The organism is Bacillus sp. FJAT-27001 (assembly GCF_019039175.1).
GTDB lineage: Bacteria > Bacillota > Bacilli > Bacillales > Bacillaceae > Bacillus > Bacillus velezensis.
Genome location: NZ_JAHOAA010000008.1, coordinates 1,353 through 58,025 on the forward strand (window position 1 = coordinate 1,353; position 56,673 = coordinate 58,025).

Sequence of the window (56,673 nt, forward strand, 5' to 3'; positions counted from 1 at the left end):
GGATAACAATCATCCGTATTCAAACTTGAAGGTGTTTTTATTTGTCTCATCTTATGGGGTCAGTCCCTCTGCAGAGGAGCTTTTTTCATGCGTTACATCCATTTCGTCACCCAGGCGATATAATAAGCGCCGGGGATGAATACGAGCTGGGCGAGAAGCGTACCAGCGACCCTTGATGTGACCATCGTCAATGATGTCCATTTTAAGGAGACGTAGCTGCGCTTGCCCTTCGCCACATCGTCTGCCAGTACGGAGACTTTCGGGTCAACAAACACAGCCAACAGCATAGTCGCAACTCCGTTGATTAAGCCTGATGCCATCACGGCGGTCGTGCTGTGCTCAGGCGCCAGAAGGCCGGCGTACAGAGCGGACAGAACACCGATCGTGTAAATAGACGTAATGACCATATTAATGACAAACAAGCGTTTCGGAATCATTCGGAATTGAAGCCCTTTTAAATAGGAGAGTGATGGCAGTCTGATATAAGAACGCGCATGCTTCAGCCCGTTCAGTGAAAATCCTTTTTTAAATACCTGCATGACGGAGCCTCCTCCGTCCGCCAAGTGTATAATCGCCCTGGAGAATAACGCGACGAATGTCGGCAAAAGACAGATGCCGAGCATCGTTCCGACCGTGGAGCCGAATATTAAAAATCGAAACTGGGCGCCCACAAGAGACAGGGCGTTTGATCCGGCGGCATCAATCAGATGTCCGGTAAACGGCTGCTGAACCATGTTTGACATGCGCGACACGATGACCATGACATTAAATAATGACAGCGCGGACGCGATAAAACCGACTCTCGCGCCGGAAAGCCGTGTTGCATAGGCAAGCGTTTCAATCGAATGTATCAGCAACAGAAAACAGAAGATAAACAGTACTTGTGAAGTAATAACGTGCAATGTATGATTCCTCCAAATCTTTTCTACTGATTAGACTCTGCAGACTGCGGCGAGGTTTCGGCCGTTTACATAAAAAAACCGCCCGGATGTCCGGCGCGGTTTTGTCTTATTCTTTTCTTACGCAAATAAATAATATATGGTTGCCCGCCTTAGCCCGCGGGTGATTCGTATTAACAGTTCCGACAGAATCATTCTTCGAAAGTAAACACCATGGAAGTTCTTGAACACAAGACAACGAAAGCCCTACCTCTCAATCGTCACTGCGGCTCCGAAGCCGCGCCGGTGTGAATTGTAAAACAAAAAGTCTTTTTTCCATCTCTTCGTTAGGGGCGAATGTCAGAAGGAAAAGAATAAGCTCAGCTTTTTTTCAAGCTGTCCGTTGAAGCCTGAAGCTTCTATATCAAAACAGAAAAAAGAAGTTTACTTTCTTTTTTATTTGCATGTTGTCACTTAGCAGTTAATTATAACAGATTGCCCCTGAATAATCAAATGATTTATTAAAGTTCCAGCTCGGCCGGCGTTTTTTCACCCGCGTTCATGAGCTTGATCTGCTTCGGTTCAATTTCCAGAATCACCAGATTCGGATCGTCTTTTCCGTCAAACCAGCGTTCCAGTTTCGGATCCCACAGCTTTTCTTTTAAATCGGCTGAGTTGTTCAGTTTGGCGGTTCCGGCCACTTCCACATAAGCGTCTCCGAATCCTTCACAGTCATACCCTAACAGAATATGAACATTCGGATTGTTTTCAATTTCTTCCGCTTTATGAGTGTCTTTGCTCGTCGGCGTGTAAATCGTTAAGCCGTCATGGAAAAATGTCATGTAGCGTGAATGCGGTTTGCCTTGCTCTACCGTCGCAAGCGAACCGACTTTATGATGATCCAGTACTTCAAGCACTTTTTCTTTGATTTCATTTTGATTCATGAAGAATCACTCCTTTTTAACGTCTCCGCTTTTACTTTTCCACATTGGGGAGACATTTAAACCAAGAAATGTGCTCTTCTGCCGATCTTCGCTCCATTCCCGCTTCAGCATGCTGTAGTTCACCGTGTCATGATAGGCGCCCTGTACGAAAATGCCTTCTCTCGTCAGTCCTTCTTTCTGAAACCCGAGCCGCTCCGCCACCGCCCTGCTTTTCGTGTTTTTTTCAGCCGCGCTGATCATAATGCGGTTCAGCCCGAGATCCTGAAATGCATGGGTGATGACCGCCCGGCAGCTTGCGGTGATAATGCCGAATCCTTCATGCTCTCGATCCAGCCAGTAGCCGATCTCTGCTTTTTGATTGGCTGGATCGACATTATGGATGCTGATCATGCCGCAAAACCGGCCCTTCACAAAAATTCCGGCGTCAAACCCATTCTCTTCCGCGTATTTATAGCGCCATTCGGGGATGATCACATCGCGGTACGTATCGATATCAGCCAGTTCTTCCGCCCAGCTGAGCCATTCGCTGAGATGGTTTTGATTTCGCTTCATAACAGAATACAATTCGTCCGTATCTTCTTTGGCAAGCAATCTGATCGTCAGATGTTCCCGGATTTGACAGGAAAACACGATCACACCTTCTTTCCTTTATTAGCCATTATACAGGTAAATTCATTTTTTTCCATACAAAAAAAGATGAGGCGTGCAGCCTCATCCTTAAATGCGCGGGTCGGTGAAAATGTCGTGATCATCCGTGCTTGTCGATGACATTTCCGTGACGACCGCCCCTTCTTCTCCCGCTTGAAACCAATGCTTCGTATCCGGCGGAATGGTGTATTGTCCGCCCGGCTCAAGCACAATCTCATGCCAGACGGTGTAGTATTCCTTGTCTTCTTCCGGCGGGAGGACGCTTGGGTTCTCTGTCTTTTCGCCTTCCACGTAGAGATACACCTTCCCCCAGCGGCAGCGGAATGTCTCTTGTTTTCCCTTCTCGCCCCCGACCGGCGGATGGCGGTGTTCCGGACACGTCTGGCGCGGGAAGAGCACCAATTCTTTCGAACAGTAGCGGTCGGTATTCACGTAAATAAACAGCTGAAGCCCGGTTTCCTCAAGCTTGCCTAAGCCGTAATCCATGATTTGAATGTCTTCGACTTCATTATCAGTCAGAACGATTCCCGCTTTTTGATAGTATGCATTCACATCATGTTTCGATATCGTCATGCTTCAGCCCCCTTATGTGGTTACAAATTTGCCGCCGTTGACATGCAGCGTCTGTCCGGTCATATAAGATGATTCGTCTGAGGCCAGGAGCACATAGCAGCCGACATGTTCAACAGGCTGGCCTGCCCGGCCCATCGGCGTAGTCTGACCGAAGGAAGCGACTGTTTCTTCTGAGAATGTCGCCGGAATAAGCGGTGTCCAGATCGGCCCCGGTGCCACGGCGTTGACACGGATACCGTCGTTGACGAGCGCTTGCGCCATGGATCTCGTAAAACCGTTAATCGCGCCTTTCGTAGCCGTGTAGTCAATCAGCTGCGGATTGCCTGTGTAAGGATTAATGGATGTCGTATTGATGATCGCGCTGCCCGGCTTCATGTAATCAATCGCTTTTTTAGTCAAATAAAATTGTGAGTAAAAGTTTGTTTTAAAGGTTCTGTGAAGCTGCTCGCTTGTGATGTCTTTAATGCTTTCTTTCGGATGCTGTTCCGCGGCGTTATTCACGAGAATATCAAGACGCCCGAATTCTTCAACCGTTTTTTCAACCGCTTCATTGCAAAAGTCTTCCTCACCGACATCGCCGGGGATTAACAGACATTTTACGCCTTCTTCTTCCACTCGTTTTTTTGTATCTTCCGCATCACCGTGTTCATCAAAATAGACGATCGCGACATTTGCGCCTTCCTTCGCGTAAGCAACCGCTACGGCGCGTCCGATACCGCTGTCGCCCCCTGTGATAAGTGCGGTTTTCCCTTTTAATTTATCAGCGCCTTTATATTCTTTGTATTCATAAACAGGCGCCGGATTCATTTCGCTTTCAATGCCCGGCTGGCGGTTTTGTGATTCCGCCGGGAATTCCTTCGGATAGTTTTCCATGTCAAGTTCCTCCTTCTTGTTCGATCTCATATTTCTTGTCTACCTCGGCAGTCTTCCGGATAAACATGATTGAGACAGTTCAAAACGTTTTCGGAGAAAAATGTTTCACATGGAACGCAAGAAAAAAACCCGGCTGGCAGCCGGGTTTTTGTTTTCAATTATGAACGTACCGCTTGTTTGCGGAGCACGTCTTTTCTCACTTTTCCAAGGTTGTTTTTCGGAAGTTCGCTGACGAACTCAATTTCCGGAATTTTAAAGGCGGCAAGACGTTCTTGAAGGAATCGGGTCACTTCTTCTTCTGTCAGGTCTTCTCTGCCGTTTGTCACGATGAACGCTTTCGGCTTTTCACCGTAAAGCGGATCAGGGATACCGACAACCGCCGTTTCGAGAATGCCCGGCACTTGCTGAATGACCTCTTCAATCTGGTCGGGATAAATATTGTCGCCGCCGTAGATGATGACATCTTTATAACGTCCGGTGATAAAGATAAATCCGTCTTCATCCACATATCCGGAATCGCCGGTATGGAACCAGCCGTCTTTCAGCACTTTTCGTGTCGCTTCTTCGTTACCTTCGTAGCCTTTGAATAAAAACGGACTTGTCACAACGACTTCTCCGATTGAGCCTTGCGGAAGGACTTCACCTGTTTCCGGATCTACAACGCGGACATCCACTTCTTCCATCGGTTTACCCGCGGAAGCGGCTTTATCCATTCCCATTTGCGGATTCCAAGAGCTGATGCCCCACGCTTCCGTGCTTCCGTATCCGTGCATGAGCGGAATGCCGATGTCGAGATACTGCTGGATCAGGCTGCTTGGCACCTTTGTGCCTCCCGTCATCATATAAACGATAGAAGACATGTCAGTCTGGTGCGTTTCCCATGCTTTCAGCAGGTATGTGAAATAGACTGGCAGCGCCATGATGGTTTGAATTTTTTCTTTTTCGATGAGCTTCAGGTTTTCCACAGGGTCCTGATTGTCTGTCATAATGAATGTCGTTCCGCTCATCGTGCCGACCATCTGGCAGATAATCGCGCTCGTATGGTAATTCGGATGGCATGCTAAGAAGCGGACATGCTGCATTCTCCCCGTGTATGCCAATGTCGCGTTTACGTAGTTGTATATACCGCCGTGAGTGATCATGCAGCGTTTCGGATTGCCGGTTGTACCTGAGGTAAACATCAGCAATGCCGTATCGTTTTCAGACACCGTTTCGACATCCGGTGTATCACCGGAGCCTGTCAATAAAGCGTCAAACTGAGGCGTTGTCTCCGCAGCTGTTCCGGTCTCGACCTTCAGTTTAAGAGAAGATACCAGCGCAGGGAGCACTTCTTCCATGATCTCTTTAAATTCAGTGCCGTAAAAAACAGCTTTCGGTTCACAGGCTGCTAAAATGCCTTTCATTTCGTAAGGTGTTAATTGCCAGCTGACCGGCACAACCACCGCGCCGATTTCGAGTGCCGCAAACATGACAATGGATGCCGCGTGGCCGTTTTTGCAAAGCATCGCCACTCTGTCGCCTTTTTTTATTCCTTTATCAAGAAGCGCTTGTGCAAGCTGGTTGATTCGTTTTCGATATTCCGCGTAGGTCAGGGTATACGCACCGCTTTTTACAGCTTCGATCTCTTCGCTATTTGAAATGTCATGCAGAATCAGATGCTGTAATGTCTCCATATTTTCATCTCCCATAATGATAAATCACAAAAAAACTCTGTCAGATTTTCTTTCTCACGCAACCCATTTTAAACCAAAAAATATAACTTGTAAAACTATTTTGTTTTAGAACTATTCCATCAGTGAATGATACAATAGTCCCGTGTTTTTAGTTTCTTCCCTTCCCCTTACCCTCATACATGCACAAAAAAACACACCCCACATGAGGTGTGCGCTTCCTGTTTACCGCTGTCCTTTCTCCTGAATGAAATGATAAAACAGCTTGTTTAAACGTTTGTATAAATCGGCCTCATCCTCAGTCTGGAAGGCTTTTATACTGTCTTCGGACTCGATGATGGCCGAGCTGACCGCACTTAGTATTTCCGACCCTTCAGCGGGCATATCAGCCGGCGCCATCATCACCAAAGCGCGGTCGACGGTCAGGGAATTTCCGTCCATGCCTTTGACACTGCATGGAGCCGTCAAATCATAAATTTTGAAAAAAGGCGTGACAATTTCTTCATTTTTGAGATGGTACAGGGCCAACGCCGTTCCCGGAATGCCGAGTCCGCCCTGTCGTTCACGCTCAGCAAGGCGCTGTGCGGTTTTTTTGGCATTATGAACCAATCCTTCTTGCTCCAGCATGTCAAACATACGGTTCAAAAACAGTTCATACGCCGTGTTTGAATCAATGGATTTGACCGAAAAGTTCCGCAGCACGCTTTGGATAACCGCCGCGTAATGCGCCATACGGCCGGCCGCTTCCAGCATATCAGGCGTCTCCGGCTGCTTCTCTTCTCTTTTACCGTTTCTTTTTTTGTCAAGAATCAGCGGAATTTTTCTTTTGATGTACTGCTTGACCTGATCAGCGTCTTCTTCGTTTAAAAGCGGACTGACCATGACGTAATCAATGTTTTCATACGGGATCGGAACGGTGGATACGATCATGTCATACGCGGTGATGTCTCGATCCTTCAGTTCGATGAGGGAAGACATATCAAAGGAACGGATTTCCGAAAGCTCTTTTTTCAGCCTGGATGCGAGCATTTTGGACGACCCGATGCCGCTTGAACAGACGATCAGCGCTTTGATCTTCGCTTCTTCCCGTTTGATTTCCAAAGCGGAGCCGAAGTGAAGAACGATGAAAGCGATCTCATTATCAGAGAAAAGAAGCCCCGGAAAGAATTTTTCCATTCCTTCTTCTACGGCCATGTACAGCAGGAAGTAGTCGCGTTTAATTTGCTCGGTCATCGGGTTGTACATGTCGATATTTTCTTTTACCCGGTTGATCGCAGGCTCCAGATGGGCGATTAAACCGTCGTATAAAGAGCCGTTTTCCGTCAGATCAATTTTAATTTTTTCAGAAATGAAGCCGATCAGCTGCTTCGTTTGCAAGGCCGTTTCAACCTCTATGTCTTCCGGTTTGAATTCCGTTTTGTATTTGCGGTTGGCGCTCCGCAAATGAATGGTGATATATCCGATCTCAGCTTCCGGAATTGAAACGCCGAACGCTTTTTCAAGCTCTTTTGCCATTTCCAGCGCAGAGCCGTACTCCTTCGTCTGCTGCAGCGCTTTTAGTTCCGAAGCCTCCATCGTGATGGTTTCTCCGAGCCTGATCCGGTCCATCGCAAAGGTTAAATGAACCGCAAGCGCCATGTATGAGCTGTCAGATAAGGCGATCGCGATTTTTTCCTTGAGCTGAATTAAGAGCCGGTCCATTTTCAAAAGTTCCGCTTTATTTACGACGCCGAACATTTTTTCAGCATCGTCCGGTTTTCCTTTAATATTCAATTCAACCGCTTCCAAAAAGCTTTGAATATCAAGGCGGTTGACGATGAGATTGCCGACGATTTTCCGTTTCGCATTTTCCGGCCCCGTCAGCTGAATGCCGAAGCCCCTTTTTCGGATCAGCGTCAAGCCGAAGGGCGCAATCCAAGTCTCCAGCTCATCCAGGTCATAGCTGATCGTCGCGTTTGTCACTTGCAGTTCGTTCGCCAGACTGTAGAGCTTGATCGGCTCTTGAGACTCTAATAGTGAACATAGAATTAAAAGTTTCCGCTCCTCAGCGCTGTATTCATGCTGTTCATAGGACAGGTCTGACAGGAGTTTTTGTTTGTCCTCCGGGTTTCCTACCGCTTTCAGTCCTTTGCCGGGCTGTTTATCAAGTGCCAGACCGAATGATTCCATCATCGGTTTGATTGTTTTCAACTCGCGGTGAACGGTTCTTGTGCTGACTTGTAAAGCTTCCGCCAGTTCATGCACTGTCTCGTACCGGTTCTGCAGTAATAGATGTTTCATTAATTTTTGTTCTCTCGCTGTCATATACATGAAACGCGCCTCCAGATTTTCTAGTTGTGAGAAGTATGGCATATGGGGAGTGCTGCCGGGGAAAGTGGTGTAAGTTATAATATAAAACGCTTTCAATAATTATTCAACCATTTTCAAATGGCAATTTGGCACTGGGCCGTGTGACAGTATTGAAAAAGAAAAATGTGTCAGATAATATGCCATGACGCTTGTTACTCTTGATCCGCACGGCTATACTTCAAAGTGACCTTACTTGTTTTTAGACATTGCACACCACATAAACAAACGCCCGGAAGATAGCTTCCGGGCGTTTGTTCTGTTTATGGAATATCGCAGCCTTGGACACCGGTATAAATCCGGAACCACTGATCATGGCTGAGTTTGTACGCGGATGCACGCACCGCGGCGGAAATGCGGTTCTCTTTTCCGCTGCCGACAATCGGCATGATGTCTGCCGGGTGGGTGAACAGCCATGCGTACATGACTTCGTCAATGGAAGCGGCACCGATTTCTTCCTGTACGGAACGAAGCGCGGCACGGATACGGACGTCCTTATCTGATTGTCCGGTAAAGACGCTCCCGCCCGCAAGCGGTGACCACGCCATCGGCGGAATGCGTTTTTCCTGACAGAAATCCAGCGTGCCGTCATGAATATTTTCCAGCTCGTACGCCGAGATTTCAATTTGGTTTGTGATGAGCGGATCATCCAAATAGGATTCGAGCATTCTGTACTGGTGCGCTTTAAAGTTCGATACTCCGAAATATCTGACCTTTCCCGAGCTTTTCAGCGCATGAAACGCTTCAGCCACCGCCTCCGGTTCCATAAGCGGGTCCGGTCTGTGAATGAGCAGCACATCCAGATAATCCGTATTCAGATTCAAGAGCGACTGCTCCGCCGACGCTAAAATGTGAGACTTCGACGTATTATAATGATGCGACTTGTTTCCGGGCCGTTCCGGTGATTCAATGACAATCCCGCATTTTGTGACGATTTCGATTCGCTCCCTTATTGAAGGCGAAAGGGACAAAGCGCCGCCGAACAGCTTTTCACACGTATAACCGCCGTATATATCGGCATGGTCGAAGGTGGTGATGCCTTGGCTGATACACCATTCAATCAAATTCAGCAGCTCTCCGTCTGAAACATTCCATTCGTTCAGACGCCAAAGCCCGTGTATCACTCTTGAAAATTCCAGGTCTTCAGCCAATTGAATGCGCTGCATGTGAGATCCCCCTTTTTCTTAGAGCCTCTTGTATCTCTGTTTTCAGGAATTGCCCATGCTGTTTCATTCTGCTTCGGCGGCCGATTTTCCTTTCAGCCCGCAAAAATCGTCATTTAATGATTCTGAAACTGCTTTTTCGCTTTTTCAACGACGTAATGGCTTCCGCCGCGTTTTTTGACGTCTTGAATCATCATCGCGATCAAGAGGTCTTTCTTTTTATAATCGTAACCGACAAACCAGCCGTTTTCTTTGCCGTCTTTATCTTCTTTAGACGTTTTCAGCTCGGCTGTACCGGTTTTTCCGGCTACGGTAATGCCGCTTACGGCCGGCTGATATGCAGAGCCGCGCGGATCTTCAACGACGCCTCTCAGCCCTTTTGTGATTTCTTCGGCATTGGCTTTCGACACCACTTGCTTATGCCAGATTTGCGGTGTTTTTTCTCCGTCTTTGATCAATGTCGGTTTGACGAGATTTCCGTCTGTTACAAATGCGGTATAGTCAGCCGCTAAGTGCAGCGGAGACATCAGCATCTGCCCCTGGCCGTAGCCCGTATCTCCGAGAAGGATCTCGGAATCAAGCTTGCCGTTAGCGATTGAAGACTTTTCAATCGGAAATTGGTACGGAATCTCTTCATCAAACCCAAATGTTTTTAATCCTTTTGTAAACGCGTCCGCTCCGGCATCTATGGCATTTTGCGCAAAGTAGATGTTGTCCGATGTGATCAGCGCGTTTTCGAGATCCACTTCATTCAGGCGCTCTGATACGCGTGTGACATGGTAACCGCCCCAGCTCGAATCTTTCTGCCACTCTTTTCCGGTGATTTTTTTCTTTTCTGACGCTTTCAATGTGCCGTTTGTCAGGCCGACTGCCGCGGCAATCGGTTTAATCGTTGATCCCGGCGCATAAAGTTTGTTGAATTTCGCTGAAAACGGATTGTTTTTATCTTCATTCAGCTTTTTCCACTCTTTTCCGCTCCAGCCGAAAAGAAAGCCATTCGGGTCATAAGACGGTGCGCTGACGAGCGCGAGTGTCTCTCCCGTTTGCGGTTCGAGGGCGACTGCCGCTCCGCTGTCATCTTTCATAGAATCATACAGCTTCGTCTGCGTTTTCATGTCAATCGTTACATGAATATCCTGCCCGCTTTCGGCTTTCTTTTCAGCAATGACCTCACCTGTTTGCGGGACGTAAATTTTCCAGCCGGTCGTGCCGCGCAGCTTGTCTTCATATACATTCTCAAGGCCGGCGATGCCGATTTTGGAAGTATCGCTGTATTGGCCGTCTTTCGCTTTTTTCAGCTGCTCCGCTGTGATGGTTTTAATATAACCGGTCAGATGGGCCGCTTTTTCGCCGTACGGATAGTAGCGGGAGCTGACTTTCGTTTTCGTCACGCCGTCTAATGCGAGCAGGCTTTTGACCTTGCTTTCATCATCCGGTCTGATTTTTTGAAGCGGGACATAGGAGTCGTCTTTTACCCAGCCCTGGTTCAGTTTGCTTTTGATATCGTCTTCAGAAAGGTCCAGTTTTTCAGACAGTTTTTTGATCACGCTGTCTTTATCCTTGCCGAGTTTTCCAGGGATAATGCCGATTTCCGGCACCTCGGTATTCACGGCGAGACCTTTTCCGTCTTTGTCGTAAATTTGTCCGCGCTTCGGTTCTTCATTTGCGATCTGCACGGTTTTGTCATCGGAAAGCTGTTTGAAAATAAAAGAAGGATTCCAGTCGATGTTCCATGATTCTCCATCGTCTGTTTTTTCTTTTTTCAGGACGGCCGTGTTTTCAAAAGCGACCTTCCCTGCTTTTGTATCCATGCTGACTTTATAATCGATGTGCTGGAGGTCATCTTTTTTCTTGTCGTCTTCGTCCTGTTTTTCGGCAGTGACTTTCAGATTTTTGACCCCTGCTTGTTCATAAACGGTTTCATATCGCTTTACAAAATCCTTTTTGGATCGTTTTTTCTTTTCATCCTGGGTGAGGCTTTGGTACATCTTATCGTAATGACCGCCGTTCCAGTCTTTTACGAAATCTTTCATTCTGTCTTCGGCCGATTCCGTTTTCGAGCAGCCGATCAAACCTATGATTCCTGCGAGTAAAAGTAATAGGTATAACCCTTTTTTCACTGTCTATTCCCCTGCCTTCCAACTGTTATTTTCTCCTAAACCAAATCAGGCTGGCAAGGATTTTTTTCTCATATTGTTTAAAATTTTTTTGTTTTTCCTGCCGTCACGGGCCATATTCTTATACAATGTATCTATTAAAAAAAGGGGGAATTTCAGATGATCAGAGAAGCAGCCATGCTGTATGTAAAAGAAGGTCTTGAGGGGGAATTCGAAGAGGCATTCCGCCGGGCGGAGCCGATTATCGCGGGCATGAAAGGTTATCTGTCCCATTCCTTGTCCAAATGTATGGAAAAGACGCATAAATATTTGCTGCTTGTGGAATGGGAGACATTGGAAGATCATACAAAAGGCTTTCGCGGATCGCCGGAATATCAGGAATGGAAAGCCTTACTGCACCGTTTTTATTCACCATTTCCCGTTGTGGAGCATTTTCAGGATCTATCAGCCTCAGATCGCGTGAAGCGTAAAACCGATTAAGGAGATCGACCATACAAAAACGGCGGTATAGATATTGAATTTCCCGGAGCCGTCGTTTTCTTTCCGTTTTTCCTCCAGCCCCTGAATGAACATGACCGCACCGAGAAACACGAGCATAACCGGCTGTATGACAGAGGTATGTTCCGCATACGTAAATGCGGCGGCCGCAAGTATAATAATCAGCATCGCGAGTGACAGTTTTAAGGCGCGCAGCAAAGCAATCCATCCTTTCTGTTATCATTTTTTGAACACAATTCTATTTCTGTCTTTATCCCCCATTATTCTAGCGTATTTTTTGCGCGGATAGAACGAAAGTCGGACAATTTTAAGTTTGTTTTAAGGAGCACGAAAAGCGCGCTCCCGATAAAAAGGAGCGCGCGGTTATGAGCGGGCGAGGGTTCCGTATCCGAGCCCCCGCAGGACGCATGCCATGACTTCATACCCCTTGCTGTTGGGGTGTACGCGGTCATGAGAGAGATATTCATTCATTTTTCCTTTGAAAGCGCTGTGGACGTCCGCAATTTTGACGTGCGGCGCCGATGCGAGTGTGCTGAGGTGCGCATTATAAGAGGATATCCATTTTTCTGCAATGGAGATGCCCGGGAAAGGATTGTATAAATTGAAGACGCGGATCTCATAAGGAGACGGGTGCGGCCCTTTTAAGGCAGCGATCTTGGCAATCATCTTTTCAAAGTTCTCATGGCAGTGACTGGACACGCTGGTGAACACCGAAGCGTCCGATGTTTGCTGATATGCCTGAACCGAATCGATCAAATCGTTGCCGCAGCCTGTAATCGTAATCATATCAGCAGCCTGAATCCGCCTCTGAATGTACGGCAAGGACATAAGCCCGAGAATTTCTCCCGTCTCAAGGCCTGATTTGGCAAAGATGGATACGTCAGTTCTTGTCTGTAAATCTTCTGCCATCATACGCCCGAACCGCTGGACAAAACCGGCGGAAAACGGCCCGGATCCCCTCCCCGTCGTCAAAGAATCCCCCAGCGCCGTATAAACAAGTCCCATTTACTTTCCTCCACTCGTTACTATCGATATTGTAATGTACGCGAGTGAAGAAAAATTGGCTCGGTCAATAACCCAATTTCTCAGAAATATGCTGTGCGGCGGTTTTGACCTTTTCGGTTAAATACGGCAGCCTGTCCTCTGAAAACCGGGCTTCGAAGCCGGCGATGCTGATTCCGGCAGCCACCTTACCTTCGTGATTGAAAATCGGCGCCCCGATCGCCGCCGTGTAATCTTCTAATTCCGAATAGCTGATCGTATAACCTGATTGTAAGGACCTTTCAATGGATTGAAGCAGTTCAGCCCGATCCGTCATCGTGCCTGAGGCGATTGCGGCAAGCTTTGTCTTCTGAATGTATGTGTCAATCTCCTCTTTTGGCAGAAACGATAGAATGCTTCTGGCGCACGCTCCCGCGTACAGCGGCGACCGGCGGCCGATTGCCGTATACAGGCGGACGGTTTGAGTGCCTTCAATTTTTTCGACGTAAATGGCTTCATCTCCGTCCCTCATGATCAGCTGAACGGCCTCATCCACTTCGCCGCACAGCTCTTCCATAATCGGTTTGGCTATTTTCCTGATGTCCAGACGTTCAGAGACGAGCTGGCCGAATTGTAAAAAGATCAGACCAAGCTGATAACGGCCGTCCGCTGCCCGGGTGAGAAATCCCGTTTCCTCCAGCGAGCTTGCCATCCGGTGAACCGAGGTCTTCGGCATTTCCGATAGAGAAACCAGCTCATTTAAGCTCAGGCTCGGTTCAGTCAGAAACAAATGAAGCAGTTCCATTGATTTGATGACGGTTTTGTTTTTGTTTTCCATGGTCTTTAGCCCCTTTGTCAGATCAGCCATTCCATTTTGAGCCTTGCTTTCAGCTCCTTCAGCTGCTGTTCCTTCTCCAAAAGCAGCATTTCCGCTTCCTCCAGAGAAACGGCCCGGAACGTGATATGTTCCCCCGGCATCGTTTGGGCGACGAGAGGAAGATCGGCGGATATGATATGCGCCATCCGCGGATAGCCCCCCGTCGTCTGTCTGTCAGCCAGCAGAATAATCGGATTGCCGTCCGGCGGCACCTGCACCGTTCCGAACGTCACGGCCTCAGATACCATTTCCAGCGGCTCCCTCAATTCAAGCGGAGCGCCCTTCAGCCGGTAGCCCATTCGGTCGGATTGAGGCGTGACCGTATATGACTCTTGATAAAAACGCAATTTTGCTTCTTTTGTAAAAGCATGAAATTGAGCGCCTTCAAGCACTCGTATGACCGGATTTTTTTTCAGCGGCAGAAATCCTCTGCTGCTGACAGACCAATCAGGCGCTGAGAAACCATGCTGTCCGAAAGAATCGCTCAGACGGTACGCGATTGATTCCGAACATGGCGTCATACGGCCGAGCGGCAGCTCATCATCTTTTTGCAGCGCTCTTCCGCAAAAACCGCCGATCCCCGCTCTGACATACGTGCTTTTGCTTTCCATGACGGCGGGCACGTCAAATCCCCCCGCGACGGCGAGATAAGCGCGGCTCCCCATCTTGCACGGCCCGAATGAGACGACGCTGTTTTCCTTTATCAAAACTGGTTTCCACAGAGGGGCGGGCTCCCCATTAATATGAAGGGCGAAATCAGCTCCCGTGACAGCAATAACCGCAGGTTCTGAAAATTCAAAGGAAGGCCCGGGCCCCATGAGCGTAATTTCCAGTCCCGCCTCTTTTTCTTGATTTCCGGCAAGAAGATTGGCGATGCGCAGTGAGATCGTATCCATTGCGCCGCTTCCCAGCACACCGTATTTCTGATATCCCGTCCGCCCCGTGTCCTGAACCGTCGTCAAGAGACCGGGCTTTACCACTTTCATACTCATTCGGCTCCCTCCTTGATGCGGCTGTACTCCTCTGCCGTGATCCGGACGAATTTCACCGTATCGCCCGCTCTCAAAAGACTCGGCGGATGTTCTTCCGGCCTGAAAAGACGGAGCGGGGTGCTGCCGATCAGCTGCCAGCCGCCGGGAGTGGATATCGGATACACACCGGTCTGCATTCCCGCGATTCCTACTGAACCGGCCGGGATGGACGGCCTTGGCGACGCCTTTCTCGGCGCTCTGATCCGCTCAGACATTCCTCCTAAAAACGGAAATCCCGGCGCAAATCCGAGCATATAAACGAGATATTCGCCTTCAGTATGAATGCGGATGACGTCTTCCGGGGTCAGATCGTTCATCTCAGCGACCTCTTCTAAATCGGGACCGAAATCACCGCCGTAGCAAACGGGGATTTCCATCACCCGGCGCTCTTCTTTGCGGCCGGTCATTATATGGCTGAGACGTTCTGTCACTTCTTTCTTGACCAGGGCAAAAGGAGAGACGCCTTTTTTTATGTTTGAGACGGCATACATATCATAAAAGATCGTTAAGCTTGTGAATGCCGGAATACATTCCACGAAGCCCGGAAACGGCCGTTCTTCCATACAGGCTGCCGCCGCATGCACCCGGCTGTTGACCTCTTCGCTGATGTGCCCGCCAAAGCGGATGATAACGGCGGAATCACCGTACGGCTGTATATCAAGCGCTGTATTTCCGCTATACTGCATCATTGTCATCACCTCGTTGTATTCTTTCTCACTTACAGGACAGCAAGCGATTCATTTCGTATATCGGTGATCAGCATGTGCCCCGGTGAATGTGTTATTACGATGTCAGGCTTTGCTTCCATGATCACCGCCTGGGGCGTAACGCCGCAAGCCCAGAATACGGGAACTTCGCCTTCCCGCACCGTTACGGCATCTCCGAAATCCGGCTGATGCAAATCGCTGATACCGATGCTTTGCGGATTTCCGATGCGGACGGGGGCACCGTGCACGGCGGGAAAACGTGACGTGACCTGCGCCGCGCGGACTGCAAGCCTTTCCGGAATCGGTCTCATGCTGACGACCATCTTTCCAGAAAACGGGCCGGCGGGAACACAGTCAATGTCTGTTTTATACATGGGGACATTCACACCCTCATCGATGTGCCTGATTGGAATGTGCTGATTAATAAGGGCCTGCTCGAATGAAAAACTGCAGCCGATTAAAAACCCGACATAATCATCCTTCCAATACGGCGTAATATCCGTTACCTCTTCAGTAAGCACGCCATGCCGATAAATCCTGTATTTCGGAAAGTCCGTCCGGATATCAGCTCCCGGCGCAGCTATTGCCGGAACGGGTGAACCCGCATCCGTCACATCAAGCACCGGACAAGGCTTTTGATTGCGCTGGCAGAATAAGAGAAAATCAAAGGCAAGATCCTTTTGCAAAACGACGAGATTGGCTTGTGCGTAAGAAGCGGCCATCCCCGCCGTCGGCCCGGTCATCTGCCCCTTCCTGATCAGCTGTCTGACTTCTTCGGGACTCATGTCACTCATATGGTTTTTCATATCATCAGCTCCATAGCTGCGGCATCTGCGTGAATAATGTATAGATGCCCATAACCGCCATGACAACCACTACGATCGCCCCTGCAATCGTGAGCCAGATCGGATGCTTGTAATCGCCGACGATTTTTTTCTTATAAGCGCCCAACAGTATCATCGCTAATGCAAGCGGCAGAATTAAGCCGTTAAGCGAACCGACCGCGACCAGAATTTTGGCAGGCTGGCCGATCGTAACAAAAATAAGAGTGGATACGATGATAAAACCGATAATGACGCCATGTGAGTGCTTTTCGATTTTTGTTGAAAATGATTTGAAAAATGATACCGATGTATAGGCGGCGCCGATGACAGACGTGATAGCGGCAGACCACATGATGACGCCGAAAATTTTATAGCCTACATTTCCCGCCGCAAGCCGGAATACAGAAGCCGCCGGATTATCAGGATCAATGCTCAGGCCCTTTGAGACGACGCCGAGCACGGCGAGAAACAGGGCAATCCGCATAATCGATGTAATCAGAACGCCTGTGATGGAGCTTTTCGTAACCTGAGGGAGGACTTCCTTCCCTTGGATGCCTGAATCAAGCAAACGGTGGCCGCCGGCAAATGTAATGTATCCGCCGACCGTGCCGCCGACAAGCGTCACGATCGCCAGCACACTGATATGATCAGGCATAAAAGTTTTCACAACGGCGTGTCCGACCGGCGGAGCCGTCGTTACGGCAACATACACAGTCAATACGATCATGACGATTCCGGCGATCTGCATAAAACGGTCCATGACTTTTCCGGCTTCCTTTATGACAAAAATCAGCACCGCGACCGCTGCGCTGATTAAAGCGCCGATCTCCGGTTTGATCCCGAATAATACTTGAAGACCGAGACCCGCGCCGCCGATGTTTCCGATATTAAACGCAAGTCCGCCGAGCACGACCAGAAAAGCAATGGCATAACCGGCGCCCGGAAGCACCATATTGGCAATCTCTTGGCCGCGCTTTCCGGAAACCGCGATAATCCGCCATACATTGGTTTGCGCGAAAATGTCCAAAATAATAGAAATTAAAATGATAAAGCCGAAGCTTGCCGCCAATGTATTGGTAAACGTGGCCGTTTGCGTCAGAAAGCCGGGCCCGATTGATGATGTCGCCATCAAAAATGTCGCGCCTAAAAGAAGCGACCATTTGCCGGAAGCCTTTCCGGCTGTTTTTTTCTTTTGCTCCATGCTGTCTTCCTCCCTCTGCTGCTCAGTCTTTTGAAAGTGCGCTGATTTGAATGTCTGCCGCTTTTAATTCTTTTTTGATTGTTTTTGCGAATGTGAGGGCGTGGGCTCCGTCTCCGTGAATGCAGACCGTGTCCGCTTTCAGGCTTACAGCTTGTCCCTTACGTGATGTCACCGTGCTGTCTTTCACCATTTGAATCACTTGACCGACCGCTTTTTTGTCATCCTGAATCAGCGCATCCGGCTCTGAACGCGGCGTCAGCGTGCCGTCTTCCTGATAGGTGCGGTCCGCAAACACTTCGCTTGCCGTCCTCAGTCCGATTCGATCTCCCGCTTTAATCAGCTCGCTTCCGGAAAGCCCGAAAAGAATAAGCCCGGGATCAAAATGACAGACCGCCTGAGCGATGGCTTCTGACAGGCCGGGATTGACGGCGGCCATATTATATAAAGCGCCGTGCGGCTTCACATGCTGCATCTCGACACCTTCTGCTTTTAAAAACCCTGACAGCGCGCCGATTTGGTACAGCGTCAGATCATACGCTTCCTCGGGTGTAATCGCGATCTGCCGCCGCCCGAATCCCTGCAGATCGAACAGCCCGGGATGAGCGCCGATTTTCACGCCTTTTTCCGCCGCAAGCGCAACCGTTTTGCGCATCACGCTGGGATCACCCGCATGAAAGCCGCAGGCGATGTTTGCAGATGTCACATAATCCAAAATCTCTTCATCCAGCCCGATTTTATAAGCACCGAAACTCTCTCCTAAATCACAATTGATGTCAATCTGAAACATAAGATCCCTCCTGTATTGTAAACGTTTTATATGATTATCATTCCGCTATTCGGAATGACTATTCCGAATTGTTGGATTTCTCTTCATTATATTTATTTCTGACAGGTTTGAACATCCTTTTGTCAGAAAACCTACCATGGACCTAGTCACAAATCTGACAAAACAAAAAAAGAGAGCCTCATACTGAGACTCTCTCTTTTTTCTATTATAACACCCAGTGGCGGATCGCTTTGGCGACCCCGTTTTCCGTGTTGACATCAGTCACCCAGTCAGCTGTTTCTTTCACAATGTCCTGCGCATTCCCCATGGCGACGCCGACACCCGCTTTTTCAATCATGGCAATGTCATTCAGACTGTCACCCATGGCCATCACATTTTCCATCGTGAAGCCGAGTTTTTCCGATACCTTCGCCAGCGCAGCCGCTTTGTTGATACCGAGGGCATTGACTTCGATGTTGATCGGACTGGAGTTTGTGATCTCGAGCTCCTTGTATTCCTTGAGCTCTTTCAGCACCTCATTCCGCACTTCGTCATCCTCGATTTCGAATCCGAACTTGAGCCACTGATGATCCGTAATCGTTTCCGGGAATTCCCCTCTCCACACTCTATCGACGGTAGAGGCCCAGAAATTCGTGTTGTGCTTATTCCTCAGATCCCATAATTTTTGAATATGATCGGTATGAAGAAGCTTGCGCTCAACCAGCTCAAAGTCGGAATCCCAGATTTCGCTGCCGTTTGCCGTGATTAAAAAGGATGACAGCTCGAGAGACTCAGCCAGTTCGCGGCAGGTCATCAGCGTGCGTCCTGTGCTGATGACGACGTGAATTCCTTTCGCCTCCGCTTCCTTGATCGCCCGCCGGTTTTCCTCCGGGATGAGCTGCTCGTCATTGAGCAGGGTTCCGTCCATATCAATCGCGATCAGTTTAATATCTGCGTCTTCTCTTTGTATCGGCATATATGTACCTCACTTTTTATAATGTAGTCGTCTCTATTTTAATACATATGACCCACAGGAACAAAAAACCGCTTCCTGCGTTTGGCGGGGAGAACGTTGAGGAAAAGAAATATTGAGGTGATGGAGGATGAAAGAAAGAAAACAAAAGAACAAACCGAATGAAAATCCTGAACATCATGATTTAACCGATCCGATTCCGCTGGAAGAGCTGAAGGAAAACGCCAATGACGAAAAACACAAACATGACCAAAGGGACAATTCACAAAGTGAAAGAGATTATGATACAAAATAACAGACTTGTACGAAAGCCGCCGCTGGAGGCGGCTTTTTTTACGATGGCTGGATAAATATGCTGAGCTCAGCTTCCGCCACAGGCTTCCCGGCAACGGACGCTTTCGCCCGGCCGAACACAAAACCGCGTCTGATTCTCGTGACCTCAAAAAAAAGATCCAGACGGTCTCCCGGCAAAGCGGCACCTAACCTTTCCGCTTTCTTCACCGCGGATAAGAGACCGAGGCCGTCACCGCCGGTAATTCCCGCGCAAGCCGCCGTTTGGGCCATTGCTTCAACGACGAGCGAAAATGGCATCTCTCTTTGGGATTCAGTTATAAACCAGTCATTTTCACTGATGTTTTTGTAAGCAGCCGCCCATTTTCCGGCTTCACTGTTCGTCGTGCCGTCAATCAAAAGAAACGGAAAACGATGGGGCAATAGCTTCTGATTCATCACGCAACCTCCCTTCCCTCTCATTATAACGCAAGAAAAAACCCGCGTCCCCCGACGCGGGTTCATTTTTATTGATTGAGCTTTTTGAGCACGATGCCGTGCAGCGGTTCATGCGGCTGAATACCGCAAATGTCTTGAAGAACGCCGCTCGTGCCTTTTTCCGCGATAAGCTTTTGCAGCTCAACCGCTTCCGGATCATCCTGATAGTCAAAGCGCAGGGCGGCGGCGATGCCTTCTGCCAGCGCGTTCGGTTCTTTTATTTTTTTGGCCGGCCCTACTAATCTGTCATTCGCTCCGAGTTTTCTGAGCGGTGATCTGGCAACCCTCGTCACATCATCCGTGATGTATTCATTTTCAAAGCGGCCGATGATTTTCTTCATGTACTGCTCGTGTTCGGCTTGCTTAAAGCCGTACGCTTTCACTAAGTACTCGCCCGTTTCTGAAAGTGCATCGTACACGACACGCCGGATTTCCGGATGGCCGATGGCCTCTTTGACGGTTTTTAATCCGCGCTGATAGCCGACGTACGCCGTAACGGCATGACCGGTATTGACGGTAAACAGCTTTCTCTCGATGAAAGGTGTAAGATCATCCGTAAACAACGCGCCTTCCAGTACCGGCTGGCCGCCGGCAAAGCCGGTTCTGTCTATGACCCATTCAAAAAACGGTTCTACAGATACTTTCAGCGGATCTTCATGGTGCTGAATCGGCACGATCCGATCCACCGCAGAATCCGGGAAGCCGACCGTCCGGTTCACGAGTTCCCGCTCCGCTTCCGTCAAATGTCCGAAAACTGCTTTTTTCAGAAAACTGCTGCCGCCGATCATATTTTCACAGGCAATGATATTGAGAGGCTCAGAGGACGTTCTGCGCTTCAGCCCTTCCGCGATGGACGGGGCGATGAGTCTGAGAACGTTCGGGCCCACCGCCGTCGTAATGATCGCCGCTTCATTGATCAGCCTGTACAGCTCTTGTTCTTGCACCGCGCTGTTGATGGCTGAAACGGGGCCGATGATTTCTGTCTGCCGGCCGCCGTCGGCAAGCTCCACGGTATATTCCTTCTTTTCATTGAGAAGGCTGACCATCGTTTCATTCACATCAGCGAAAACTACCTCATAGCCGGAATGATGGAGCAGGGCGCCGATAAAGCCCCGCCCGATGTTTCCCGCTCCGAAATGAAGGGCAATCATGTCAGTTCACCTCGCTGAAAATAGCGGCCAGTTCTTCTTCCGTCTTTGCACTGATCAGCCGTTCGATGTTTTCTTCCTCTGAGCAGATGATGGCGATGTTTGACAGGATGTCTAAGTGTTCATTGTTTTTTCCGGCGATACCGAAAACGACCTTTGCCGTATTGCCATCACCGTATTCCACACCGTCCGGAATCTGGATGACGGAAATGCCTGAATGAAGCACCTCATCCTTCGCATCTTCCGTGCCGTGCGGGATCGCGATGAAATTCCCCATAAACGTGGATGATGTTTCTTCACGTTCGAACATTTTTTCCACATAGCCGTTCTTCACGTAGCCGTTATCAATCAATGTCTGTCCCGCGAGGCGGATGGCATCCTCTTTTGAGTTCACCGTCTGGTTCAGTTTGATGTTCGCTTTAGCCAATACTTCCATGATGAAGATCCCTCTTTCTGTTGATTAGTTTTTAAGCTTTTCAATCAGTTCATCGTATTTCGGGCTGTTCAAGAAATTATCAACCGAAATGTGCACCGCCTGCGGCAGCTTCGCTTTCGCGCGGTCAGTCAGGTCCTTATGCGTAATGACGATATCCGCGTCATTCGGAAGATTATTGATCGACGTATTTGTCACATCAATATCCAGGTCTGCTTTTTTCACTTTGTTTCTTAAAATGGAGGCGCCCATTGCGCTCGATCCCATACCCGCGTCACACGCGAAGATAATGCGGCTGACTTGGTCGGCGGAAATATCAGCGACGCTGTTTTCCGGCTCTTCCTCTTTGTCCGCCAACGCGGCCGCAGCTTCGCTTTTCCTGCCTTTCATTTCCTGCATTTTTTCCGCCGCGGCTGTCAAATCTTCTTCGCCCGCTTTAGACGATTTCAGAATAAGCGCCGAGACGATAAACGATACGGCCGCGGCAACGATGACGCCCGCCAGCACGCCGAGATAGCTTCCTTTCGGCGTCAGCGCCAAAATGGCGATGATGCTTCCCGGAGATGATGCGGCGACAAGACCCGCGTTAAAGATCGAGAATGTAAGCAGTCCGCTCGCTCCCCCGGCGATCGCCGCGAGGATCAGCATCGGTTTCATTAAAATGTAAGGGAAATAGATTTCATGAATCCCCCCGAAGAAATGAATGATCGCCGCTCCCGGAGCCGTCGATCTTGAAGAGCCTTTCCCAAAGAACATATATGCCAGTAAAATACCGAGTCCCGGCCCGGGGTTCGCTTCCACTAAGAACAGAATGGATTTACCCGCTTTGGCGGCCTGCTCGATTCCGATCGGACTTAAAATGCCGTGGTTGATCGCGTTATTCAGGAACAGAACTTTCGCCGGTTCTACGAAAACGCTTGCAATCGGCAGCAAATTCGCGTGGACAATGACTTCCACACCTGCCGCCAGCAATTTGTTAAGAGACAGGACGACCGGGCCGATCGCATAAAATGCGATAATCGTCAGCACAGCTCCGATAATTCCCGCCGTGAAGTTGTTGATCAGCATTTCAAAACCCTGTCTGACTTTATCTTTAAACACACGGTCTAATTGTTTAATGAGATAACCGCCCAAAGGCCCCATAATCATTGCCCCTAAGAACATCGGAATGTCCGCTCCGACAATGACTCCGATGGCGGCCGTCGCTCCGACGACTCCCCCGCGGTGATCGTAAATCATTTTTCCGCCCGTATATGCGATTAAAAGCGGCAGTAGATACGTAATCATCGGGCTTACCAATGTATTCAGCTGCGGATTCGGAAACCATCCCGCAGGAATAAACAGCGCGGTGATAATTCCCCATGCGATAAATGCGCCGATATTCGGCATGATCATACCGCTTAAATAACTGCCGAACCGCTGTATCTTCACTTTCATGCCAGCTTGCTGTTCTTGCTGCATGTTCATTCCCTCCCTGTTTGCTTGCCTTCAGATGAAAATAAATAAGACACGGGGTTTCTCTCTCCCCTGTGTCTTCATCATAAAACGCTTACAATCCCCATTCAATGAAAAGTAAAGAGGAGTTTGGCACAGAGACTGTGACAACTCCTTAACAAAAAAAAGACACCTCATCAAAGGTGTCTTACCGCTTTCTGTATATAATGTGTCCTTTTGTGACGACGAGTTTGGCAATGAGCCGCTCACTGACAATAAACACCGGATACGCACATACGAGCGCGAAAATGGCGGCCGGCACATACCGCGCTGCCGGAAACATCGGCATGACGGCGGTTCTGGCCATCTGCACAAGATAAATCAAAAGCACCGTGATCGCAATGGCCGCAGCCATAATCGGAGCTGATACTTTATATTCACGCAATTTCACATGGCAATGCCCGCACTGAAACTGGCACGGGATCATGGATGATCTGACCATGTCGCCTGTAATCGGCTTGCCGCAGTTCGGGCAGGTCGTTTCTTTCATGTTTATTCCTCCATTCAACTCTTCTATTATAACAGAGTCTGACTACGTCTTTTACATTTGTGATTGTTCAACATTTTTTCACATATTTTATCATCAGGCTCTTGTGTGCATTTGTGAAAACATCTACTCTTAGAGGGAGGTTCATCACTCATTCACATCATAAAAAGGAGGATGCAGAATTGCTTCCGATTCACAGACAGCAAACCTTGCTTGAATGGCTGAAAGAAGAGGGCGCGCTGAAAATCTCTGACATAAGCGAGAGATTCGGCGTCTCCGAGATGACCGTGTACAGAGACGTCAATCAGCTGGCGGATGCAAACCGGATTATCCGGACACCCGGCGGCATTACGCTCCCTCCCGTTTCAGAACGAAGCGCCAATCAATGCGGCTATTGCCTGCGGCCGATTCAGCATTCGTATTCTGTTCAGCTTATTACCGTTTCACAAGCCGTTGAGCAGATGTGCTGCATTCATTGCGCGATTTTGCGGTATGAGGATAAAAAGGAAGAAGTGTCCCACGTCATTTGTAAAGATTTTCTTCTCCAAACGACGCTGACGGCCGCTTCCGCATACTTTTTAGTCCATGCCGATATTGACCTTCACTGCTGCCGGCCTCAGGCGATTCCCTTCTCAACGCTTGATTACGCAGAACGGTTTCAAAAAGGATTCGGCGGGATCATTTGCACCTTTGACGAGGCGGCGGACATCATCTTACACGACAGGCAGAAGGGATGCACCTGCAGCAAGACATAACAACAACCAACCGGAAGGCGGTGTCATCATCCATGAGACAGAACAAACGCTGGCTCATCTTTTTGCTGTTCCTTGTTTTGATTCCGAAAACAAGCTTCGCCCACGCCTACATCACAAACTTAAATCCGGGTGAGAACAGTGAATTAAAACAAGCGCCGAAGCAGATTGAAATTGAGTTTAATGAACAGATTGAAGAAGGCTTCCACTCCATTAAGGTCTATAATTCATCCGGCGAACGGGTCGACGCGGGCAAAACAGTGATTCAAAAAAATGATGCCCGCATCATGACCGCGGCATTGAAAAAAAATCTGCCGCATGATATTTACAGAGCGGAATGGAACGCGGTATCGGCCGACGGACATCCGGTATCCGGCGTCATCCCTTTCAGTATCGGAAAAGCCGGCGGAGAACTTCAGGAGCAGACATCATCGCAAGCGGCGCTTCATCCCGAAGCGGCCATCGACCGCGGTATTTTGTACACCGCTCTCTCCCTGTTTATCGGCACGGCTTTTTTCCATCTGTTTTGGTACAGAAATAATAAAGATTCATCAAAAGCAAAACGAACTGTAAAGCTGCTCGTGATTTCTTTATGTGTAACGGGGCTCGCGCTTATCTGCCAGCTCCCGATCCAGACGAAAGAAAACGCGGGCGGCGCTTGGAGCGCCGCGTTCCAGCCGGACTATGTAAAAGAAACGCTTCTGAAAACGGCAGGCGGGTACGTCTGGATGATCCAGATCAGCTTATTTATCCTGCTCGCCCTGTCCATGATCCCGCTGTTGAAGAAGAAAGCATTCCGGTCATTTGCGTACTGGACGGCGCCGCTGTTGTTCTTCTTCGCTTCGCTTTTGGCAAAAGCATTCGCCGGGCACGCGGCGGTCATTGACGAAAAAGCGGTCGGCATCGCGATGGACTTTCTCCATTTATCGGCCGCGTCTGTATGGATGGGCGGTATCGCCGCGCTTGTGCTGCTTCTTTCATCAGAGTGGAGAAAACCCGATAAAACCATCGCTTGGGAAACGGTCAGACGGTTTTCTCCTTGGGCGTTCGCCTCTGTCGGTGTGCTGTTATTTTCAGGTGTGCTGAACGGATTTTTCATTATCCGCACGTTTGATTCACTCTTTCACACCGCTTACGGTAAGACGCTCCTTTTGAAAATCGGACTGTTTGTTATCATGCTTGCGCTCGGCGCCGTTCACGTATGGATGACGAAGTTCAGCAGAAAAAGGAGCATCAGCGCAACGATAAAGGCCGAATGGGCACTAGGCATCGCGGTATTATTTACAACCGCCGTCTTCACAAGCCTGCCCAGCCCGCCGCCGCCTGCGCCATTGCCTTTTAACGGCTCAGAAACGATCGGAAACGGGGAAACCCTGTCCTTGCACATTACGCCGAACCAGCCGGGTAAAAATGAATTTCAAGTCATTGTCACCGATCACAACGGCAGCTTGGTAAAAGACATTCAGCAATTTACGGTCACTGTTTACCAGACGGGCTTCAGCGGCAAACAGCATGAAAGCACCTTTGATTTGAAGAAGACGAAGGAAGGCACATTCGAAGCCGCCAACCTGTCCATCACCGAAAAGGGAAACTGGAAGATCAAAGTCCACGGGCTGACAAACGATTTTAATGAAATCAACCAAATATTCTCAACGACAAACTAAGGAGTGTATCTCATGTTGAAAAAAAAGGCTTTATTATTCATATCCGCCGTGACCCTGTCACTCGTCGGTTTTACGGCGACAGCAAGCGCCCACGTCTCAGTCAAACCGGCGGAATCCGCGGCCGGTTCTTGGGAAACGTACACGATGAAAGTGCCTGTGGAAAAGAATGAGCCGACAACGAAAGTCGTGCTGAAAATGCCCGCCGGCGTTGAATTTCAGCAGTATCAGCCGATTCCGGGCTGGAAAACATCCGTATCCAAACATGATGACAAAGCGGTCTCCGTCACTTGGGAAGCAAAAGACGGCGGCATTCAGCCCGGCCAATTCCAGCAGTTCACGTTCGTTGCGAAAAATCCTGAAAAGAGCGGAGATGCCGCTTGGGACGCTTACCAATATTACAAAGACGGCAGCATTGTAGAATGGACGGGTGATGAGAAAGCCGACACGCCTCACTCGATTACGAAAATCACGAAATCGGCCAGCGTGACGGATGCGCACGGAGCTGAACAGTCAAACGAAGAAAGCAAATCCGGCGTATCAGCGCTTGATATTGCAGCCATCGTTCTGTCAGCTGCGGCGATTATCCTTTCCATCGCGGCGCTTGTAAAGAAAAAACGCGCGTAAGCAAAAAGCGATCCGGCTCTAAAGAGCCTGCGATCGCTTTTTTTCTTATCCGCGGCCTGCCTGGAATGACGGATATTTGGTCATTCCCCCGTCAGCAAACAGCGTAATGCCGGTTACGTAGCTTGATTCCTTTGAAGCAAGCCAGACGGCGACAGCCGCGATTTCTTCCGGCTCACCGATATATCCCATCGGAATCATGCTTTCCACATCTTTTTTCTGAACGGGATCCGCAAATTTTTCCGCGTTGATCGGCGTATTGATGGCTCCCGGCCCGATGTTGTTGACACGGATGCGCTTCGGCGCGTACTCAAGCGCCAGCGTTTCCGTCATCAATTTGATGCCGCCTTTACTCGCCGCGTAGTGAACAAACAGAGGCCATGGAATCATTTCATGTACGCTTGACATGTTAATGACGTTTCCTTGAATATCATTCTCTACGTAATATTTAATGGCTTCGCGGCTTCCTAAGAAAGCGCCGGTCAGATTGGTATTGATGACTTTGTTCCAGTCTTTGAGCGGCATTTCATGCGACTGAACCGGATTTTCCATACCGGCGTTATTGATCATGACATCCAATGTGCCGAATTCCTTCACCGCGGTCTGCACGATGTTTTTGACATCTTCTTCTTTTGTGACGTCGCCTTGAATGATGACCGCTTCGCCTCCCGCTTTTTGAATCTCTTCTTTAACGGTTTGGGCGTCTTTTTCATTACTATAGTAGTTAACCACGACTTTCGCCTGCTCCTGTCCGAAGCGGATCGCCATCGCTTTTCCTAATCCTGATGAAGCTCCCGTAATGGCAACGACTTTTCCTTTTAAATCCGTGTACATGTTCAAACCTCCTGCATTTGTTATGAATTTGATTTCGCAACGCCTAAGAATACCGCGGCCACAATGATCAGGATAATCCCGATAGCAATGGCGACCAGCTGACGTTTCGTTTTGCTCTCACGGAGAATGAAGATTCCGCCGAGCGTGCTGATGACAATCCCCATTTGAGAGAGGGAAAAACTTGTCGCAACTCCGACGCGCGGCTGTGAGATGAACAGAAACATATTCCCGAGCGCCCAGATGATTCCCGGCAGAATGTTCTTGAGGGCGTACTTATTAAACGGTTTATGCTTGTACGTCAGGAGCAGTCCGCCGATGACCATCCCGATCGCCTGCGGCAGGAGCGCTGACCATCCGGATACGCCGAACAGCCGGGCCACAACGACATAGACCAAATAACCGAGCGTGGAGATCAGCAGGATGACAATGCCTTTTTTTAAGTTTCCCGGTTCTCCGTCCGCCCGCCCCTTTTTATCTTCTAAAGATGTGAGCACAATCCCGATGATGATAAAAATAAGGGCGAGAATACCCAGCGTAATCGCGATCGGGGTTGACCATTCTTTGAATACGATCACACCGAACAAAGAAGTCGAGACGAGCTGCATTCCCGTTGATATCGGCATCGTTTTTGAAACGCCCATCAGCTGTATGCTTTTAAGCTGATTGCTTTGGCCGAGCGACCAAAACAGCCCCGAGATGATGCCGACAATAAAAATGCGCCCGGACAGCACCGGGTGGACAAACAGATACAGCACAAACGAAACGATGAGCGCCCCGATTGTCGTTCCCAGCGTCTGGCTGTAAGGCCCGCCGCCTAATTTGACGTTAAATAACACGATGCTCCCCCAAAATAAAGCCGGGAGAAGAGCCAATAATATATCCATGATGGCGACCTTCTTTCAATCGTATTTGCTGTTATTTTGTCTGGAATCGAACCGATTATTCCCGCAAGATCAAAAAAGCCTGCCGGCGATATTCACCGGCAGACTGCTCAATAAAAACAGCCCCGCTTAGAAGCGGGGCTTTCTTTTCGGCTCATTAAAGTCCGATAGACATGTATTTGGTTTCCAGGTACGGCTCAATGCCTTCCGTACCGCCTTCACGGCCGATGCCGCTTTCTTTCATTCCTCCGAACGGCGCTTGAACCGCGGACGGACCGCCGTCATTCCAGCCGATGATGCCGTATTCAAGCTGTTCAGAAATATAGATGCCGCGGCGGTAGTTTTCTGTGAAGAAATAAGCCGCAAGCCCGAACGGCGTATCGTTCGCAAGCTTGATCGCTTCATCAATATCTGAGAACGTAACGATCGGCGCAACCGGGCCGAATGTTTCTTCATGCATGATGTTCATGGATGTATCTACATTTGACAGCACGGTCGGTGTCACGAAATAGCATCCTTTTTCATCGTTTTGGTCATACGTTCCGCCCGTCAGCACTTTTGCGCCTTTTTCCACGGCGTCATTAATTTGGCCGACGATTTTATCGAAGCCTTTTTTGTTGATGACAGGGCCGACGTTTACGCCTTTTTCAAGACCGTTTCCGACTTTGAGTTTCGCAGCTTCTTCACTCAGTTTTTTCGCAAACTCGTCTTTTACGGATTCGTGTACGATCAGCCGGTTCGCACAGACGCAGGTTTGGCCGGCATTTCTGAATTTAGAGGCCATTGTTTGGGCTACCGCCAGATCAAGATCAGCGTCTTCATCCACGATCAGCGGCGCATGTCCGCCAAGCTCCATTGACATATGTTTTACGGTGTCGGCGCTGTTTTTCATCAGGATTTTGCCGACAGGCGTTGAGCCGGTAAAGGTAATTTTGCGGATTTTCGGGCTGCTGGTGAAGACGTTTCCGATTTCGGCTCCGTCACCGATCACCACTTGCAGCACGTCCTTCGGAATTCCCGCTTCATATGCGAGACGCGCAAGGGCGTAAGCGGAAAGCGGCGTATCCTCCGCCGGTTTGATGATGAACGTACAGCCTGCCGCCAAAGCGGGCGCGGCTTTTCTTGTAATCATCGCATTCGGGAAATTCCACGGCGTGATCGCGGCTACCGGGCCGACCGCCTGACGGGTGACGACAATCCGTTTGCCCGTTGTCGGCGCAGGTACTGTTCTGCCGTAAATCCGTTTTGCTTCTTCGGCGAACCATTCAATATAACCGGCGCCGTATAAAACTTCTCCGACCGCTTCTTCGTACGGTTTGCCGTTTTCTTTCGTAATTAATTCCGCAAGTTCTTCTTTATTTTCAACAATCAGCTCATACCATTTTCTCAAAAGTGAGGCACGTTCTCCCGCTGATGTTTTGGACCATGATTGAAACGCTTGATGTGAACGTTCAATCGCTTTTTCAACATCTTCGGCCGTCTGCTGGGGGATGCTTTCGATCGCCTCTCCCGTTGCCGGGTTGTACACTGTTAATTGTTCTGGCATATTGAACATTCCTTTCTCTGCTATAGTAAAGCCATTGAATGCTAGTTGATGTATCTCACACTTTCATGATAGCAGACACATCCGCCGGCATTCCAATAATTGAACTCACAGAGCTGCTTCGATAATGGAAAGGCCTTCTTTGAGCTGATCATCCGTCACGACAAGCGGCGTCAGGAATCTGATAATGTTGCCGTTAATGCCGGCCGTCAGCAGCAGCAGTCCGTTCTCGTTCGCCGTTTTAGCGATCGCCGCGGCTTTTGCTTTATCCGGTTCCCGCGTGTCCGGATCTTTGACAATTTCGATGGCCGCCATCGCGCCGAGTCTGCGCACTTCTCCGATGCAGGCATGCTCTTTTTTCCACTCGAGCGCTTGATGCTCGATGATCCGGCCGATCTCCTCGGAACGCTGATTCAGCCCTTCTTCTTCAATAATATCCAAGACCGCAAGCGCAGCCGCACAGCCGAGCGGGCTTCCCGCATATGTGCCCCCGAGTTCCCCTGGCGCGGCGGCATCAAGCATTTCCGCCCGGCCGATGACGCCGCTCAGCGGCAATCCGGCCGCAAGTGATTTGGAAACGGTGATCAAATCAGGAACGGTCCCGAAATGTTCAATCGCAAAATACGTTCCCGTTCTGGCAAAACCGGTCTGAATCTCATCCGCTACAAAAACGATGCCGTGTTTTTGACAAAAAGCGGCGACGTGCTGGACGAAACGTTTTGACGGAATGATGAAGCCTCCTTCTCCCTGAACCGGCTCCATGACGACACAGGCGACGGTTTCCGGTGCAACTGCGGCGATAAAGAAATCCTCAAAAGCGCTGATGATAAAGTCGTCATACTGCTCGTCGCTCATGCCGGCCGGCTTTTGATAATAGTAAGGAAACGGCGCCTGATACACCTCTGAGGCAAACGGGCCGAAACCGAATTTATAAGGCTTCACCTTGCTCGTCATGCTCATCGTCATGTTCGTGCGGCCGTGGAACCCTCTTGTAAATGACACAACAGCCTGGCGCTTCGTATATTTTCTGGCGATTTTCACGGCGTTTTCCACCGCTTCCGCCCCCGAATTGAGAAAAATCGCTTTTTTCGCATGATCCCCCGGCGCAATGGCGCAAAGTTTTTCAGCCAGCTCAATATAAGACGGATACATCATGACGTTAAATCCCGGGTGAATCAGATCCTCCGCCTGTTTCTTCACGGCCTCCACCACTTTCGGATGGGAATGGCCGACATTCAGCGTTCCGATCGCTCCGGCAAAATCAATGAATCGACTGCCGTCCAAATCGTACAAAAGCGCCCCTTCCCCTTTTACCGCCATGCTGCGGTTTCCGTTGCCGACCCCCTTGGAAACGAATTGGTCCCGTTTTTGCTGCCACTGGGCAATTGTCACTTCCGATGATGCTGTTCGACTCATAGATTCCATCCCCCTGCATTGTTTTCTTATCATTCTGACTTCTTTTTGGTATGATGAAAAGTACCAAAATCAATTTATCCATGGTATCAGAAAGGGGCATGGTCTGGATGCTGACGATTTCCATTGATCATTCGGAAACGGCGGATTATATCTATCAGCAGATCTATCAGCACATAAAAGCGGCCGTTTTAAAGCGCAGCCTGATGCCTCATACAAAGGTGCCGTCTAAACGGGAGCTTGCCGAGACGCTGAAGGTCAGCGTAAATTCAGTGAATTCAGCTTATCAGCAGCTGCTTTCGGAAGGTTATTTATATGCGGTTGAAAGAAAAGGCTTTTTCGTGGAGGAAATTGAAACGTTTGATCATGAAGAAACGCCTTCGCTCTCATTGCCTGAAGATTTAAAAGAGCGGGAGACGGATAAAAGCGGCTGGATTTCATTTTCACATATGAGCGTGGATACGGCGCATTTCCCCCTGAAAAGCTGGTTCCGCTGTGAGCAGAAAGCAGCCGCCCGTTCATTTCATACACTCGGAGAACTCGTCCATCCTCAAGGTTTATATGAAGTCCGTGAAACAATTTCGCGGCTTATTTCCCTGACAAGGGGCGTTACATGCCGCCCGGAACAAATCGTGCTCGGAGCGGGCACACAAATGCTGATGCAGCTGCTGACGGAACTGCTGCCAAAAGACGCGCTCTACGCCATGGAGAACCCGGGATATATGAGGATGTACCGGCTGCTGCAAAACCTCGGGAAAAAGGTTGCGACGATCAGCCTTGATGAAAAAGGCATGTCCATGAACGAAATCGAAAAACGCCGGCCCTCTGTATTGATCACCACGCCTTCCCATCAATTCCCCTCAGGCGTGATCATGCCCGCTTCCCGGCGGATTCAGCTTTTAAACTGGGCCGCCGAACAGAACGGCCGCTTCATCATTGAAGATGATTATGACAGTGAATTTAAATATGACGCCGATACGATACCGGCGCTTCAAAGCCTTGACCGGTTTCAAAATGTCATCTACATGGGGACCTTTTCAAAATCCCTTTTCCCAGGTCTGCGCATCAGCTATATGGTTCTGCCGCCCGGGCTTTTGCGGACGTTCAAAGAGAGAACGTATGACCTGCAAACGTGCAGCACGCTTGCCCAGCTCGCGCTGAAAGAATTTATCGAATCAGGTGAATATCAGAAACATATTAAAAAGATGAAGCAGCATTATAAGAACATGCGGGAATGCCTCATTTCGGCTTTGGAAGAAACATTCGGAGAAAGAATCAGTGTAAAGGGCGCCAATGCGGGGCTTCATTTTGTCACTGAGTTTGAATGCGCCCGTTCAGAAAAAGAGATATTGGCACGGGCGGATGCAGAACAGCTGGATCTGTTTGCGATGAGCCGGTTCCGTCTGAAAGCGGGAGGCGATTCAAACAAACCGCAGCTTATCCTGGGGTTCGCACGCCTGAAGGAGAGCGATATTCAAGAAGGCGTCTACAGGCTTTACCGGGCGGTTTTCGGCGCATAAAAAAACCCCCGGAATTCGGGGACTTATTTACCAGCGGTCCGGCTCTGTCTGCAAAATCGCCTCCAACAGGCCGGGAAACGCCTCATGTAAATCATCTTTGCGCAGGGAATAATAACGGTGCTTCCCGTCTATACGCACTTGGGCGATCCCCGCTTCCCGCAGCACTTTGAAGTGATGGGACAGCGTTGATTTGGCGACCCGGACATCAGCACAGGTACCGCACGTTTTTTCTGTTGTTTCCGCCAATTGTTTGACCAGCTCTAAGCGGAGCGGATCACTCAGAGCATGAAGAACCTTTGTCAGCTGTAAGCGGTCGGTTTCAGGATGGTTTGGAATGTTCATGAGTCAAATGTAACACAGATCAGCGGCGGGTGACAATTTAGGCGGTGAGGGTTTTTCCTTTACCATTCACTGCGAAACATGTTACAGTTAGTTCGATAATATTCGAACTATAACAAATAAACCCAATCAGGAGGAATAACAATGATCGTCTTACAGGCTTACATGAAAGTAAAAGCGGATAAACGCGAGGAATTTTTAGGAGAAGCGCAATCACTTGTTCAGCATTCACGCGCGGAAGAAGGAAATGTGCAATACGATCTTTTCGAAAAAGTCGGTGAGGAAAATACATTCGTTATGCTTGAGCAATGGAAAGATGAAGAAGCGATGAAATTCCACAACGCAACTGACCATTTCCAAGGATTCGTGGCAAAAGCAAAAGAAGTGCTGAGTGCGCCGCTTGACGTCGTCCGCACAGAACTGTCAGAGTAACGAAAGGATGAATGACATGAACGAAGTCCTTCAAATATTAACAGACCACCGTTCCATCCGCAGCTACACAGATGAACCCGTATCGGATGAACAGCTGGACCTTATCATCCAAGCCGCTCAGGCAGCGCCGACTTCCATTAACGGCCAGCAATTTACCGTTATTGCGGTGAAAGATAAGGAACGGAAGAAAAAAATATCCGAATTGGCCGGCGGCCAGCCGTGGATTGACCAAGCGCCGGTTTTCCTTTTATTCTGCGCTGATTTTAACCGTGCCAAAATTGCGCTTGAAGAGTATAATGATACACCGCTTGAGATCACGAACGGTTTAGAGTCCGTCTTAGTCGGAGCCGTAGATGTCGGGATTGCGCTGGGTACGGCAACGGCTGCGGCTGAATCAATGGGACTCGGCACTGTGCCGATCGGCGCCGTGCGCGGCAAGCCGGACGAACTCATTGAATTGCTGAAACTTCCAAAATACGTTTTCCCGGTTTCCGGTCTCGTCATCGGCCATCCGGCAGACCGCTCCGCGAAAAAACCGCGTCTGCCGCAAGCAGCCGTTCTGCATCATGAAACGTATCAAGAAGAAGATTTAAGAACCCATATCGAGGCCTATGACAAGCAGATGTCCGAATACATGAAAAAACGCACCGACGGACAGGAAACAAGAAACTGGTCACAAGGCATCACTTCCTACTATAAGCAGGTTTATTATCCTCACATTCGTGAAATGCTTGAAAAACAAGGATTTAAGACGGAAAAATAAGCGATCAGCCTGCCGGAACACTCCGGCAGGTTTTTTCTATTTCTCAAACAAAAGCGTTGACACTATGTAAAAATTTTTGTTAATATTTTCATCATATACTCATTGGTTTTCTGTGAACCGATGGGTTTTCTATTGTGACGAAAGAAGGAATCTGGGCTTATGAATGATAAGAAAACGGATATTCTGCTGGCGGCAAGAAAGCTTTTTTCCGGGAAAAGCTTTTCGTCCGTTTCGATGCAGGCGATCGCAGAGGAGTGCAAAGTCTCCAAAGCGTCTTTATATAAGCTGTTTGAATCAAAGGAAGACCTGCTCCTGGAGCTGCTCGATTTTAACCAGAAACAGATGGTAGCCGCCGCTTCATTATTGAATGAAGAAACAAGCCTCTCTCCTGAGGAACGGTTTGCCAAAAAACTGATGGCTGAGCTTGAAGGCTTCAGGCGCAATCAGCAGTTTTTTAATATGCTGATGTACGGAAGCCCCTCTTCCATTAATGAACGGGTAAAACGGCATATTCACAGGGCCCGCTCCACCTTTATCTGCTGGCATCGCGATTCACTGATTCAGACGTACGGCGAAGACATTATTCCTTATGTATGGGAGCTGGTGATCGTCCTGCAGGGGCTCCTGAGAGAATGCATCACGCTGATTAAGCTGGAAAAAGAACCGCTCGCCCTGGAGCCGCTCACGGAGTTTATCATCCGCCATCTCAATCTCATCGTCGAAAACAGGACAACCGAAACCGCTTTGCCTCAGGAGATGATTGACCTTTATATCGCCTCCGCTTCCTCATTTGAGCCGAAAGACAAAACCGTATTGCTGGCTGAAAGCCTGAAGGAACTGAAAGAAGCCGTCTCAGCCCTTCCGGAGGAAAAATATGACGCCGCAGGACTCGCTTCCGCTGCGGCTATGCTGGAGAAAGAATCAGCGGGCAAACAGCCGCGGGATTTTCTCATCAAAGCGCTCATCGGTTATTTGGAGCAGGCCGGACCGCTGCACCAGCCGCTTGCAGCCGTTAAAACATTGCTCAAACTATAAAGAAAGAAGGAATCAGCTTGAATAAGAGTATTAAAACTGCACCATACAACCGCTCTGTCATTGTCGGGATTCTTTTGGCGGGTGCGTTCGTCGCCATTTTGAACCAGACACTGCTTATTACGGCGCTGCCGCACATTATGAATGACTTCAATATAGACGCCAACAAAGCGCAATGGCTGACAACGTCGTTTATGCTGACGAACGGGATTTTGATTCCGATTACCGCGTTTTTAATAGAGAAATTCACAAGCCGCACCCTCTTGATTTCCGCCATGAGTATTTTCACGGCGGGCACCATTGTCGGCGCATTCGCCCCGAACTTTCCGGTGCTCTTAACGGCCCGGATTATTCAGGCGGCCGGCGCCGGAATTATGCTGCCGCTCATGCAGACGGTATTTCTCACGATTTTCCCGATGGAAAAGCGCGGCCGCGCCATGGGTATGGTCGGCTTGGTTATTTCGTTCGCGCCGGCGATCGGCCCGACGCTTTCCGGATGGGCGGTCGAAGCATTCTCTTGGCGGTCTTTGTTTTATATTATCTTCCCGATCGCAGTCATCGATTTGCTTTTAGCGATTATTCTGATGAAAAACGTCACGACATTACGAGAAACACAGATTGATATTTTATCTGTGATCTTATCGACCCTCGGATTCGGCGGTCTGCTTTACGGCTTCTCAAGCGCCGGTTCATCAGGGTGGACCAGTACTGAAGTGCTGACTTCGCTGCTTGTCGGAGCGGTCGCGCTGATTTTCTTTATCGCAAGACAGATGAAGCTCAAAAAACCGATGCTGGAATTCCGTGTGTTTTCTTTCGGGATTTTCAGCCTGACCACCCTGCTCGGAACGCTTGTTTTCGCGCTGCTGATCGGAACGGAAACCATTCTCCCGCTTTACACACAAAAAGTCCGGGGCGTATCCGCGTTTGATACCGGATTAATGCTTTTGCCGGGCGCGATTGTGATGGGGATGATGTCTCCGTTTATCGGCCGGGTGTTTGACAAAATCGGCGGAAAGGGCCTTGCGATGACCGGATTCTTCATCATCCTGCTCACGTCCCTGCCGTTTATGAATCTGACGGACTCGACGTCTCTTATTTGGATTGTCGTCGTTTATACCGCGCGGCTTTTGGGAACAGCCATGATTATGATGCCGGTGACGACAGCGGGAATCAACGCCCTGCCGCGCCACTTAATTCCGCACGGCACAGCCATGAACAATACCGTCCGACAAGTCGGCGGTTCTATCGGTACGGCGCTGCTAGTTTCCGTGATGAGCAGCCAGGCCGCGCACGCAAATGCGACAACTCCGGCAAACGCCGCCCTGCACGGCATGAATGCGGCATTTGTCGTAGCCGCCTGCATCGCGCTGGCCGGCTTCCTCCTATCTTTTATATTGAAGAAAAAACCGCGTCAGCCCGAGCAGCAGCAGGCCGTTACGCGGTAAACCAAAAAGAACCCGATCACGTATGTGACCGGGTTCTTTTTTTACTTCTCGATTCCGTCTTTAACTTCTTTCACCATTTGCGCCATGGATTCCAGGCCGCCTCCTGATAAATACCATGTAGCTGAATCAAGGTAGACAACATGGTTGTTTTTCACCGCTTTCACCGATTTTACATAATCATTTTCAACCACTTGTTTTGTTGAAGATTTTGTGCCGATCGCTGTTCCGCGGTCAACGACAAACATATAATCAGGGTTTGTTTTGGCGATATATTCATAAGAAATGCTTTGTCCGTGCAATGAGGCTTCGATGTTTTTGTCAGCCGGTTTGACGCCGAACACATCATGAATGAAGCCGTATCTTGATTTAGATCCGAACGCGCTGATTTTGCCGTCGTTCGCCATCACCACTAACCCGTTTTTATCCGTGCTGCTTGTCTTTTTCTTCAGATCCGCAATGGATTTGTCAATTTTCGCAAGCTTATCTTTCACTTCATTTTCTTTGTTAAAGATTTTGCCGATCACTTCGGTGTTGTGCTTGAATCTGTCAACGTAGTTTGTATAGTCATCATCAAGGTAAATCGTCGGCGCGATTTTTGAGAACTCTTTATAAGAATCAGATTGTCTGTGAGCGATAATGATTAAATCCGGGTCAATATCCGCGACTTTTTCAAAATCCGGTTCTTTTAAACCGCCTGTATTGGTGTATTTATCACTTTTATATGAAGATAAGTATTTTGGAATGTTTTGTTTCGGAAGCCCCGCCACATGATCCTGTAAACCCAGTTCATCCATCGTGTCCAGCATTCCGAAGTTGAATACGACGACTTTTTTCGGATTCTTCGGCACTTTGACGCCTTCTTTGTTCAGGTCATCTTTGATTGTGATTGTTTCTTTTGATTTGCCTGATGTTTTGTCCCCGTTTCCGCATGCAGAAACAACAAAAATCGTAACGAGCGCAATGAATAGCAATGCGAATTTTTTCATGATTTTCACCTCATCTGGTTTTTAAGAAAAGTACACACCGATCCGCTGACTGTCAATCTCTTGAATCGGGATGGTCATATCATAAATATCTTCAAGCACGGAGGTTTCAATGATCTCCTCCGCCGGCCCTTCTTTGACGATCCGGCCGTTTTTCAGTGCAACGATATGGTCTGAATATACGGATGCGAAGTTGATATCGTGAATCACTACGACGACCGTTTTTCCGAAGTCTTCCACAAGCCGCTTCAACAGCTTCATCATTTCAACGGAATGCTTCATATCTAAATTGTTCAGCGGCTCATCGAGAAAAATATAGTCCGTATCCTGAGCGATGATCATCGCGATAAACGCCCTCTGGCACTGGCCCCCGCTGAGCTGATCGAGATATTTATCCTTTAAGTCATCCAGCTTCATATAACTGAGTGCCTGGTTGATATGCACCCAATCTTCATCCGTCAGTTTCCCCTGGGAATACGGAAATCTGCCGAAGCTGACCAGGTCTTTAATCGTCAGCCTGATATTGATTTGGTTCGTCTGCTTCAGGATGCTGATTTTTTTTGCCAGATCGTTGCTTTTACAGGCCCCGATCTCTTGCCCGTCGACCGTGATTTCCCCGGAATCCGTCTTAATCAGCCGGCTCATGATAGACAGCAGCGTGCTTTTTCCCGCGCCGTTCGGACCGATAAATGAGGTGAGCCTGCCCTTTTGAATGGATAGAGACGTTTTCTCAAGGACGGTTTTCCCTCCGTATTGTTTGCTTACATTTTTGACCTCTACCATGATTTATTCTCCTTTAACAGCAGATAGATAAAATAAATCCCGCCGGCAAAATTAATGATGACGCTCAGCGTCGTGGAAAACGTGAACACTTTCTCCACGACGAACTGGCCCCCGACGAGCGCGACGATGCTGATCAGGACAGAACCTGCGATTAAATACGTGTGCCTGTAGGTTTTTAAAAACTCTCTCGCCAGATTGACGACAAGCAGTCCTAAAAACATAATCGGTCCGACAAGAGCCGTAGAGACAGACACAAGAATGGCGACGACAATGAGCATCTGTTTCACAAGCTTATCGTAATCAATCCCCAGGTTGACGGCGTGCTCCCTGCCGAGCGACAGCACGTCAAAAAACCGCGTGAACCGCCAGACATAAATGCCCGTCAGAAGAAAGACAGCACCGGCAAACCCTAAAAGATCGGTATTGATATTGTTAAAACTGGCAAACATTTTGTCCTGAACAACCTGGAACTCATTCGGATCAATCAGCATCTGCATAAAGGATGACAGACTGTTGAACAGCGTGCCGAACACGACGCCGACAAGCAGAAGGAAAAACACGTTCCGCCCCTCGCCTTTAAACATGAGCTGATACAAAACGAGGGACAAGAGCACCATCAGCCCGACGGAGATGACGAAATTAAGATTTTTGTTCATCATGACGATATTCATTGAACCGAACAGGAACACGATGACGGTCTGAATGAGCATATACAGGGAATCGAGGCCTAAAATGCCCGGTGTCAGTATGCGGTTATTTGTAATCGTCTGGAAGATGACCGTTGAAAACGCGATCGCTCCTCCGGTGAGCATCATGGCAAGCACTTTGAAGCATCGTCTCGGCAGGGAGTATTCCCAATTGCCCAGTCCGTAGAACAGGAAGAATCCGATACATATCATGGCGAGCGCCGCCAGCAGCGTAATTTTTTTATTATGACTCATATGCTTTTCTCCTTAACAGCATATACAGGAAGATGCCGCTGCCGATAACACCGACCATCAGGCCGATGGAAATTTCGTACGGGAAGATAATCACTCTTCCCAAAATGTCGCAAAACAGCACAAAAACAGCGCCCAGCAGAGCGGTGTGAGGCAGGCTGCTCCTCAGGTTGTCCCCTTTGTAAATCGACACCATATTGGGAATGATCAAACCGAGAAACGGCAGCATCCCGACGGTCAGGATCACCAGTGAAGCGATGAGCGACACGATAATCAGACCGATATTAACGACGCGTTTGTATTTCAGGCCGAGATTGACGGAAAAGCTCTCTCCCATTCCCGCCACCGTAAATTTATCCGCATACACATAAGCGATGATCACCAGCGGGATACTCAGATATAAAAGCTCATACCGGCCTTTGACGACCAGTGAGAAATCTCCCTGCAGCCATGATGACAGGTTTTGGATCAGATCGTATTTATATGCGATAAACGTGGCGATTGAGCTGACAATATTCCCAAGCATTAAACCGACGAGAGGAATAAAAATCGCATCATTGAACTTGATTCTCTCGAGGATTTTCATGAAAAGGAAATTCCCCGCCAACGCGAAAACGAAAGCGATAGACATTTTCACAAGCGGACTCGCTGACGTAAAAAGCATTAATGAAATCAAAATTCCGAGCCTTGCCCAGTCCATCGTTCCCGCAGTCGTCGGCGATACAAATTTATTCCGGCTGATCTGCTGCATGATTAATCCGCAGATGCTCAGGCTCATGCCGGCGATGATAATGCTCACCAAACGCGGCAGCCGGCTGTCAAACAATGTACCTGCCTGTTCTTTATTTAAATGAAAAATATCCAGCGGCGACAAATCTTCTACACCGATAAATATAGAAGTACACGCCAAAACCGCCAGTAGCAAAAGTAAGTAACGTAGCTTCATGCTGCCTCCCTGCACCCATCACAAACGGTATGACTGATTGCCAAACAACTCCCATATATCCCACTCGTAATGATTATCATTATCAATGACAATTATAATCTTATCATCTTTCCAAGCGCAGTCAATACAGTTTTGCTTTCAAAAGCGGTCATCCGCGGGCCGTACACTAAATTGTCTTACAATCAGTCTATCAAGAATTTGCAGGATTTTCTATAACCTTCATTTGGCTGCTTATCATTTTTTGCACATGATGACACGCTTGAGGGAAACAAATCTGACAAACAGCGGCAAAATTCCTCCATGAAAATACAAATGTTCTCCCCACGTAGAAAAAATCCTTGATTTACATGTTTGAAAGAGAGATAATAAAAATTAAATTTGTGAGAAAATTTAAATATTAGGGGATGTAAATCATGAAAGTTGTAAAATTCGGAGGCAGCTCTCTTGCGTCAGGAGCCCAGCTTGAGAAAGTGTTTCAAATCGTGACGGCTGATCCCGCGCGGAAAGCCGTCGTCGTATCGGCGCCGGGAAAACGCTTCTCGGACGATACAAAGGTGACGGATCTGTTAATCCGCTGTGCGGAGCATTATTTGCAAAAAGGTGCAGCGCCCGAGCTTGCCGAAACGGTCATTGAACGGTACGCCGCCATCGCGCGTGAGCTGAACCTGGATTTCTCTATTATAGAAAGAATCCGCAGTGACCTATTCGCTCTTTTAAACAGCTGTAAAACCAATCCCAAACAATATATGGATGCGGTGAAGGCGAGCGGCGAGGACAACAACGCGAAGCTGATCGCAGCCTACTTCCGACGGCAGGGCGTGAAAGCGGAATACGTAAGTCCGAAAGAAGCGGGGCTGTTTGTGACGAATGAACCCGGAAGCGCGCAGGTGCTCCCTGAGTCTTATGATCATTTGTACCGTCTGAGAAACCGTGAAGGCTTGATCATTTTTCCGGGATTCTTCGGTTACACGAAGGAGCATGAGATTGTGACGTTTTCCAGGAGCGGTTCTGATATTACCGGCTCCATTCTCGCCAGCGGCTTAAAAGCCGACCTGTACGAAAACTTTACTGATGTGGACGCCGTCTATTCCGTCAACCCGTCAATCGTGCGGCATCCGAAAGAAATTAACGAACTGACGTATCGGGAAATGCGTGAGCTCTCCTATGCCGGATTTTCCGTTTTTCATGATGAAGCGCTGATTCCCGCATTTCGGGCCGGCATCCCCGTTCAGATTAAAAATACGAATAATCCGGATGCGAAAGGAACGCGGGTCGTCAGCAGCCGTGACAATACGAACGGGCCAGTCATCGGCATCGCAAGCGACACGGGCTTTTGCAGCATTTACATAAGCAAATATTTAATGAACCGGGAAATCGGTTTCGGCCGCAAAGCCCTTCACATTTTGGAGGAAGAAGGATTGACGTATGAACACGTTCCATCCGGCATTGACGACATCACGATCATCCTTCGGCACAATCAGATGAACTCAGAACTGGAACACAGGCTCGTCACCCGCCTGAAGCAGGAACTTCAAGCAGATGAAGTCACAGTCAGGCACAATCTGGCGCTGATTATGGTCGTCGGGGAAGCGATGCGCCATAATGTCGGCACAACCGCCAGGGCATCCAAAGCCCTGTCGGAAGCCGGCGTCAACATCGAGATGATCAATCAAGGGTCATCGGAAGTCAGCATGATGTTCGGAGTGAAAGAAGAACAGGAAAAACACGCGGTGCGTGCGCTGTATGACGAATTTTTCGCCGGAGTCTTACTCTCATAGGGCACCGCCTCTTTTTTCTCTTGTCCACTAATATCCCTTACAAAACAGCTTCTTTTACATATTGTATGGTATAGACAATATGGAGGTGAAGCTCATGTCAGGATATTCTGGAGTCAGCTCTTTCGCTTTGATCGTTGTTTTATTTATCCTGTTGATTATTGTAGGTACTGCCTTCGTTGGCGGTTTCTAAACATCACTCCGTCTATATGAGGACGCTGCGGGTTTTGACCTGCGGCGTTTTCTTTTGTTTTCCGCCGCTGTCCAAGTCCGGCCGCGCAAAAAAGACTGCCGAGAACATTCTCGGGCAGTCTTTTCCTTTGTTCAGGTTATTTTCTTCTCACGTCATTCCTCTTTCAGCTACATGGAATTCAGCCTGATCTGTCTGGCCTGCACCTGTCACTGTAAAAATCGCGGCGGCTGCTAAACAAATAACAAACCATTTAGATTTCAATTTCATACAAACCCTCACTCCTTTGTATTTGTTTCCTTGCCTCTTCGACTTTCAGAAAATAGTCAGAAGAAATTTTAAAGCAATTTTGTTCATAGTAATATTTAGCTGCTTCTAGTGCTAAATCCTCTATATCGGCGTATAAATTTTTATCTTCCAGGTAACGGAAACACGCGCTGATTGTTTCCTCATCCGGTTTCGCCTGATACAGAGCCTGCAGCCATTCGAATTTTACCGTATAAACGGGATCGTCTGTTTCTTTAGCATATTCATATCCCCGCTTGTGATATTCCGACGCTTTTTCTTTTTTTCCGAGTTTAAAGTAAATGAGTGTGATTAGAAAATATGCTTGAGGAAGAGAATTGACGATTCTTTGTGATTCAAATGTATCGACCGCCCGTTCAAAGTACGGAATCGCTTCGCCGATGCGGTCCTGATTGTAGTAGCACAGTCCGAGGTTATACAGCGCCCTCCCGACAAGCTGCGCTTTTTGTTCTTTTTCGGCCATTTGCAGAGCGTGCTGAAAATGTTTGGCCGCCTGTTCAAAGCGCCTTTCATCCATTAAATTGACGCCGAATACAAAATGGCATTGAATGATCCGGACGTTATATGTGTCCTGCTCTACGTAAATTTCATAAGCGTTTTTTATATGTATCAAAGAAAAATACGTTTGTTTCATATGATAATAAGCTTCGGCCACTTTAAAATAAAACTCCGCCCGTTCCACGTGGTCCGATACGAAGGCCAGTTTTTTCTCAGCTTGTTTATAATATGTAATCGCTGAGATAAATTCTCTTTTATCAAATTCAAACATGCCTTTGAAAAAGTTGACGTAATAATCGAGAAGCCCTTTGAGGCCGGCCTGGCTGTTATCAATGTTATCAAGAATTTCCGACAGGGTCGGCTGGTCTTCTATCTTCAGTTTTTCCAGCGGCTCCAAGTAGTCCAGCATCAGCTGATGGCGAAATTCCATGAGGGAATAATAAAGCACTAAGTTCGAATCAGGCTCCATATGGTCAAGCTCTTGTTTGATCTCGGCCTTCAAGATCTCCGCATCCGGCACGCTGAATGTTCTGATGTATCGATACCACTCGTTAATTTTCTGCCCGACTGCTGAAGAAGGAATTAACCCGCTCTTCATTCCTTCACCCTCCCCATCCAAGACCTGTTTACCAGTTATTTTATCACGTTTCCGTCTCTTTCCATCCCGAAAAACACGCAAACTTTGTTTCGGCAGAGCGCAATTTTCCGAGTGGAGTTAAAACAGACGGCGGCCAGACGGGACCGCCGCTTTCAAGATGATTCATGTTTCGTATTCAGCGGAAGGCGGATTGTAAAGGTCGTGCCTTTTCCTTTTTCGCTGTCAATATCTATCGTGCCCTTGTGCATTTCGACGAGCTGCCTGACGATGGACAGGCCGAGTCCGTATTCGCCGTATGCCGTATTCGTCCGGGACACGTCCGCCTTATAAAACCGCTCCCATATATGCTCAATTTCCTCTTTGGAGATGCCGATCCCGGTGTCTTCGATTTCAATCACCGTTTCTTTATAGCCTTCATACCCGCGCAGCGTGATGTCTCCCTTTTGCGTAAATTGAATGCTGTTTTTCGTGATGTTGACGAGAATCTGGATCAGCCTGTCATAATCGGCGAATACTTTGACGCCGTCCTCCACTTGAATCCGCAGCTGATTTTGCTTTTCCTCCGCCTGCTGATTGAGATGCTCTTTAATAATTTCAAACACCTCGATGAGCGGCAGACTGAGCTTGTCCAGTTTGATTTGTTGGGATCTGATTTTTTCATAATCCAGGTTTTCTTTCACGAGCCTGAGCATCCGCTTCGTTTCTTCGCTGATCAGCGAGAAGCATTTCTCTTTATCTTTTTCCGGGATGGTGTTGCTGTTAAGCCCCTCCACAAGTCCGTTAATGGTCGTCAAAGGCGTTCTCAGCTCATGGGAGACATCGGCGATAAATTGGCGCCTCCGTTTTTCAAGGCGGTCAATCTGCTCTCTCGATTGCTTCAGATTTTTGGCCATGATGTTGAAATCGGACGCCAGCATGCCGATTTCATCGCCGCCGCTGTTTTTAAGAGAAATATCATAATCACCGGATGCCACTTTTCCGGTCGCATCCCGCAATGTCTGAATCCGCTTGACGTGAAATTTAGATAAAAGCCAGCTCAGCAGAATCGTGATGATAAGGGTGCTGATGATCGCGTAAATCATATAGCGGTTGACCTGGCTGATCATCTGCTCGACCCCTCTGACGGGAGACACGAGCAGCACCGCGCCTTTAAATTGATCGTTGATAAAAAGCGGTTTTGCGACAAGCGATACTTCTAAGCCTTCCGTATTAAAACGGTTCATCTCCGCTCTGATCTGAACGGTTTTCCCTTGCTTCAGCATGTGCCACTCTTTACTTTTCAGCTTCTCGCGCGGCGGCATATCGTCAGGAAAAAAGTAAGGCCGCTGATGTTCATCAAAAATAATAAACCTGGTCTCGCGCGTTTTTAACATGTCCTGATACGGATACAGGCGGCGCAGATCAAGCTCGCGGCCGTTCAGCTCACTTGTGATCTGCTGGGCGTAAGATGACAGCTCATCCACTTTATTTTGATACGCAAAATCTTTCACAAAGTGCGAAAACAGGGAAATGATGATGAAAAAGGCCAAAATCAAAATGCTGACATGGCTTAACAGCAGCTGATATAAGTATTTAATCCTCATCAAATTTGTATCCTACCCCCCACACCGTGTATAAAAACGGTTTTTCCTCACTGGACAGTTTTTTGCGCAGCCGTTTAATATGAACATCAACCGTACGTTCATCGCCGTAAAATTGATAGCCCCACACCTGCTCAAGCAGCTGCTCTCTCGAAAAAACCTGGCGCGGGTTTTGTGCGAGATAAAAGAGCAGATCGAATTCCTTCGGCGTCAGATTCTCGACAGGTTTTCCGTGCAGAAACACTTCCCGCGTCTTCTTATTGATTGAAAAACACGCCGTTTCGATCAAGTCGTCGCTTTTTACGGCCTGCCCCGTCGCCCGGTATCTTCTGATCACCGCTTTAATCCGCGCTACTAGTGTCAGCGGGCTGAACGGCTTGGTGACATAATCGTCGGCCCCCATTTCAAACCCGATCACCTGGTCGGACTCCGTGTCCTTTGCGGTCAGCATAATAATCGGCACACTGCTCGTCTCTCTTATTTTCCGGCAGATCGTCACTCCGTCCATGGATGGAAGCATAATGTCCAGAATGACTAAATCCCAGTCCTCTTCCGTGAACCGCTGATAGCCTTCCACTCCGTCATGGACAAATTCGGCTTCAAACCCTTCTTTAAAAAAGAACATTTCCGTCATGGTGCATACGCTTATATTGTCTTCTATCATTAATATCTTCATTGGTTCCTCCGCTTATCTTGACGCTTTTTCTTATAATAGCACCATTTTACTCGGATGTTTTCGGGTTTCACAATTGTTAGTTTTTATTTCATCACCCGGAAATAGTTTGTTCATATTTTTTTCATACATTTCTCCTACTATATACATATCGGATGACCGGTGCTAAAGAAGGCCGGTTTTACAAGATCTGACACCCACACGGAGGAACAGACATGAACTTTATAAAAAGAGCCTTTTGGAGTATGAAGGAAAAAAAGGGAAAAACATTTTTGCAGCTGGTTGTGTTTTCAGTGATTTGCATTTTTGTCCTGTCCGGTCTTACGATCCAGTCAGCGGCAAAGAAATCAAGCGAACTGGCAAGGCAGCAGCTCGGCGGGAGCGTCACACTCCAGGCTGACCGCCAAAAGCAAATGGCGCAGCAGCAAAAAGACGGTGAAAAGAGGACGTTTGAATCAACGCCGATTTCCGTCTCAGATGCCAAGAAGCTTACATCTTTACAGCATGTTAAAAATTACAACTTCCTCACGACAGCGTCAGCAAATGCAGAAAGCTTTGATGCGATAAAAAGCTCAGGCGAATCAGCCGATAACAGTTCCGGCGCCGGCCGTTTTCAAGGCGGCGGAAGACAGATGATTTCAGCTGATATCTCGATCGAAGGCGTGCTCTCTACGGCATTGCTTGATGATTTCACAGGCGGGAGCTCAAAAATCACTGACGGCCGCGCCATCACAAAAACAGATGCGGACGGAAAAGTCGCCGTGATTAATGAAACGCTGGCAGATCAAAACAAGCTGAAGGTCGGCGGCTCCATTACCGTTTCCTCAGCAGCGGATGATTCTAAGAAAACGAAGCTTAAAATTGTGGGAATCTATAAAACAACATCATCAGGAGACGATCAGGCACAGCATTTTTCATTCTTAAATCCTGACAATAAAATCTATACGCCTTACACCGCCGCGGCGGCGTTAAAAGGGTCTGATAACAAAAACAAAATCAGCTCAGCTGTTTATTATATGGATGATGCCAAATATATTGACTCATTCGTTGCGGCTGCGAAAAAAACATCTATAGATGATAAAACCTACGCGCTGACGACAAATGATCAGGTGTATCAGCAAATGGTCGGCCCGATTGAAAATGTCGCGTCATTTTCTAAAAACGTGGTATACCTTGTATCCATCGCGGGCGCGGTCATTCTCGGGTTGATCGTGATGATGTCGATCAGGGAACGCAAGTATGAAATGGGTGTCTTGATGGCGATCGGCGAAAAGCGCTGGAAGCTCATCGGACAATTCTTAACGGAAATTCTGGTTGTCGCCGTTATTGCCATCGGGATCGCATCCGTCACGGGCAGCCTTGTGGCGAATCAGCTCGGAAATCAGCTTCTTTCCCAGCAGGTCAGCTCAGCCGATGATTCACAGCAGCAAACAAGCGGCTGGGGCGGCATGTTCGGTCAGCATTCATCCGGCGCGGATGTCATCAGTACAATGCAGGTAAACGTCTCGCTGAATGACCTTCTGATTCTTGGCGGGATCGGCGTCGCAATTGCCGTCATCGCCACATTACTGCCGTCTGTATCAGTCATGCGGCTTCACCCTAAAACGATCCTGACCAAGCAGGAATAAGAGGAGGCAGCATAATGAGCCTATTAACCTTTCAACAGACCGGCTACTGGTACCAAGACAAATCACAGCCGCTGTTTCAGGATATAACGATCAGCTTTGAAAAAGGGAAGTTTTACACAATTGCCGGCGCCTCCGGAACGGGGAAAACAACGTTTCTGTCTCTGGCGGGCGGCCTTGACACACCTAAAGAGGGAAGCATCCTTTATAACGGAAAAGACATCTCCAAAATCGGATTAACCAAATTCAGAAATCAATATGTCTCTATCGTCTTTCAATCTTATCAACTGATCCCGTATATGACGGCGCTCCAGAATGTCACAACGGCGATGGAGATCACCGGCTCTAAGGAGAACAACAAAGATGCGTTCGCGCTCAGCATGCTGAAAAAAGTCGGCATCACCGAACAGCAGGCCCGTCAGCGGGTGCTGACATTAAGCGGCGGACAGCAGCAGCGCGTTTCAATTGCGCGGGCTTTCTGCTGTGACACGGATTTGATTTGCGCGGACGAGCCGACGGGAAATCTCGACGAGGATACGTCAAAGGAAATCGTCCGGCTCTTTCAGGATCTGGCGCATAAAGACGGCAAATGCGTCATCATGGTTACGCACGACGAACAAATTGCCAAAGTTTCGGATATCAACATCCGCTTATCAAGAGGAAGTTTCACGGTTAAAGAAAACGGCACGGCCGTTTCCTGATACCGCGCCCCTGCCAGCGCAGACAGGGGCGCACCCTATATCCCCCTATTCAATAGAAGTGAACGTAAAAAGAGCGAGGGCTGCATCCCCCCGCTCTTTTTATTTATATCAGCTGTAAATAACGGTCCATATTTGATTGTCCGGCTGCTTTGATCAATTCTTCCGCCTTTTTCTCTTCTCCCGGCAAAGCGAGCCGGAGTTTGTCTTCAATGTCTTTTTCAGAAAGACCGTTTCCCGGCGCTCCCTTCGGACAGTCGATACGTGTTTCATAGACATGACCGCCGGAAGCCGTGACCCGTACAATTGTAAAACGGCCCTTCGGAACGGCGTTGTCAGCCGGCTGAATTTGGTCATCGCAACTGCGGTGAATCCGCTCAAATCCTTTTTGAAGGGATTCCGGAATCGGCTCGGATGTGAAATGTTCAACTGAAAAATCCTTACCGTGCAAAGCCAAGGTGATCACATATTCCACGCTGAATCTTCCCGCTTCGCCTGTTTTCGGACGCCGTTCTGTCAATGCAGCGTCACCGCCCGGCGGATAAATCACGTCGATCCGTTCCGTTTGGCCGAAAGTGAGACCATGTTCGGCCTTCAGCTTGAGAATGGCGTCCGCCGCATGATGAGCCGCCGAACAAAACGGATAAACCTTAAACCAAAGTCCCGGGCTCACAATCCGCCAAGGTTTTCCCCACCCGCTTACAAGGAGGGTTTCTGCCCGTTCAAGATCGCCGTACAGTCCGAAAAAACCTTTCTCCCCGTCGAGCGCATGAACTGAGCCGCCGAAACCGGCCTTTGCAAGCTTTACGGCGAACAACCCGGCTTGAGCGGCCAGTCCGGCGTGGAGCGGCTTCATTTCTGTCCCGAATTGCACTCTCATGCCTCCGGAGCGGGCAGCCGCAAACCCGATTGCTTTCTGCAATTGGTTTTGATTCAGATTCTCCGCGAATCCGACGGCGCATGCGGCCGCAATGGCACCTAACGTTCCTGTATTATGCCAGCCTTTCTCGTAATGATGCCTTCCAGCTGACTCGCCGAGCCGCGCCATCACTTCGATTCCCGTCACATAAGCACCGAGAAAACGGCTTTTGTCTATACGGCCGGCTGATGCGGCTGCAATCAAAGCCGGAAGGATGACTGCGCTCGGATGTCCTCTTACATCAGAATGAACATCGTCAAAATCAAGCGCATGTGCGATGAATCCGTTAATGAGCGCGGATTGGGACGGCGTGGTTTTTTGATTTCTGCCGATAAGCGGCGCTATCGGCACCCCGCCTTCTTCTTCGGCCAGTTTTACCAGCTTTTCAACTCCTTTATCCCGTCTCCCCGCAAAAGCTGCCGCTGTAAAATCAAGCAGTCCTTTGCGCGCTTCTTTCATCGCTTCAGCGGATGTTTCCGGCACAGACGACATGACGGCCTGAGCAAGTCCGGCCGTCAGATTTTCCGTATTCATTCCGTCTGCTCCAATACGTTGACGGCAAGCCGGGCGAAAAACTCAGCCGCTGCCGGGAGCGCTTTTTCGTCGAGTGTGAAGGCGGGATGGTGCCATTCTTCCGTTCCGTTTGTTCCCATCCAGACGAAGAAGCCGGGGATTTTTTCTTGATATAATGCGAAGTCTTCCCCGCCGGGCGACTGTTCTGCCCGAACGGTTTGAAGCCCGAGGCTTTCAGCCGTTTGTTCCGCCGCCTGTATGAAACGGGCGTCGTTCATCACTGACGGAAGGTAAGGATACCAGCGGAAATCAGCCTCTGCCCCGAATCCGGCTGCGATTCCTTCGGCAACCCGCTTCATATGTTTCGGAACAGCGTCACGCGCTTCCTTTTGAAACGTCCGGACGGTGCCTTCCATTTCAACATGGTCCGGGATGACATTCCAAGAGCTGCCGCCTTGAACTCTTGTGATGCTGACGACAGCATTATAAAGCGAGCTGATATTTCTGCTGACAACTGATTGCAGGCCGCCGATGATCTGTCCTGCCGCCTGAATCGGATCAATGCTGTTATCAGGGATTCCGGCGTGGCCGCCTTTTCCTTTAACAGTGATTTCAAAGCGGTCGACACTCGCCATCAGCGGGCCTTCTTTCAGACCGACCGTGCCGACGGGGAGGTCAGGTTTGTTATGCATGCCGAATATCGCCGATACACCGTCAAGCGCGCCGGCTTCAATGACCTGTCTTGCTCCGGCGGCGATTTCTTCCGCGGGCTGAAAAATAAACCGCACCGTTCCTTTCAGCTCATGCTTTCTCTCATTTAATAAAAAAGCCGTGCCGAGGATAGATGCCGTATGGAAATCATGGCCGCAGGCGTGCATCACGCCGCTGTTGCGCGAAGCAAACGGAAGGTTTGTTTTCTCTTCGATCGGCAATGCGTCGATGTCCGCTCTGACGGCGATGACGGGGCCGCTTTTGTCTCCTTTGATTTCAGCGATCACTCCGGTTTGAAGTTTCGGCATATCAAGAACCGTAATTCCTTCTTCCTCCAGCCAGCGGCGGATTTTATTCGTCGTTTCGTATTCCTCGCCTGACAGCTCAGGGTGTTCATGAAGGTCGCGGCGGATATTGATTAAACGTTTGTTTAATGATTCATACGTTTCATTTGCCATTTCTTCTTCTTCCCTTCTTAGACAAATTCGGCGGGCTCTCCCACTTGCTTAATGAATTTTTTCGTCCGTTCGTTCTGCGGATTGTCAAACAGCTCTTCCGGCGTTCCCTGTTCGATGATGCGTCCGTCTGCCATAAAAATAACTTTGTCGGCCACTTCACGAGCAAAAGCCATCTCATGCGTGACGATGATCATGGTTGTCTGTTTTTCGGCAATTGATTTGATGACTTGGAGCACCCCGGCTACAAGCTCAGGGTCAAGGGCCGAAGTCGGTTCATCCAGTAAAATCGCGTGAGGATCAACGGCCAAGGCGCGCGCAATCCCGATCCGCTGCTGCTGTCCGCCTGACATCGTAATCGGGTAGCTGTCCGCTTTGTGTTCTAAACCGACTTGCCGCAACAGATCCATACCGATCTGTTCCGCTTCTTTTTTCGGTTTCTTTTGCGCGGTGATCAGCGCCTCTGTCACATTTTGCAGGGCGGTTTTGTTTTTGAACAGGTTGTAATTCTGAAACACCATCGCCGTCTGCTGGCGAAGCTTATGAACGTCTTTGCGCGAATAGGACGCTGCATTCAGCTTTGCATCACCGATTTCAATGATGCCGTCATCCGGGCGCTCCAGCAGATTCAAACAACGGAGGAGCGTTGATTTTCCCGAGCCTGACGGGCCGATGATGGCCGTGACTTCGCCGCTTTTGATCTCAAGGTCGATCCCGTCAAGTACGGTAAGGTCTTTAAATGCTTTTCGAATATGTCTGACTTGTATCATCCTGAGCCTCCTCCTATGTGCGATAAGGCTTGCTGATCGCCCGTTCGAGCAGATCCTGCAGCACACTGTAAATAATCGTAAGAATCCAGTACATGACCGCGACGGCTAAATACGTCTCAAAATATTTGAGGTTGCCTGATGCGTACATTTTTCCTTGGGCGAACATCTCCATCACTCCTAATGTAAAGGCGAGCGATGTTTCTTTTAACAGGCCGATAAACGTATTTCCCGTCGCGGGAAGCGCGTTTCTGACGGCTTGCGGGAAAATGATCCGCCTGTACGCCTGGGATTTTGTCATTCCGACAGACAGACAGGCTTCAAGCTGCCCCTCATCGACTGAATTGAGCGCCGCGCGGAAGATTTCAGCCAAGTAGGCGGCATTCTTCAGGCTTAACCCGATAATCGCCGCAGTTAACGCCGTCATCTTGCTCATTCCAGGAAACAGCTGAGGCAGGCCGTAATAAATTAAGAAAAGCTGGACGAGCGTCGGCACGCCCCGGAAAAATGAAATATACACCTTTGACAGCTGGTGAAGCACAGGAACACGATTTTTTGTGATAAGCGCTAATATAAGGCCGCCGATCACGGCAAATACCATGGCCGCGACGGCCATTAGTAATGTGATCGGCAAGGCTTCGATTAACGCGGGAAAAGCTGAAAACATAAATCCCCAATCAATGCTGTTCATTCTCGATTTTCACCGCCGTTTCTTAATGCTTTGCTTCTGTTGTGATATCTTCTTTAAAGTACTTTTCAGACAGCTTTTTCAGCGTGCCGTCTTTTCGCAGGTCTTCAATGGCTTTGTTTACTTTTTTGCGGATTTTATCGTGAGCCGCATCTTTCGCAAACGGGAAAGCGACTTTTTCATAGACAATCGGGTCTCCTGCTAATTTCAGAGGCAGACCGGTCTTTTTGATCTGTGCGATCAGGACGCTGCGGCTGTTTACATAAGCGTCAACCCGTCCGTAAGCCACGTCTTTCAGCGTGCCTTCTTGTGTTTCATACGTTTTCATATTGATTTTTTTATCCGGGTCCTTGCTCTCAAGGTTTTTCGCGTGGTTTGAGCCCAGAACGGCCGCCACTGTTTTTCCTTTTAGATCGTTGACTGATTTGATGTCTTTGTTATCGTTTTTGACGACGATTTGAGTGCCCGCATACGAATACGGTTCTGTGAAGTTATACGTTTTCTTGCGTTCGTCCGTGACAGCGACCTGGTTAGAGATGGTGTCGAGTTTGCCGGTCTGGAGCTCTCCCATCAGACCGCTGAATTCAAGCAGTTTCCAGTCCAGCTTCATGTTGATTTTTTTCGCGACGGCTTCCATGACATCCACGTCAAAGCCGGTCAGCTTGCCGTTTTCTTTATATGCGAACGGATAGCTTTGTCCCGTGGCGCCGACATGCAGTACGTTATCGCCGCCTTCGCTTTCTTTTCCGTTTCCGCATGCTGATAAGACCGCCAAAAGCACGGCAGACAGCAGCAAAGCCCATGTTTTCTTCTTCATTAAAATCCCGCCTTTTCCTATTAATATGTTAATCCTGCAATTGTTTTTTTAAATAGATGGTGATGTGCCCTTTTCCTAAATCCTTTTCGCCTGCACGGACGTAGCCTTTTCGCTCGTACATGCCAATCAGCCACGGATGCTTGTCCGCTGTGCCCAGTGACACGAAAGGCGCTTTTAATGTATCGCGGAGCACTGTATGTTCCAGCCACTCCAGCATGTCTGAGCCCGTCCCTTTTTTTCCGGTTTCAGGATCGACGGCAAACCACCAAATATGTGGAACACCGTACGGCCCGGGATTAGGCCCCCACGGCATCCGCAGAGAAATCGTCGCCAGAATCCGGCCGTCTTCCTCCAAAACGTAACAGGCGTTTTTTTGTATGTTATTCAAAACGAGTTCTTTATCCGCCGTGGCAGCGGCAAAGTTGATGCCGAGCTTGCGGATCGGTTCATACGCCCGCAGTGTCAGTGAAAGCAGCTCATCAGCGTCTGCCTCCGTTGCGAGCCGGTATTGTCTTGACATGATGAGCCCTCCTTTAGTCGGCATATCGGTTTGCCGGTTTTTCCAGTCCGAAATGTTCTCTGAGCGTCGTTCCTTCATACTCTTTTCTGAACACGCCCCGTTCTTGTAAAATCGGAATCACTTTGTCTACAAAAAGAGTGAGACCTTCAGGCAAAAGCGGCGGCATGATGTTGAAACCGTCACAAGCTTGTTTTCCGACCCATTCTTCCATCTTATCGGCAAGCTGTTCTGGCGTTCCGACAAAGATATGATGGCCTCTTGAACCCGCCACATATTTGTACAGCTCGCGGATGGTCATGTTATCGCGTTTGGCCATCTCCTGAACGAGCTTGAAGCGGCTTTTAACGGCATTCGACGCATCCGCATCCAATTCAGGCAGCGGGCCGTCAAGCGGGCAGGCGGAAAGGTCGACGCCGCCCAGATAGTTTTGCAGGATGTTCAGGCCGACAGACGGAATGATGAGGTCTTGGAGCTCTTCATATTTTGCCTGCGCTTCTTCTTCGGTATCGGCGATAACGGGAAAAATCCCCGGCATGATCGCGATTTTTTCAGGATCACGGCCGAAAGAAGCCGCTTGTTCTTTAATAGATTGATAAAATTCCTGCGCGGACTCCAAATGATTTTGCGCGGTAAAAATGACCTCCGCCGTTTTGGCGGCCAGCGCTTTTCCGTCTCCTGATGATCCGGCCTGAATAATGACCGGGCGCCCTTGAGGTGTGCGGGCGACATTTAACGGCCCTCTCACGGAGAAATATGTTCCTTTATGGTTCAATTCATGCATTTTGTCTTTATCGAAAAATGCTCCTGATTCTTTGTCACGGATAAAGGCGTCTTCCTCCCACGAATCCCATAATCCTTTGACGACTTCAACGAATTCTTCCGCGCGCTGATATCTGAGATGGTGCTCAAGATGCTTTTCGCCGCTGAAATTAAGCGCGGTCGATTCAATCGAAGATGTAACGACATTCCAGCCCGCGCGGCCGTTGGAAAGATGGTCAAGCGATGCAAATTGTCTCGCGATATGGAACGGTTCGCTGTATGTGGTAGACGCGGTCGCCGTCAGACCGATGCGGGATGTGACCTGAGCGAGCGCCGACAGCAGCGTAAACGGCTCAAAGCGCGTCAGCACATTCGGGTGTGATTTGCCGTCTATTGATAAACTGTCCGCCAAAAACAGCATGTCCAATTTCCCCCGCTCAGCCGTTTTCGCCAGTTCTTTGAAATAATCCAAATTCATGCTCGCGTCCGCCGGTGCCTGAGGATGTCTCCAAGAAGCGACATGATGGCCGGTACCCGCGAGAAACACACCGAGTTTGATTTCTTTTTTCTTTGTCATGATGGATCTCCTTCTATTCTGAAATACGGTTCGGAACATATTAACATGATTAAACCTATATTTCCTAGTAATTTTATAAGAATAAATCAAAATGTACAATTGTCACGCAAGTTTGTCAATGCATTAAGACAAAAATCATGATTTTTAAAATAACCCGGCGCACCGGCCGGGTTATTTCTTCGAAACTGTATAGACGGTCCCTTTGATCTTTTTCTTAATAACGGCAATGATAAGCAGCAAAACGGGGAACAGCACTTGAAACGGAAGATGAATATAGGTCGGCACAACTTTTAAGCCTTCATTCATGTGTTCCGAAAAATTGCTTGCGATGCTGATGGAGAGAATCAGCACCCCCAATCCGACCGGGAAGGCCAGCTGGGACGGATTTTTTTCTTTAAAAAGCGTGGACACGCCCACGACAACCGCATATGTAAAAAGGCTGACTTTGAAAAAACCGCCGATGACGAGCACGAGCATGAAAAAGACATCCAGCCGGTCTAAAAACTCTTCCACTTTAATTGTCTGTATGGTGCTCAGCAGCGGAAATTGAGAGCGGAGCATTAAGTTGACGTCCAGCACACAAATATTAATCGCCACTGACATCGCCAAAAACAGGCCGCTGATGATAATCGCCAGAAATCCGGTTTTCCGCACCTTTTTCCGATCCTTTAAGTAAGGAAAAATCATGACAAACACGATTAATTCACCGAACGGGATGAACATCGTCTGTTTAAACACGGAATAAATGACCGTTCCTGCACCCTCCGCTAAAACGGGCTGGAGAAATCTGAGGTTTATCGTGCCTGAGCTGATAATGAGGATCAGCCCGACGGCTGTCAGGAAATACATAATGCCAAACAGCAGCTCGCCGGCTCTCGCTATCACTTCAATTCCCTTTCTGACCGCGAATATCGCGGCGATCATCAGCATGGCATTCACAATTAAAATCGGCGTGTCCTGATAGGCGAAGGTGACAAGCATTTCGCCGAAATCCCGCAATACGCGGGCGGCGATATAAGCAAAATAGAGAATATAAAGAAGGGAGACCGCCCAGCTCAGATGTCTGCCGATCAGTTCGTTCATGTAATCTCTCGGAGAAGACTCAGGAAAAAATTGATACAGCGCCTGATAAACGTAGAAAAGTCCGAGACCGATAACGCACCCGAGAAGCACGGACAGCCACGCATCCCGCCCGGCCATCGTGCCCGGCGGGATCAATAACGAACTGCCCAATTCAAACAAAATGATCATAATAAACAGCTGACGCGTGCCGATTTTCGCATTTTCCATACGCTTCGCTCCTTTCTCCTCAAATCAATCATGCTCAAGCTTGTCTGAGAGAGGATTATTCCGCAAGCCCGTTCTTCTGATAATGACTTCCGTTTTGACATCTACGGGGAGATTTGGGAAATATTCTTCATCCCACTTCCCTTTGAACTTTTTCCATTTGTCCGGATGCTTCCGATAGATCAGGTCTCCGAAGCCGACGAAGTCATTCTTATGGGCTTTTATATCTTCAATCGATTTGGTGATATCTTTCTCAAGCTGCACGCTGAGCGCCTTTTGCATCGTTATCAGCACTTGCGGATCAGACAGATGGAAAGGGTACCTGACAGCGTCCACCAGCCCCTCGACCTGAGCATGCACGTGAATATGCGGTTTTCCGTTCGGAAAAGTGGCCGTCACCTTTGTATTCTGGCGGGTGACCTGCAGAC

General features: G+C 48.8%; 59 protein-coding genes (1 of these 59 cut by a window edge). 14 read left to right on the top strand and 45 right to left on the bottom strand.

All coding sequences use genetic code 11. The annotated features are described in order from the left end of the window. Positions 1-92: 92 nt before the first annotated feature. The 9 genes from BGM27_RS17820 to BGM27_RS17860 all read right to left on the bottom strand — a co-directional run bounded on the left by BGM27_RS17820 (position 93) and on the right by BGM27_RS17860 (position 11,215). On the bottom strand, positions 93-902 hold the full coding sequence (locus BGM27_RS17820; RefSeq protein ID WP_007410310.1) for a lipid II flippase Amj: 810 nt from the start codon (positions 900-902) through the stop codon (positions 93-95). Between the two features lie 497 nt (positions 903-1,399). After that, complete coding sequence (locus tag BGM27_RS17825; RefSeq protein ID WP_003156270.1) at positions 1,400-1,822, bottom strand: pyridoxamine 5'-phosphate oxidase family protein; 423 nt, start codon at positions 1,820-1,822, stop codon at positions 1,400-1,402. Positions 1,823-1,828: 6 nt separating this feature from the next. Next, complete coding sequence (locus tag BGM27_RS17830) at positions 1,829-2,452, bottom strand: GNAT family N-acetyltransferase (RefSeq protein ID WP_007410309.1); 624 nt, start codon at positions 2,450-2,452, stop codon at positions 1,829-1,831. An 87-nt stretch (positions 2,453-2,539) separates the two neighbouring features. Next, positions 2,540-3,043 (bottom strand): D-lyxose/D-mannose family sugar isomerase, encoded by a 504-nt coding sequence (locus BGM27_RS17835; RefSeq protein ID WP_007410308.1) that lies wholly within the window; start codon positions 3,041-3,043, stop codon positions 2,540-2,542. Between the two features lie 12 nt (positions 3,044-3,055). Continuing rightward, complete coding sequence (locus tag BGM27_RS17840; protein ID WP_007410307.1) at positions 3,056-3,916, bottom strand: SDR family oxidoreductase; 861 nt, start codon at positions 3,914-3,916, stop codon at positions 3,056-3,058. 158 nt (positions 3,917-4,074) lie between these two features. Beyond that, a complete protein-coding gene (locus BGM27_RS17845; protein ID WP_007410305.1) occupies positions 4,075-5,589 on the bottom strand; it encodes a class I adenylate-forming enzyme family protein in 1,515 nt (504 codons plus the stop codon). Positions 5,590-5,811: 222 nt separating this feature from the next. Next, the gene (locus tag BGM27_RS17850; RefSeq protein WP_007410304.1) at positions 5,812-7,896 is read right to left on the bottom strand and encodes a BglG family transcription antiterminator; all 2,085 of its coding nucleotides are present in this window, start codon (positions 7,894-7,896) and stop codon (positions 5,812-5,814) included. Between the two features lie 299 nt (positions 7,897-8,195). Further along, positions 8,196-9,098 (bottom strand): aldo/keto reductase, encoded by a 903-nt coding sequence (locus BGM27_RS17855; protein ID WP_007410303.1) that lies wholly within the window; start codon positions 9,096-9,098, stop codon positions 8,196-8,198. 113 nt (positions 9,099-9,211) lie between these two features. Next, the gene (locus tag BGM27_RS17860; protein WP_007410302.1) at positions 9,212-11,215 is read right to left on the bottom strand and encodes a penicillin-binding transpeptidase domain-containing protein; all 2,004 of its coding nucleotides are present in this window, start codon (positions 11,213-11,215) and stop codon (positions 9,212-9,214) included. A gap of 156 nt (positions 11,216-11,371) precedes the next feature. Between BGM27_RS17860 and BGM27_RS17865 the strand changes: the two genes are divergently transcribed. Beyond that, entirely contained in the window at positions 11,372-11,692 is a 321-nt protein-coding gene (locus BGM27_RS17865) for an antibiotic biosynthesis monooxygenase family protein (RefSeq protein WP_007410301.1), read from the top strand. Here the strand turns inward: BGM27_RS17865 and BGM27_RS17870 are convergent. From BGM27_RS17870 to BGM27_RS17910, 9 genes are all read right to left on the bottom strand, one after another. Further along, positions 11,663-11,878: a YczI family protein gene (locus BGM27_RS17870; protein WP_369719110.1), complete on the bottom strand. Its 216-nt coding sequence runs from the start codon at positions 11,876-11,878 to the stop codon at positions 11,663-11,665. The two genes, BGM27_RS17865 and BGM27_RS17870, sit on opposite strands and share 30 nt — an antisense overlap. A 195-nt stretch (positions 11,879-12,073) precedes the next feature. Further along, positions 12,074-12,715, bottom strand: coding sequence for a spore germination lipase LipC (lipC, locus tag BGM27_RS17875; RefSeq protein ID WP_007410300.1), 642 nt, complete (start codon positions 12,713-12,715; stop codon positions 12,074-12,076). A gap of 64 nt (positions 12,716-12,779) precedes the next feature. After that, positions 12,780-13,529, bottom strand: a complete 750-nt coding sequence (locus tag BGM27_RS17880) for an IclR family transcriptional regulator (protein ID WP_007410299.1) — start codon at positions 13,527-13,529, stop codon at positions 12,780-12,782. A 17-nt stretch (positions 13,530-13,546) separates the two neighbouring features. Continuing rightward, positions 13,547-14,554 carry a 5-oxoprolinase subunit C family protein gene (locus tag BGM27_RS17885; protein WP_124693436.1) on the bottom strand — a complete coding sequence of 336 codons (1,008 nt, stop codon included), beginning with the start codon at positions 14,552-14,554 and terminating at the stop codon, positions 13,547-13,549. Positions 14,555-14,556: 2 nt separating this feature from the next. Beyond that, positions 14,557-15,288, bottom strand: coding sequence for a 5-oxoprolinase subunit PxpB (gene pxpB, locus BGM27_RS17890; protein WP_020953887.1), 732 nt, complete (start codon positions 15,286-15,288; stop codon positions 14,557-14,559). Positions 15,289-15,317: 29 nt separating this feature from the next. Continuing rightward, the gene (locus BGM27_RS17895; RefSeq protein WP_007410296.1) at positions 15,318-16,112 is read right to left on the bottom strand and encodes a putative hydro-lyase; all 795 of its coding nucleotides are present in this window, start codon (positions 16,110-16,112) and stop codon (positions 15,318-15,320) included. A 4-nt stretch (positions 16,113-16,116) separates the two neighbouring features. Then, complete coding sequence (locus BGM27_RS17900; protein WP_007410295.1) at positions 16,117-17,331, bottom strand: NRAMP family divalent metal transporter; 1,215 nt, start codon at positions 17,329-17,331, stop codon at positions 16,117-16,119. 22 nt (positions 17,332-17,353) lie between these two features. Next, positions 17,354-18,118: a 5-oxoprolinase subunit PxpA gene (locus tag BGM27_RS17905; protein WP_007410294.1), complete on the bottom strand. Its 765-nt coding sequence runs from the start codon at positions 18,116-18,118 to the stop codon at positions 17,354-17,356. Between the two features lie 205 nt (positions 18,119-18,323). Then, positions 18,324-19,073, bottom strand: coding sequence for a Cof-type HAD-IIB family hydrolase (locus BGM27_RS17910; RefSeq protein ID WP_007410293.1), 750 nt, complete (start codon positions 19,071-19,073; stop codon positions 18,324-18,326). A gap of 127 nt (positions 19,074-19,200) precedes the next feature. On the opposite strand from BGM27_RS17910, the gene BGM27_RS17915 reads away from it, so the two are divergent. Next, positions 19,201-19,365: a hypothetical protein gene (locus BGM27_RS17915; RefSeq protein WP_003156294.1), complete on the top strand. Its 165-nt coding sequence runs from the start codon at positions 19,201-19,203 to the stop codon at positions 19,363-19,365. Between the two features lie 38 nt (positions 19,366-19,403). Here the strand turns inward: BGM27_RS17915 and BGM27_RS17920 are convergent, their stop codons facing one another. From BGM27_RS17920 to BGM27_RS17940, 5 genes are all read right to left on the bottom strand, one after another. Then, positions 19,404-19,799, bottom strand: a complete 396-nt coding sequence (locus BGM27_RS17920; RefSeq protein ID WP_003156298.1) for a 3-hydroxyacyl-ACP dehydratase FabZ family protein — start codon at positions 19,797-19,799, stop codon at positions 19,404-19,406. A 68-nt stretch (positions 19,800-19,867) separates the two neighbouring features. Next, positions 19,868-20,989 carry a mannitol-1-phosphate 5-dehydrogenase gene (locus BGM27_RS17925; protein WP_007410292.1) on the bottom strand — a complete coding sequence of 374 codons (1,122 nt, stop codon included), beginning with the start codon at positions 20,987-20,989 and terminating at the stop codon, positions 19,868-19,870. A 1-nt stretch (position 20,990) separates the two neighbouring features. Then, positions 20,991-21,422, bottom strand: a complete 432-nt coding sequence (locus tag BGM27_RS17930; protein ID WP_007410291.1) for a PTS mannitol transporter subunit IIA — start codon at positions 21,420-21,422, stop codon at positions 20,991-20,993. A 24-nt stretch (positions 21,423-21,446) separates the two neighbouring features. Further along, positions 21,447-22,886: a PTS mannitol transporter subunit IIBC gene (locus tag BGM27_RS17935; RefSeq protein ID WP_109127525.1), complete on the bottom strand. Its 1,440-nt coding sequence runs from the start codon at positions 22,884-22,886 to the stop codon at positions 21,447-21,449. Between the two features lie 175 nt (positions 22,887-23,061). Further along, the gene (locus BGM27_RS17940) at positions 23,062-23,403 is read right to left on the bottom strand and encodes a hypothetical protein (RefSeq protein ID WP_003156306.1); all 342 of its coding nucleotides are present in this window, start codon (positions 23,401-23,403) and stop codon (positions 23,062-23,064) included. Between the two features lie 179 nt (positions 23,404-23,582). Here BGM27_RS17940 and BGM27_RS17945 point away from each other — a divergent pair, with 179 nt between their 5' ends. The 3 genes from BGM27_RS17945 to BGM27_RS17955 are packed head-to-tail and all read left to right on the top strand — an operon-like array spanning position 23,583 to position 26,440. Beyond that, positions 23,583-24,155: a DeoR family transcriptional regulator gene (locus BGM27_RS17945; protein WP_007410289.1), complete on the top strand. Its 573-nt coding sequence runs from the start codon at positions 23,583-23,585 to the stop codon at positions 24,153-24,155. A gap of 32 nt (positions 24,156-24,187) precedes the next feature. Continuing rightward, positions 24,188-25,816, top strand: coding sequence for a copper resistance CopC/CopD family protein (locus BGM27_RS17950; protein WP_007410288.1), 1,629 nt, complete (start codon positions 24,188-24,190; stop codon positions 25,814-25,816). Between the two features lie 12 nt (positions 25,817-25,828). After that, positions 25,829-26,440, top strand: coding sequence for a YcnI family copper-binding membrane protein (locus BGM27_RS17955; RefSeq protein ID WP_007410287.1), 612 nt, complete (start codon positions 25,829-25,831; stop codon positions 26,438-26,440). A gap of 45 nt (positions 26,441-26,485) precedes the next feature. Here the strand turns inward: BGM27_RS17955 and gdh are convergent, their stop codons facing one another. The 4 genes from gdh to gabT all read right to left on the bottom strand — a co-directional run bounded on the left by gdh (position 26,486) and on the right by gabT (position 31,111). Then, on the bottom strand, positions 26,486-27,271 hold the full coding sequence (gdh, locus tag BGM27_RS17960) for a glucose 1-dehydrogenase (protein ID WP_007410286.1): 786 nt from the start codon (positions 27,269-27,271) through the stop codon (positions 26,486-26,488). 20 nt (positions 27,272-27,291) lie between these two features. Then, entirely contained in the window at positions 27,292-28,155 is an 864-nt protein-coding gene (locus BGM27_RS17965; protein WP_003156317.1) for a RhaT/GlcU family sugar-proton symporter, read from the bottom strand. 154 nt (positions 28,156-28,309) lie between these two features. Further along, positions 28,310-29,698 (bottom strand): succinate-semialdehyde dehydrogenase, encoded by a 1,389-nt coding sequence (gene gabD, locus BGM27_RS17970; RefSeq protein WP_007410282.1) that lies wholly within the window; start codon positions 29,696-29,698, stop codon positions 28,310-28,312. Positions 29,699-29,803: 105 nt separating this feature from the next. After that, the gene (gabT, locus tag BGM27_RS17975) at positions 29,804-31,111 is read right to left on the bottom strand and encodes a 4-aminobutyrate--2-oxoglutarate transaminase (protein ID WP_007410281.1); all 1,308 of its coding nucleotides are present in this window, start codon (positions 31,109-31,111) and stop codon (positions 29,804-29,806) included. 107 nt (positions 31,112-31,218) lie between these two features. Between gabT and gabR the strand changes: the two genes are divergently transcribed. Continuing rightward, on the top strand, positions 31,219-32,628 hold the full coding sequence (gene gabR / locus BGM27_RS17980; protein WP_007410280.1) for a MocR-like transcriptional regulator GabR: 1,410 nt from the start codon (positions 31,219-31,221) through the stop codon (positions 32,626-32,628). A 27-nt stretch (positions 32,629-32,655) separates the two neighbouring features. Here the strand turns inward: gabR and BGM27_RS17985 are convergent, their stop codons facing one another. Next, positions 32,656-32,970, bottom strand: a complete 315-nt coding sequence (locus BGM27_RS17985) for an ArsR/SmtB family transcription factor (protein WP_007410279.1) — start codon at positions 32,968-32,970, stop codon at positions 32,656-32,658. 141 nt (positions 32,971-33,111) lie between these two features. On the opposite strand from BGM27_RS17985, the gene BGM27_RS17990 reads away from it, so the two are divergent. The 4 genes from BGM27_RS17990 to BGM27_RS18005 all read left to right on the top strand — a co-directional run bounded on the left by BGM27_RS17990 (position 33,112) and on the right by BGM27_RS18005 (position 36,639). Next, on the top strand, positions 33,112-33,399 hold the full coding sequence (locus tag BGM27_RS17990; RefSeq protein ID WP_003156323.1) for a putative quinol monooxygenase: 288 nt from the start codon (positions 33,112-33,114) through the stop codon (positions 33,397-33,399). Between the two features lie 16 nt (positions 33,400-33,415). Then, positions 33,416-34,162, top strand: a complete 747-nt coding sequence (nfsA, locus tag BGM27_RS17995; RefSeq protein ID WP_007410278.1) for an oxygen-insensitive NADPH nitroreductase — start codon at positions 33,416-33,418, stop codon at positions 34,160-34,162. Positions 34,163-34,321: 159 nt separating this feature from the next. Further along, positions 34,322-35,197 (top strand): TetR/AcrR family transcriptional regulator, encoded by an 876-nt coding sequence (locus BGM27_RS18000; RefSeq protein ID WP_007410277.1) that lies wholly within the window; start codon positions 34,322-34,324, stop codon positions 35,195-35,197. A gap of 17 nt (positions 35,198-35,214) precedes the next feature. Then, positions 35,215-36,639: an MDR family MFS transporter gene (locus BGM27_RS18005; RefSeq protein ID WP_007410276.1), complete on the top strand. Its 1,425-nt coding sequence runs from the start codon at positions 35,215-35,217 to the stop codon at positions 36,637-36,639. 41 nt (positions 36,640-36,680) lie between these two features. On the opposite strand, the gene BGM27_RS18010 is transcribed toward BGM27_RS18005, so the two are convergent. Genes BGM27_RS18010 through BGM27_RS18025 form a run of 4 tightly spaced genes read right to left on the bottom strand, consistent with a single transcriptional unit; the run spans position 36,681 to position 40,289 of the window. Then, positions 36,681-37,625, bottom strand: coding sequence for a siderophore ABC transporter substrate-binding protein (locus BGM27_RS18010; protein WP_007410275.1), 945 nt, complete (start codon positions 37,623-37,625; stop codon positions 36,681-36,683). A gap of 21 nt (positions 37,626-37,646) precedes the next feature. After that, positions 37,647-38,405 (bottom strand): iron ABC transporter ATP-binding protein, encoded by a 759-nt coding sequence (locus BGM27_RS18015; RefSeq protein WP_003156330.1) that lies wholly within the window; start codon positions 38,403-38,405, stop codon positions 37,647-37,649. Next, positions 38,399-39,346: an iron chelate uptake ABC transporter family permease subunit gene (locus tag BGM27_RS18020; protein WP_007410274.1), complete on the bottom strand. Its 948-nt coding sequence runs from the start codon at positions 39,344-39,346 to the stop codon at positions 38,399-38,401. Before BGM27_RS18020 ends, BGM27_RS18015 begins: the two co-directional genes overlap by 7 nt. Then, positions 39,336-40,289 (bottom strand): ABC transporter permease, encoded by a 954-nt coding sequence (locus BGM27_RS18025; protein WP_015239156.1) that lies wholly within the window; start codon positions 40,287-40,289, stop codon positions 39,336-39,338. The genes BGM27_RS18020 and BGM27_RS18025 overlap by 11 nt, the downstream gene beginning before the upstream one ends. 413 nt (positions 40,290-40,702) lie before the next feature. Here BGM27_RS18025 and BGM27_RS18030 point away from each other — a divergent pair, with 413 nt between their 5' ends. Both BGM27_RS18030 and BGM27_RS18035 read left to right on the top strand, forming a co-directional pair. Beyond that, on the top strand, positions 40,703-42,067 hold the full coding sequence (locus BGM27_RS18030; protein WP_007410272.1) for an aspartate kinase: 1,365 nt from the start codon (positions 40,703-40,705) through the stop codon (positions 42,065-42,067). Between the two features lie 79 nt (positions 42,068-42,146). After that, complete coding sequence (locus tag BGM27_RS18035) at positions 42,147-42,257, top strand: YjcZ family sporulation protein (RefSeq protein ID WP_369878517.1); 111 nt, start codon at positions 42,147-42,149, stop codon at positions 42,255-42,257. A 147-nt stretch (positions 42,258-42,404) separates the two neighbouring features. Here the strand turns inward: BGM27_RS18035 and phrC are convergent, their stop codons facing one another. The 4 genes from phrC to yclJ form a co-directional block, all read right to left on the bottom strand. Beyond that, positions 42,405-42,524: a phosphatase RapC inhibitor PhrC gene (gene phrC, locus BGM27_RS18040; protein WP_003156334.1), complete on the bottom strand. Its 120-nt coding sequence runs from the start codon at positions 42,522-42,524 to the stop codon at positions 42,405-42,407. Beyond that, positions 42,508-43,656: a Rap family tetratricopeptide repeat protein gene (locus BGM27_RS18045; RefSeq protein WP_007410270.1), complete on the bottom strand. Its 1,149-nt coding sequence runs from the start codon at positions 43,654-43,656 to the stop codon at positions 42,508-42,510. The genes phrC and BGM27_RS18045 overlap by 17 nt, the downstream gene beginning before the upstream one ends. 152 nt (positions 43,657-43,808) lie before the next feature. Beyond that, on the bottom strand, positions 43,809-45,242 hold the full coding sequence (yclK, locus tag BGM27_RS18050; protein WP_020953885.1) for a two-component system sensor histidine kinase YclK: 1,434 nt from the start codon (positions 45,240-45,242) through the stop codon (positions 43,809-43,811). Further along, entirely contained in the window at positions 45,229-45,912 is a 684-nt protein-coding gene (gene yclJ / locus BGM27_RS18055) for a two-component system response regulator YclJ (RefSeq protein WP_007410267.1), read from the bottom strand. The genes yclK and yclJ overlap by 14 nt, the downstream gene beginning before the upstream one ends. Positions 45,913-46,124: 212 nt before the next feature. On the opposite strand from yclJ, the gene BGM27_RS18060 reads away from it, so the two are divergent. Then, positions 46,125-47,537 (top strand): ABC transporter permease, encoded by a 1,413-nt coding sequence (locus BGM27_RS18060; protein WP_007410266.1) that lies wholly within the window; start codon positions 46,125-46,127, stop codon positions 47,535-47,537. 14 nt (positions 47,538-47,551) lie between these two features. Then, entirely contained in the window at positions 47,552-48,235 is a 684-nt protein-coding gene (locus tag BGM27_RS18065; protein ID WP_007410265.1) for an ABC transporter ATP-binding protein, read from the top strand. Between the two features lie 103 nt (positions 48,236-48,338). Here the strand turns inward: BGM27_RS18065 and BGM27_RS18070 are convergent, their stop codons facing one another. The 9 genes from BGM27_RS18070 to BGM27_RS18110 all read right to left on the bottom strand — a co-directional run. Continuing rightward, positions 48,339-49,685 carry an MmgE/PrpD family protein gene (locus tag BGM27_RS18070; protein WP_007410264.1) on the bottom strand — a complete coding sequence of 449 codons (1,347 nt, stop codon included), beginning with the start codon at positions 49,683-49,685 and terminating at the stop codon, positions 48,339-48,341. Then, complete coding sequence (locus BGM27_RS18075; RefSeq protein ID WP_007410263.1) at positions 49,682-50,833, bottom strand: M20 peptidase aminoacylase family protein; 1,152 nt, start codon at positions 50,831-50,833, stop codon at positions 49,682-49,684. The genes BGM27_RS18070 and BGM27_RS18075 overlap by 4 nt, the downstream gene beginning before the upstream one ends. A 17-nt stretch (positions 50,834-50,850) precedes the next feature. Further along, entirely contained in the window at positions 50,851-51,600 is a 750-nt protein-coding gene (locus BGM27_RS18080; protein ID WP_007410262.1) for an amino acid ABC transporter ATP-binding protein, read from the bottom strand. A gap of 13 nt (positions 51,601-51,613) precedes the next feature. Beyond that, positions 51,614-52,288 carry an amino acid ABC transporter permease gene (locus tag BGM27_RS18085; RefSeq protein WP_007410261.1) on the bottom strand — a complete coding sequence of 225 codons (675 nt, stop codon included), beginning with the start codon at positions 52,286-52,288 and terminating at the stop codon, positions 51,614-51,616. A 22-nt stretch (positions 52,289-52,310) separates the two neighbouring features. Then, positions 52,311-53,102 (bottom strand): amino acid ABC transporter substrate-binding protein, encoded by a 792-nt coding sequence (locus tag BGM27_RS18090; RefSeq protein ID WP_007410260.1) that lies wholly within the window; start codon positions 53,100-53,102, stop codon positions 52,311-52,313. A 28-nt stretch (positions 53,103-53,130) separates the two neighbouring features. Further along, on the bottom strand, positions 53,131-53,622 hold the full coding sequence (locus BGM27_RS18095; protein ID WP_007410259.1) for a GNAT family N-acetyltransferase: 492 nt from the start codon (positions 53,620-53,622) through the stop codon (positions 53,131-53,133). A gap of 13 nt (positions 53,623-53,635) precedes the next feature. Next, on the bottom strand, positions 53,636-54,961 hold the full coding sequence (locus tag BGM27_RS18100) for an LLM class flavin-dependent oxidoreductase (RefSeq protein ID WP_029326230.1): 1,326 nt from the start codon (positions 54,959-54,961) through the stop codon (positions 53,636-53,638). 168 nt (positions 54,962-55,129) lie between these two features. Continuing rightward, a complete protein-coding gene (locus tag BGM27_RS18105; protein ID WP_007410257.1) occupies positions 55,130-56,248 on the bottom strand; it encodes an endospore germination permease GerKB in 1,119 nt (372 codons plus the stop codon). Between the two features lie 24 nt (positions 56,249-56,272). Continuing rightward, positions 56,273-56,673: the end of a Ger(x)C family spore germination protein gene (locus BGM27_RS18110; RefSeq protein ID WP_007410256.1), read on the bottom strand. It continues 826 nt past the right edge of the window; 401 of the gene's 1,227 nt are visible here — the last part of the coding sequence; its start codon lies beyond the right edge, outside the window — the gene reads right to left on this strand; the stop codon is at positions 56,273-56,275.

What these genes read in the sequence shown, in the direction of transcription:
- BGM27_RS17845 (WP_007410305.1), bottom strand. Translation starts at nt 5,589, where the DNA reads ATGGAGACATTACAGCATCTGATTCTGCATGACATTTCAAATAGCGAA.
- BGM27_RS17855 (WP_007410303.1), bottom strand. Translation starts at nt 9,098, where the DNA reads ATGCAGCGCATTCAATTGGCTGAAGACCTGGAATTTTCAAGAGTGATA.
- BGM27_RS17925 (WP_007410292.1), bottom strand. Translation starts at nt 20,989, where the DNA reads ATGATTGCCCTTCATTTCGGAGCGGGAAACATCGGGCGGGGCTTTATC.
- BGM27_RS18065 (WP_007410265.1), top strand. Translation starts at nt 47,552, where the DNA reads ATGAGCCTATTAACCTTTCAACAGACCGGCTACTGGTACCAAGACAAA.
- BGM27_RS18045 (WP_007410270.1), bottom strand. Translation starts at nt 43,656, where the DNA reads ATGAAGAGCGGGTTAATTCCTTCTTCAGCAGTCGGGCAGAAAATTAAC.
- BGM27_RS17825 (WP_003156270.1), bottom strand. Translation starts at nt 1,822, where the DNA reads ATGAATCAAAATGAAATCAAAGAAAAAGTGCTTGAAGTACTGGATCAT.
- BGM27_RS17850 (WP_007410304.1), bottom strand. Translation starts at nt 7,896, where the DNA reads ATGTATATGACAGCGAGAGAACAAAAATTAATGAAACATCTATTACTG.
- BGM27_RS18000 (WP_007410277.1), top strand. Translation starts at nt 34,322, where the DNA reads ATGAATGATAAGAAAACGGATATTCTGCTGGCGGCAAGAAAGCTTTTT.
- BGM27_RS18020 (WP_007410274.1), bottom strand. Translation starts at nt 39,346, where the DNA reads ATGAGTCATAATAAAAAAATTACGCTGCTGGCGGCGCTCGCCATGATA.
- gdh (WP_007410286.1), bottom strand. Translation starts at nt 27,271, where the DNA reads ATGTACACGGATTTAAAAGGAAAAGTCGTTGCCATTACGGGAGCTTCA.
- BGM27_RS17935 (WP_109127525.1), bottom strand. Translation starts at nt 22,886, where the DNA reads ATGAACATGCAGCAAGAACAGCAAGCTGGCATGAAAGTGAAGATACAG.
- BGM27_RS18090 (WP_007410260.1), bottom strand. Translation starts at nt 53,102, where the DNA reads ATGAAGAAGAAAACATGGGCTTTGCTGCTGTCTGCCGTGCTTTTGGCG.
- BGM27_RS18080 (WP_007410262.1), bottom strand. Translation starts at nt 51,600, where the DNA reads ATGATACAAGTCAGACATATTCGAAAAGCATTTAAAGACCTTACCGTA.
- gabR (WP_007410280.1), top strand. Translation starts at nt 31,219, where the DNA reads ATGCTGACGATTTCCATTGATCATTCGGAAACGGCGGATTATATCTAT.
- BGM27_RS18030 (WP_007410272.1), top strand. Translation starts at nt 40,703, where the DNA reads ATGAAAGTTGTAAAATTCGGAGGCAGCTCTCTTGCGTCAGGAGCCCAG.
- BGM27_RS18085 (WP_007410261.1), bottom strand. Translation starts at nt 52,288, where the DNA reads ATGAACAGCATTGATTGGGGATTTATGTTTTCAGCTTTTCCCGCGTTA.
- BGM27_RS17950 (WP_007410288.1), top strand. Translation starts at nt 24,188, where the DNA reads ATGAGACAGAACAAACGCTGGCTCATCTTTTTGCTGTTCCTTGTTTTG.
- BGM27_RS18070 (WP_007410264.1), bottom strand. Translation starts at nt 49,685, where the DNA reads ATGAATACGGAAAATCTGACGGCCGGACTTGCTCAGGCCGTCATGTCG.
- BGM27_RS17985 (WP_007410279.1), bottom strand. Translation starts at nt 32,970, where the DNA reads ATGAACATTCCAAACCATCCTGAAACCGACCGCTTACAGCTGACAAAG.
- BGM27_RS17940 (WP_003156306.1), bottom strand. Translation starts at nt 23,403, where the DNA reads ATGAAAGAAACGACCTGCCCGAACTGCGGCAAGCCGATTACAGGCGAC.
- phrC (WP_003156334.1), bottom strand. Translation starts at nt 42,524, where the DNA reads ATGAAATTGAAATCTAAATGGTTTGTTATTTGTTTAGCAGCCGCCGCG.
- lipC (WP_007410300.1), bottom strand. Translation starts at nt 12,715, where the DNA reads ATGGGACTTGTTTATACGGCGCTGGGGGATTCTTTGACGACGGGGAGG.
- BGM27_RS17865 (WP_007410301.1), top strand. Translation starts at nt 11,372, where the DNA reads ATGATCAGAGAAGCAGCCATGCTGTATGTAAAAGAAGGTCTTGAGGGG.
- BGM27_RS17885 (WP_124693436.1), bottom strand. Translation starts at nt 14,554, where the DNA reads ATGAAAGTGGTAAAGCCCGGTCTCTTGACGACGGTTCAGGACACGGGG.
- BGM27_RS18010 (WP_007410275.1), bottom strand. Translation starts at nt 37,625, where the DNA reads ATGAAAAAATTCGCATTGCTATTCATTGCGCTCGTTACGATTTTTGTT.
- BGM27_RS17880 (WP_007410299.1), bottom strand. Translation starts at nt 13,529, where the DNA reads ATGGAAAACAAAAACAAAACCGTCATCAAATCAATGGAACTGCTTCAT.
- yclJ (WP_007410267.1), bottom strand. Translation starts at nt 45,912, where the DNA reads ATGAAGATATTAATGATAGAAGACAATATAAGCGTATGCACCATGACG.
- BGM27_RS18060 (WP_007410266.1), top strand. Translation starts at nt 46,125, where the DNA reads ATGAACTTTATAAAAAGAGCCTTTTGGAGTATGAAGGAAAAAAAGGGA.
- nfsA (WP_007410278.1), top strand. Translation starts at nt 33,416, where the DNA reads ATGAACGAAGTCCTTCAAATATTAACAGACCACCGTTCCATCCGCAGC.
- BGM27_RS18075 (WP_007410263.1), bottom strand. Translation starts at nt 50,833, where the DNA reads ATGGCAAATGAAACGTATGAATCATTAAACAAACGTTTAATCAATATC.
- BGM27_RS17905 (WP_007410294.1), bottom strand. Translation starts at nt 18,118, where the DNA reads ATGTTTCAGATTGACATCAATTGTGATTTAGGAGAGAGTTTCGGTGCT.
- BGM27_RS17915 (WP_003156294.1), top strand. Translation starts at nt 19,201, where the DNA reads ATGAAAGAAAGAAAACAAAAGAACAAACCGAATGAAAATCCTGAACAT.
- BGM27_RS18025 (WP_015239156.1), bottom strand. Translation starts at nt 40,289, where the DNA reads ATGAAGCTACGTTACTTACTTTTGCTACTGGCGGTTTTGGCGTGTACT.
- BGM27_RS17965 (WP_003156317.1), bottom strand. Translation starts at nt 28,155, where the DNA reads ATGGATATATTATTGGCTCTTCTCCCGGCTTTATTTTGGGGGAGCATC.
- BGM27_RS18105 (WP_007410257.1), bottom strand. Translation starts at nt 56,248, where the DNA reads ATGGAAAATGCGAAAATCGGCACGCGTCAGCTGTTTATTATGATCATT.
- BGM27_RS18095 (WP_007410259.1), bottom strand. Translation starts at nt 53,622, where the DNA reads ATGTCAAGACAATACCGGCTCGCAACGGAGGCAGACGCTGATGAGCTG.
- BGM27_RS17910 (WP_007410293.1), bottom strand. Translation starts at nt 19,073, where the DNA reads ATGCCGATACAAAGAGAAGACGCAGATATTAAACTGATCGCGATTGAT.
- gabD (WP_007410282.1), bottom strand. Translation starts at nt 29,698, where the DNA reads ATGCCAGAACAATTAACAGTGTACAACCCGGCAACGGGAGAGGCGATC.
- BGM27_RS17990 (WP_003156323.1), top strand. Translation starts at nt 33,112, where the DNA reads ATGATCGTCTTACAGGCTTACATGAAAGTAAAAGCGGATAAACGCGAG.
- BGM27_RS17930 (WP_007410291.1), bottom strand. Translation starts at nt 21,422, where the DNA reads ATGGAAGTATTGGCTAAAGCGAACATCAAACTGAACCAGACGGTGAAC.
- BGM27_RS17835 (WP_007410308.1), bottom strand. Translation starts at nt 3,043, where the DNA reads ATGACGATATCGAAACATGATGTGAATGCATACTATCAAAAAGCGGGA.
- BGM27_RS17955 (WP_007410287.1), top strand. Translation starts at nt 25,829, where the DNA reads ATGTTGAAAAAAAAGGCTTTATTATTCATATCCGCCGTGACCCTGTCA.
- BGM27_RS17895 (WP_007410296.1), bottom strand. Translation starts at nt 16,112, where the DNA reads ATGAAAAACCATATGAGTGACATGAGTCCCGAAGAAGTCAGACAGCTG.
- BGM27_RS17900 (WP_007410295.1), bottom strand. Translation starts at nt 17,331, where the DNA reads ATGGAGCAAAAGAAAAAAACAGCCGGAAAGGCTTCCGGCAAATGGTCG.
- BGM27_RS18015 (WP_003156330.1), bottom strand. Translation starts at nt 38,405, where the DNA reads ATGGTAGAGGTCAAAAATGTAAGCAAACAATACGGAGGGAAAACCGTC.
- pxpB (WP_020953887.1), bottom strand. Translation starts at nt 15,288, where the DNA reads ATGATGCAGTATAGCGGAAATACAGCGCTTGATATACAGCCGTACGGT.
- BGM27_RS17920 (WP_003156298.1), bottom strand. Translation starts at nt 19,799, where the DNA reads ATGAATCAGAAGCTATTGCCCCATCGTTTTCCGTTTCTTTTGATTGAC.
- BGM27_RS18035 (WP_369878517.1), top strand. Translation starts at nt 42,147, where the DNA reads ATGGAGGTGAAGCTCATGTCAGGATATTCTGGAGTCAGCTCTTTCGCT.
- BGM27_RS17840 (WP_007410307.1), bottom strand. Translation starts at nt 3,916, where the DNA reads ATGGAAAACTATCCGAAGGAATTCCCGGCGGAATCACAAAACCGCCAG.
- BGM27_RS17870 (WP_369719110.1), bottom strand. Translation starts at nt 11,878, where the DNA reads ATGCTGATTATTATACTTGCGGCCGCCGCATTTACGTATGCGGAACAT.
- gabT (WP_007410281.1), bottom strand. Translation starts at nt 31,111, where the DNA reads ATGAGTCGAACAGCATCATCGGAAGTGACAATTGCCCAGTGGCAGCAA.